This is a genomic window from Longimicrobium sp. (genome assembly GCA_036389795.1).
In the GTDB taxonomy this organism is placed as follows: domain Bacteria; phylum Gemmatimonadota; class Gemmatimonadetes; order Longimicrobiales; family Longimicrobiaceae; genus Longimicrobium.
In genome coordinates, this window is the sequence record DASVWD010000223.1 from 1 (window position 1) to 56859 (window position 56859).

A 56859-nucleotide genomic window follows, 5' to 3' on the forward strand; every position below is an offset into this window, starting at 1 on the left:
TCGGCTCGACGGGTTCGCTACCCCGCTTCTTTCAGCGCTCCCCTCGCGGTCGGCGCCTTGCGGCTCGCTTCGGTCCCTACGACCAAGTTCCGGGAGGACTTTCACCTCCTGACCACTGTCCATGCTGGGCACACACGAAAAGCCGCCGCGGCACGAGGTTGCCGCGGCGGCTCTTCGTTCTCCCGAAGCGGCTGGTCCCGGCTGCCTACTGCCGCGTGAGGGTGGTGGCGGCGTTCTGGAAGCCGGACTGGTTGAGCACTCCCTGGAGCTCCGTCCGGCTATGGAACTCACCGCTGAAGACGACCGGCTCGAACTGCCCCGAGGCAAAGGTCAGCGACAGGTCCGCGGACTGGCGCAGGCCCGTGACCGTGAACTGGAGCGTGTTCCCGCCGAGCACCATCTGCGCGGTGCCGGTGACGGCCCTTCCGCTCCCCTCCGTCAGGTTCATCGTGAGCCCGACGGAGCTCGCGGGGCCGGTCTGCGCGGTGCCGGTCCAGGTGCCGGTGGCGTCGACCGTCTCGCCCAGGCTCGGGCTGTCGCAGCCTGGCAGGAGGAGCAGCAGGGCGGCCAGAGGAGCGGCGAATCGCCTGTACATGGGTCCGATGTCCTTTTGTCGCGGGAAATCCAGCCAGGTCCGCCGTAAACGTTTGAAGCCCGCCGGTTGTTACGCGGGCGGGCCTTCCCCGGGCGGCGGCGAGCCGCTCAGGGGAGCGGGAGGTTGTCGCGGATGAGGAGCAGGATGGCCGAGTGGGGGACGATCAGGTACTTGTTGCCGTCGATCTCCACCTCCACGGCGTTGCTGCGCAGGAAGATGGCGTAGTCGCCCTTCTCGGCCTGCAGGGGGACGTAGCGCATCCCCGTGCGGGTGCCGCCGGACCACGGCTCGCCGTCGGCCACGGGCTCGGCGGTGGGGTAGCCGGGGCCCACGTTATATCTCACCCGTCTTTGGTCTGCTGCGCTAGTGAGTGGGAACTGATCGCGACATACTTGCGTAATTTCTAGAGTCGAAGCATACATGTGAATTGGCGCACTAGAACCTTGTTTGGCCACATGCTTCGGATCATCTAATCAGGATGCCAGCCATGCTTAAGCCGAAATCAAAGCTATACGCGGACCAAATATATGGGACCAAGGTGATCAGCCCCTTGGCGGTAGCGATTATCGATACTCCAGAATTCCAACGACTGGCATCACTTCGGCAACTTGGGTTCGCTGAACTGGTCTATCGAGGAGCATGCCACACTCGCTTCTCCCATTCAATCGGCACCTATTTTATCGCACGCACTCTGTTGCGAAAGATTGCGCAGAACCACGAACGATTCGATCTCGAACATCCTGGATCGCTGGTTTCGGAGGACTTCCAACTAATCCCCAGTAACGCAGATATCCCAGATACCTGGGGAGTTTCCCCGCAGTCGAGGTGGCGAGGACTTACTGAAATAGTAAGTGTGGCAGCGCTGCTTCACGATATCAGCCATATCCCTTTTGGACATACCTTTGAGGATGAGTATACTGGGTTGTTCACCCGACATGACCGTCTTGGGAGTAGCCGACTAGCCGAGTTCCTATTCAATCCTGAAAGCCAGCTCGCGAGAGTTTTCTCCGATGACCATGATCGTTGGTTGCCAAGGTTACGGAACTCAGACCTGAGGCAGTTACTTTACTTGATCCTCTCTTGGAAAGAGAAGGTAGACCCGCCGACATCTTTCCCTCAGGTCCTCTCAACCGCAATTCAGGATGCAAAGCAAGAACAAGAACGTGACCGCCTCCGAGAATTGGAGGTATTCCACGAACACGCCTCTCAAGATGGAGTATTTCAACCATTTATGAGTGATCTTGTCGGGAATACGATCTGCGCAGACCTTTGGGATTACTTACCGCGCGATCGCATAAACCTTGGTATGGAAGCACGCCTACATCGTAGACTCCAACGGTATTTGGTGATTAGGAGAGGAACGTTCTTTCCTGACGAAGGGTTTCGGATCTCTATAGTCGTCCAGTCGCAGCGGCGCGGCGGGCAACGGCGAGACGTCGCAACCGCAGTTCTTGATATCATGCGGGAACGTTATGAAATGGTAGAGCGTGTATATTATCATCATAAGAAGGCGGCCGCGAGTGCGATGCTCGTTAAACTACTCGAGTTGCTCCCGGAAGACCTTCGGCCCCGTGATGACACGGCAGTTTATCCTGCACCGTGGTCAAGCAAGGACGAACCGACCGGGGTACCACATCTAGTGCATCTTGGAGATGCCGAACTGCTCACCTATTTAGGGAACGCTTCTATCGAACGAAAACCCTTGCAGAAGAAACTCTATTCAGCACTCCGATTTGCCCGCGCTGATATTTACCGGACGCTCCTGGTGATCGATGTTGACCTTGTAAATGCCAGTAAGCACACAATTTCCTATTTCTTGGAACAGATGAGGGGACCTGCGGAAGCCTTTTCTGGTGAGCACCGCCAACGGCTTGAAGACGACCTAGCCGCGGCTGCCGGTGTCGATAGCGGAAATGTTCTGATATATTGTCCCAATGCGCAGATGCAAGCGAAGGAGGTCGACGTTAGGCTTGAAATTGTTCCGGATCGAATTCTTCCACTGCGCGTTCAACGCGAATTCTTTGCATATCAACTTGACCTAGAAGTCTTAGAACGTTATTATCGGGAGCTTTGGAAAGCATATATTTTTGTCGATCCAAAAATCTTTGATGATCCCGGTTTATGTAAGGCGGTTGTAGATTGCGTTTGCGCTCGCTTCGATATCCCTCTTGTCGCGGCCTATCCGAAGGTTCGTCACCACCAATTTGCGCAGGAGCCGGAAGCCAGCGCTGCCGCCGCATTAACTTGTGTGCGGCGTTTTATTGAAAGATTACCGTTCAAGGATGTACCGCAATCAATAACGAGCGCACTTCTAGACGGGGCTGCTGGAGATGCGCGTTTCCTGTCCCTCCTCGCGAGTACCGCAAGCGATGGCTCTGCGGTTCATCAGCGGCTTACCGCGCTATTTGGGGCACAGGTGATCACCAGTTTAGCTGGAACGAAAGGATTTCCCCGGAAGGAGAAAAAAGCAGCTTTGGCGCTCCGGTCAGCATTACTCGCCGGAGAGGCCGACGTTGCGGTTGCAGCTCGGCTCGACGATCCAAGCTACGACGCATACTTGAATCGGATACTGCTGCTAATCCGTCACCAAGTTGGCGCTCGCGCAGTGGAGGAGGCGGATGGACGTCGGTAAGTCGAAAACTGCCCAGTTTTTTGTGGATCTTCACGGCAAAACTAGCCTGAGTACGGCTATCGAAACCGCAGCGCGTGCCCTCAGGTCTGCCCTTCTGCCGCAGTATCCCGAACTCCCTGTTGACGTGGAGGATATTGCTCGAGCATGTGGAATACGTTTCTCCAACCAGCCTCTGATGGGCTCTTGCCCAGAAGGCCTTCTTGTCCCGGACGGGGGCTACTTTCTACTGCACCTGCGTACCGGGGTAGCTCCCGCTCGAAGGCGATTCTCTATCGCGCATGAAATCGGACATACTTTTTTCTACAAGCGCGGGGTCGGTGGACTACGACATCAGGTTGGTATCCTTTCTGAGCAGGAGTTGAAAGCGGAAGAGGCTATCTGCGATCAGTTCGCTCGCGCTTTGCTTGTCCCGCCCGAGTTCCTTGTTTCTTTCTTCAAGCAAACGAATCCATGTAGCGCCTGGGACTTTCTTCGTCTCACTGAAGATATCGCGCGGAAGTTGCACGTCAGCATTCCGGTAGTTGTCTCCCGGTTGCAAGATGTCGCTGTTGATGCACCCGCGGCGATTATGTTGGTGCTTACCCACAGACCTCACTCACAGCGCCAAGGTGAAAGCCAACTACGAGTAAATAATGTCGGTGCAATTGGTCCTGCTAAGGGTAGGATATGGGTCTGGAGAAACAAAACTGCGCGGTCTCTCGGATTAGAACATGCAGAAACCCTATATCGACGATGGAGTCATGAAGGCACAGAAGGCCAGCAGATCACGCTGGCTGGCCGATTCACCCTTGATGCTGCCGGTGATTTGGTGAGGGTGACCGATTCGGCGGCAGCCCAACATATCAAGGCTTGGTTGCGAGTATCTGAATTTAACTCAGGGCGTTGGTACAAACCTCTCCTCGATGCAGACATTGCCGACTGCCTCTACGCCCGACCAAAGGGGGAAATCAAAGAGGCTTATGTCGTGTCCGCCTGGACTGGACCGGCTCTCGTCAAAGCTACTCGGGAGGGTGAGAGTCATGCCCTTTAGCGTGGTGGGCTTGGATTCCCACATTCGCGCTCTCGGTCGAAAACATTGTAAACGCGTAGTTCTACTCCGTGCTTGACCGCTCTAGGTCCGAGTAACTGAAATAAGGACTTTAGATGTTCAGCGATGTTTCCAACCGCCTCAAAGGCGGCGTCTGTGGCGATAATGTGCCAATCGTCTCCGAGAGACATAGCACGTACAGCAAGATTGATCCCATTACCTGCAACGTTTGGATTTTCATTCACGTCGGAGTACTTAAACACAGGACCAGCGTGAATACCCGTACGAAATGAGAATTGCTTCTGCTCCGGCACCGTCGAGCGATAGCGTTTTACAGTATCTTGGAGCATGAAAACTATTGGGAGGAGTGTCTCCGGATGATCTTCAAAAATCAGTATCATTCCGTCGCCGGTGGGAAGATAAATGATTTCCCCGTGATTGTGCCCACGCACCTGCCGAATGGCTTCTTTAGTCAACTTGTTAAATTGCATAATCATTTGCTTTTGGACATCGGCCGTTCGTAAACTGTAGCCTACAATATCGAAGGCAACTACGTAAACTGTCTTAGGAGCATCTTGCTCCCGAAGCCACCTCAAACCTCGTTCGACTTTGCTCAATTTCGTCGTAGTAGAGTTCAGTAGAACCGGTGTCGCTCTCCGTAGCATTTGCAACTGTGAATCGAGTGGCATAACATCCCCGAGCACCTCAATTTCCATCTCACCGAAATATTCGCTGAAGCGACCCTCTAAAGGACTATAATAAAAATATTTATCATAAGCAAGTTCATACGATGAATTTTCGGTCTTTAACACCATTGTGGTGCGGCGGTTGTGGACTGTAAGAATGTGGCGGATCGGGCCAAGCTCTATTGCTTGACCGAGATGCATTCGAAGTAGCGACAGCAGAGCGTCGGGCTGCCGCAGCAGTTTCTGGAACTCACCGTCTTCAAAGTCAGTTTCGATACGGTGCAACGCATCATCAACTGTCGATTGATCTTCGACCTTCAAAGTAGCCGTGATACTCCCGTTGCGGAGCCGTCGCCGAAGACTGCAGTGGTTGCGAAGCAGTGTAAAGCCAGGATCATCGAAGTATTCATCTTGAATTTTTCTTTGAGCGCTATCCTCGACAGTGATGTCCAGTAACTCACAAAGCATTTTCACCTTTTCTGATACAACCCGTCCACTTTCAACCGGTGAGAATTTGAGCTGAATATTCCCGAGGCTAACAAACTTAAATTCAGATTCGTAGTTAGTAGACATTGAACTCCTCCGGGGCGATAGTTTTTTCTACGTTCGCAAACGAGCTAGTTACTCTCTTGAGCCCAAACCGAGATGGTTCGCTCACCAGGCGAGTTTCTCACATTCTACACTCTATGCGCTCGCGCGAAAAGTCTGCGTTCAGTTCAAGGCAGCGGCAGGTTGTCGCGGATGAGGAGCAGGATGGCCGAGTGGGGGACGATCAGGTACTTGTTGCCGTCGATCTCCACCTCCACGGCGTTGCTGCGCAGGAAAATGGCGTAGTCGCCCTTCTCGGCCTGCAGGGGGACGTAGCGCATCCCCGTGCGGGTGCCGCCGGACCACGGCTCGCCGTCGGCCACGGGCTCGGCGGTGGGGTAGCCGGGGCCCACGTTCACCACGTAGCCGCCCATCGCGGGCTCGTTCTCCTTCACCCCCGCCGGCAGGTACAGCCCCGACGGCGTCTTGGAGTTCTCTTCCTCGGGCTTGATGAGGACCTTGTCCCCCACCACGACCACTTCACGCGGCATCAGACCTTCCAGGGTCGGTAGATCGGCGGAATCTCACGGGCGGCTTCCACTTTCGGGAGCCGCCCGTGCGCTGCGACGAAAGAATAACGCGGCCTCCCGGGCGATGCACGATCCCCGTCCCGAAGCCGCGCCGGCCTGTACACCGCACCCTGCCCCCGGTGCGCCCGGCGCGAGGGCTACGGCGCCTCGGCGGTAACGATCCCCCACATCCAGTTGCGCCAGACGCAGTCCACCCGGACGAAGCCAGCCTCCTCCAGCAGCCGGAAGTGCTCGCCGAGCGGGGTGTAGTGGTCGTGCTCGCGAGCGTGGTCGAGCAGGCTCTGGATCTCCTCTTCGCTGCAGTTGCCGGGGAGGCGGCAGAACTCCAGCCAGCGCGCCCAGTTGAGCGCCGCGTTCGCCTCCGTCCCTCCCCAGAGCTGGTCGGCGAAGCGGAAGGTGCCGCCCGGGACCAGGGCCCGCCGCAGCACCCGGTACAGCGCGCCCTTGTCGGCCACGTGGTGCAGGCTGATGCACGACGCCACCAGCTCGAACGATTCCGGCGCCGGATCGAGCTCCTCGAAGCGCTTCACCACGAAGCTCGCTCGCTGCGCCGCGGCGGGGTGCGTCTCGGAGAGGCGCGTGCGGGTGAGCTCCACCATCTCCGGCGCCGCGTCGACGAAGGTGATCGCCGCGCCGGGGAAGCGCTCCGCCAGCGCGAGCGACAGGTTCCCCGTGCCGCACCCCAGCTCCAGCACCCGCGCCGCCTCCGCCGGGAGGTAGTCGACCAGCCGCGCCGTCATCTCGTCGTAGCGCGGCACCGCGCGCCGGACCAGCGAGTCGTACTCCTCGCGCATGGGGCCGAAGTAGCCGGCGGCGGTGGACATTCGAGTGCGAAGTGCGAGGTGTGAAGTGCGAAGTGCGACGGCAAGCAGCCCTGCCTTCGCAGGCTGACTCGGCGCGGAGACCTTCCTTCGGCGCGAAAGCACGGTCCGGCAGGCGCGAAGCGCGCGGGCGCAGCCCGCTAGTCCGCGAAGGCGGACTTCGTGTGGTTGTTGCAGCGAATTCATTCGCCCGAGCCTGCCCGAACGGTAGCCTCCCGCCCGGCGGGGGCACAAGGACGCGGGCCGGAACCGGTCTTGCAGCCGCCTTCCGTCTCCCATCGCCAGAACGCGGAAAGCCGCGCGCCGCGCCGCCTTTCGGGCAGGGGCGCGATTCGGTATGTTCGCCCCAGCCGCCGCCGGCATGCGACCCCGGCGAGACGGACCGGCGGCGTGGCTCTGGCAGACCGACCGGGGAAGAAGACAGGAGAACGTGATGAGCGACAGCTTCGGGGTCCGTTCCACCCTCCGCGTGGGCGGGCGCGAGTATGCCATCTGGCGCCTGGACGCCGCCGGCGACGTGAGCCGGCTGCCGTACAGCCTGCGCATCCTGCTGGAGAACCTGCTGCGCACCGAGGACGGCGTCACCGTCACCCGCGACGACATCGAGGCGCTGGCCCGCTGGGATCCGAAGAACCCGCCCGACCGCGAGATCGCCTACACCCCGGCGCGCGTGATCCTGCAGGACTTCACCGGCGTCCCCTGCGTCGTCGACCTGGCCGCCATGCGCGACGCCATGGCCGAGCTGGGCGGCGACCCGGCGCGCATCAACCCGCTGCAGCCGGTGGAGCTGGTGATCGACCACTCCATCCAGGTGGACGCCTTCGGCACCCGCATGGCGTTCGAGCAGAACGTGGAGCTCGACTACCAGCGCAACGCCGAGCGCTACGCCTTCCTGCGCTGGGGGCAGCAGGCGTTCCGCAATTTCAAGGTGGTGCCGCCCAACACCGGCATCGTCCACCAGGTGAACCTCGAGTACCTCTCGCGCGTCGTCTTCTCCACCGACGAGAACGGCGCGGCCGACGGCATCCCGCTCGCCTACCCCGACACCTGCGTGGGCACCGACAGCCACACGCCGATGGTGAACGGGCTGGGCGTGCTGGCCTGGGGCGTGGGCGGCATCGAGGCCGAAGCCGCCATGCTGGGGCAGCCGATCTCGATGCTCATCCCCGAGGTGATCGGCTTCCGGCTGGAGGGCGAGCTGCCGGAGGGGTCCACGGCCACCGACCTGGTGCTCACCGTCACCGAGCTGCTGCGCAAGAAGGGCGTGGTCGGCAAGTTCGTGGAGTTCTACGGCCCCGGCGTCGCCTCGCTCGCGCTCGCGGACCGGGCCACCATCGGCAACATGAGCCCGGAGTACGGCGCCACCTGCGCCATCTTCCCGCCCGACCAGGTGACGCTGGACTACCTGCGCTTCACCGGCCGCCCCCAGGAGCGCATCGCCCTGGTCGAGGCGTACATGAAGGAGCAGGGGCTCTTCCACACCCCCGACTCGCCCGAGCCGCTCTTCACCGACACCCTGTCGCTCGACCTGAACTCCGTCGAGCCCAGCATCGCCGGGCCGCGCCGCCCGCAGGACCGCGTGCGGCTCTCCGAGGCCAAGAAGTCGTTCTTCGCCTCGCTCCCGTCGCTGCTGCCCTCCGGGCGGGCGCCGCACTCGCAGAAGGACGCCGCCAACGCCGAGAGCGGCGCCGGGGCCGACAAGGTGGGCGTGTGGGGCGAGGGGAGCGCCGACAGCCCCGACGCGCAGAAGGTGCTGATCGAGGACGCCCAGGCGGTGCTGGACCACGGCTCGGTGGTGATCGCGGCGATCACCTCGTGCACCAACACCTCGAACCCGTCGGTGATGATCGCCGCGGGGCTGCTGGCGAAGAAGGCGGTGGAGCGCGGGCTGGACCGCAAGCCGTGGGTGAAGACGTCGCTGGCGCCGGGCTCGAAGGTCGTCACCGCGTACTACGAGAAGTCGGGGCTGCTCCCGTACCTGGAGGCGCTCGGCTTCAGCGTGGTCGGCTACGGCTGCACCACCTGCATCGGCAACTCGGGGCCGCTGCCGCAGCAGATCTCCGAGGCGATCCAGAAGGGCGGCCTGGTGGCCTGCTCGGTGCTCTCCGGCAACCGCAACTTCGAGGGGCGCATCAACTCCGACGTGCGCGCCAACTTCCTGATGTCGCCCCCGCTGGTCGTGGCCTACGCGCTGGCCGGGCGGATCGACTGGGACCCGTACAACGAGCCGATCGGCACCGACCCGAACGGGCGGAGCGTCTTCCTCAAGGACATCTGGCCCACGTCCACCGAGGTGGAGCAGGCGATCGCGAGCTCGATCGAGAGCGAGATGTACCGCCGGAGCTACGCGGCCGTCTTCGAGGGCGACGAGCGCTGGAAGTCGATGCCGGTGCCCGCGGGCGACCGCTTCGAGTGGACGGACGAGTCGACGTACGTGCGCCGGCCGCCGTACTTCGACGGGATGTCGCGCGAGGCGCCGGAGACGGTGGCGGAGATCCGCGGCGCCCGGGCCGTCGCGCTGCTGGGCGACTCGGTGACCACCGACCACATCTCCCCGGCCGGGAGCATCAAGAAGGACTCGCCCGCCGGGAAGTACCTGGTGGAGCACGGGGTGGAGCCGAAGGACTTCAACAGCTACGGCGCGCGGCGCGGCAACCACGAGGTGATGGTGCGCGGCACCTTCGCCAACGTGCGCATCCGCAACCAGCTGGCTCCGGGGACGGAGGGCGGCTGGACCACGTACTTCCCCGCCGACGAGGTGACGACCATCTACGACGCGGCGATGCGCTACCAGCAGGACGGCACGCCGCTCGTCGTGCTGGCCGGGAAGGAGTACGGCTCGGGCTCCTCGCGCGACTGGGCGGCCAAGGGGCCGTACCTGCAGGGGATCAAGGCGGTGATCGCGGAGAGCTACGAGCGCATCCACCGCTCCAACCTGGTGGGGATGGGCGTCCTCCCGCTGCAGTTCCTGGCGGGCGAGAGCGTGCAGTCGCTGGGCCTCACCGGCCGCGAGCACTTCGACGTCGAAGGCCTGCCGGAGCTGCTCGACAGCGGCTTCGCGGCGGGCCGCGAGGTCACCGTGCGCGCGCGCGGCGAGGACGGGGGGGAGAAGACGTTCCGCGCGTTCGTGCGCATCGACACGCCGCAGGAGGTGCTCTACTACCGCCACGGCGGCATCCTGCAGTACGTGCTGCGCCAGCTGCTGGGCGGGAAGGACAGGGCCGAGGCGATCAGCGGCGTCCCCGCCGGCGCCGTGAGCCGCGACGCCGCCGGCGGCGACCGCTCGGTGACGGAGGACTCGCTGGAGAGCTTCCCCGCGAGCGACGCGCCGACGTATTAACCCTCCGAAAGTGCGAGAGTGCGAAGTGCGAAAGTGCGAGAGTGAACCCGGGTTCCCGCGTACTTTCGCACTTTCGCGCCCCCGCACTTTCGCACTCCGATGAGCGAGCGACGCCGGGGGCCGGAGCGCCGCCGCCTCCGCCTGGGCGCCGGCGCCGAGTTCGACCTGATCCGCCGCTTCTACGCCCGCGGCGGGGGCGGCGCCGCGCGCTACGACGTGCGGGTGGGGCCGGGCGACGACTGCGCCGTGGTGGCGGGCGACGGGATCGCGCTCTCCACCGACATCTCCGTCGAGGGCGTGCACTTCCGGCGCGACTGGATGGGCTTCCGCGACGTGGGGCGGCGCGCCGCGGCCGCCGCGCTCAGCGACCTGGCCGCCGTGGCCGCGCGCCCGATCGGCGTGCTGGCCTCCCTCGCCGTGCCGCCGGGGGACGAGAAGGCCCACGCCGAGCAGGTGATGGAAGGCGTGCGCCGGGCGGCCGAGAGCGTGGGCGCCGCGCTCCTGGGCGGCGACCTGGCGCGCACGCACGGGCCGCTGGTGGTGGACGTCACCGTGGTGGGCGAGTGCCCGCACCCGGTGCTGCGCTCCGGCGCCCGCCCCGGCGACGAGGTGTGGGTGACGGGCGAGCTGGGGGCGGCGGCGGCGTACGTCGAGCAGCGCCTGCAGGGGCGCCGGCCCGACGGCCGCGCGCGCGCCCGCTTCGCCGCGCCCGCGCCCCGGGTGCGCGAGGCGCTCTGGCTGGCCGGGCACGGGCTGCCCACGGCGATGATCGACCTCTCCGATGGGCTGGCGGGCGACGCGGCACACCTCTCGGCCGCCAGCGGCGTGGCCGTGCTCCTCTCGCCCGAGCTGATCCCGGTGCACCCCGCCGCCCGCCGCCACGCCGGCAAGGGCGGCGACGCGCTGCGCCTGGCGCTGACCGGGGGCGAGGACTACGAGCTCTGCTTCACCGCGCCGATCGGCGCGGCCGAGCCGCACGTGGACGAGTTCCAGCAGACCTTCGGCGTGCGGCTGAGCTGCGTGGGGCGCGTGGGCGGCGGCGACGGGGTGTGGTGGGTGGACGCCGAGGGGAACCGGCGCCCGCTGGGGCTGCGCGGCTACCGGCACTTCGAGGAGGCCGAGGCGTGATCCGCACCGTGTGGTTCGGGCTGACGGCGCTGGGGATGACGCTGTTCTGGGGCCCCGCCGTCCTCTTCGCCGCCGCGTTCGGACTCAGGGACGAAGACTGGTACATGGACGTGGTGCGGCTCTGGGCGCGCACGGTGATGCGGGCCAGCGGGTGCCGCGTCGTCCTCCACCACCCCGAGCGCGTGGCCCCGGGCGAGCCGCGGGTGATCGTGTCGAACCACGTCTCCTGGTTCGACGTGTTCGCGCTGGCGGCGTCGCTGCCGGGGCGCTTCCACTTCGTCGCCAAGAAGGAGCTGCTGAAGATCCCCGTCTTCGGCCCGGCGATGCGGGCGGCGGGACACATCACCATCGACCGCTCCAACCGCGAGCGGGCGATCGAGAGCCTGAGGGAAGCGGGCGAGCGCATCCGCAGGAGCCCCGCCGTGGTGGTGGTCTACGCCGAGGGGACGCGCTCGCGCGACGGGCGGCTGCAGCCGTTCAAGAAGGGGGCGTTCATGCTGGCCATCGAGTCGCGCGTCCCCATCGTCCCCCTGGCCGTGGCGGGGAGCTACGAGATCATGCCCAAGGGGAGCTGGCGCATCCGCCCCAACACCATCCACCTGCACTTCCTGGAGCCCGTCCCCGCCGCCGAGGTGGCGGCCGCCGCGTCGCTGGGCGTGGAGCCGCTGATGGAGCGCGTCCGCATGGCCATCGCCTCCGTCGTCGGCGACCTCGAGCCGGCGCTGCCGCCCTCCCGTTGACTTGCCCTACCGGAAGGTCAAGTATTAACCAACGCAACCTCAATCGAGTCGTGGATTAGTTGCGTGCGGGGCCACGAATGGCACTATTTAACGCCTGCTGGTGCCCCGGAGGAGGCGTGCACGACCGCCTCGATCTCAGCCGAGAACGACGCCATCGGCTCAAGCGGGAGCGCGAGCGCGACAGCGGCATCCTCTATCAACTGCCGCACTTGGTCTGGGACGGAGGCGTTTAGCGCATTCAAGACGCCAAGGGGCCCGCGCAGATGGTCGATGGTCGCCCCGCCGGCCAGCACCGGAAACAGTGGCCTTCGGGCGCCCCAGCGCGCGCCAAGCTCAAAGAGTACGTAAGCTGAACCGATGCTCGTCGGAGTAACAAGACCGACAAGGAGTTCGGCGCCAAACACCTCCGTTCGAAGAACATCGTTCGTGTCCGCCCCGGCGGGGAGACGGTAGCCGTCTATGCTAGTGCATCGGATTTTCCGGGCAGAGATCTTTAGTGCCTTCTCAAAGAGGCGGATCAGCGCGCGGGCAATCGCCTCGTCGGCACTGCTGTGGCTGATGAACAGGGTAAGTTCGGACACTACAGGAGCGATCGGAGTCTCATCCCCACTGTGCAGCCTAGCCTCGAACTCCGGGTCGTCGTGGACAAAGCGCAGGAAGTCGCGAACGAACGGCCGGAAAATCTGCCGCACGAACTCTGCCGTGTTCGCATCAGAATTATTTGCCACCCACAGGAACGTAGCGGAGAAATCCACCAGTCTAATTTGACCCGCAGCTATTCTCCGAATCAGTTCCACCTGAGCCGCAAGACGTTCCTCCGAATTGTGGGGGTAAGACAAATCCGCACTGCCGACCATTGAGCGCTGCGTCGACCTTTGGCGCTCATACCAAGAATCGAAATCAAATCTTGGCAGGCGGGCAACGACATCACCAAGGGGCGTCCCGGTGTGCAGCGTTGAGGCGAAGCGCCGAAGCGCATCCGGAAGCGTTTTCGCATTCGCCCTGGACACATCGTCCGAATAGTCTTGGAAGTCGCGCAGCGCCCGTCGATAGGTATTCATATCACCCGAGCTCCAGTCGACGCATCACCCATTCGTCTGCTGCAGCAGCCATCATCTCCTTCCAAGATGGAAAGCGGGTTCGCTCACGGACGAACGTGTCCCAAGCTTCGTCCGGGATTGCATTGAAGCTCTCGATGGAACTCACGTTGAAGCCGCTAGCGGCGAACATCGCCTCAGCCGATTGGAAATCGGTGTGCCGCAACATGAACTCGTCCGAAAAGAATTCGCTCACTGGGATCTCATGCTGGCCATCCAATAGTTCAACCCGCCGTCGGAGGTTACGAATCTCTCTTAATGCATCGTCAAAACTCACCTTCGCCTCCATTCTGCTTGAATTTTGCCACTCACTTCCGCGGTGAATCTAGAGTCGCGCTCACTAATTATAGAGTCTATCACAGCCGGGCGCACCATTCGTTCAGGTCGTTCGCCGCCTACCTGACCAGTTCGTTGGGCATTGAAACGGAAAACGAACGCATGATACGGTCGGGAGCTAACAGACCAGATTTCGTTGGCGTCAGAGACATTCTTTCCTTCCGTAATCCGCACTCATCCCTTCGGAGCCGTTCTTGCAACGCCCCGCCCGCCGGAGTCGGCGAGGAGGAGAGCGATGTTCCCGTTTCCTTCCCCCGGGCAGGGGCGGCGCTTCCACGACCGCCACGACGCGGGGCGGCGCTTGGCGGAGCGCCTGCGCGTGTACGCGGGGCGGCCGAACGTGCTGGTGCTGGCGCTGCCGCGCGGCGGGGTGCCGGTGGCGTACGAGGTGGCCCGCGCGCTCGGGGCGCCGCTCGACGTGTTCCTGGTGCGCAAGCTGGGCGTGCCCGGCCACGAGGAGCTGGCCATGGGCGCCATCGCCAGCGGCGGGGTGCGCGTGCTCAACGAGCGCGTGGTGAGCCAGCTGCGCGTCCCTCCCCAGGTGATCGACCGCGTGGCGGCGGCCGAGGAGCGCGAGCTCGTCCGCCGCGAGCGCGCCTACCGCGGCGACCGGCCGCCCCCGCGCGTGGAGGGGTGCGACGTGATCCTGGTGGACGACGGGCTGGCCACCGGCGCCAGCATGCGCGCGGCGGCGGCCGCGCTCCGGGCGCAGGGGCCGCGGCGCGTGGTGATCGCCGTCCCCGTGGCGGCGGCCGAGACGTGCGAGGAGTTCCGCGGCGAGGTGGACGAGATCGTCTGCGACCTCACCCCCGACCCGTTCTACGCCGTGGGGCTCTGGTACGAGGACTTCTCGCAGACCACCGACGACGAGGTGCGCGAGCTGCTGGCCGCCGCCGGGGGCGGGCGGCCCGGGCACGCCGCGGGCGAGGGCGCCTCGGCCGGGCGGGAGGGGTGAAGGAGGGGCGATGGACACGGCGCGGACGGAGCACGGCGAAGAGCTGGTGCGGGTGGCGGCCGGGCGGGTGAGCCTGGAGGGGAGCCTGGGCGTGCCGGCCGGCGCGCGCGGGGTGGTGCTCTTCGCGCACGGCAGCGGGAGCAGCCGCCACAGCTCCCGCAACCGCTACGTGGCCGGCGAGCTGCGCGGCGCCGGGCTGGGGACGCTGCTCATCGACCTGCTCACCCCGCACGAGGAGGCGGTGGACGCGCGCACCGCCCACCTGCGCTTCGACATCGACCTGCTGGCCAACCGGCTGGTGGGCGCCCTCCGCTGGCTGGGCGCCGACCCGCGCACGCAGGGGCTCCCCGTGGGCCTCTTCGGCGCCAGCACGGGGGGCGGGGCGGCGCTGGTGGCCGCGGCGGCGCGGGCGAACGAGGTGGGCGCGGTGGTCTCGCGCGGCGGGCGCCCCGACCTGGCGGGCAGGGCCCTTCCCGAGGTGCGCGCCCCCACCCTCCTGGTGGTCGGCGGCGACGACGTGCCGGTGATCCGCCTGAACGAGCAGGCGTACGCCCAGCTGCGCTGCGAGAAGCGGATGGAGATCGTCCCCGGCGCCAGCCATCTCTTCGAGGAGCCCGGCACCCTGGAGCGGGTCGCCGAGCTCGCCACCGCCTGGTTCGTCCGCCACCTGGGCACCGGGATCCTGAGAACCGCATAGCCTCACGCAGAGGAAGCAGAGGTAGCGGAGAGGATCGCGGCCAGCGACGAGCTCTCCGCCGACTCCGCTGACTCTGTGTGAAACAAGTGGTTGTCCTTGGGTCTTCCAGGGGGAGGCACGATCCCTGCCCGGGAGCCGGCGCATGCGCGTGCGAGCCTTCGTCTTCTGCGTTTCGATCCTCACCGCCGCGGGGTGCGGCGGCGGGGGCGGGACGGTCACCCTCCGCGGCGACTTCCCCGCCTCGGAGTCCGCGCCCACCAGCGTGGTGGCGGTGGAGGCGGAGCAGGAGGCCGAGGTCGCGAACGGCGGCTTCGAGATCGCCGGGCTCACGCCGGGGCCCGTCACCCTGCGCCTGGTGCGCGAGGGCGAGACGCTGGGCACGCTGGCCGTCGGCAACCTCCCCGGGGGCTCCGTCCTGGCGCTGCGCGGGCTGCGGGTGGACCCCGCGACGCGGCGCGCCTTCCCGGCGGCGGTGGAGGTCGACGGCCCCGGGCTGGTGCGGATCAACGGCCTGCGCATGGGCCCCGCCGGCGCGCTCCCCGACGAGGTGGACGAGCGAGGCGTGGTGCTCGCGACCTCGATGGGCAGCGGCATCTTCCTGCTGCGGCCCGACGACGCCGACCTCCCCGACCTGCGCGTGCTGATCTCCCCCGCCGCCGAGGCGCTCACCCCCGACGGCGACCCCGTGGCCGTCGAGGGGCTGGCCGCGGGCGACTCGGTGCGCGTCGAGGGCCGCACCGACAGCGGCATCGTTGTCGCCACCCGCCTCACCGTTCCCCGCCACCTGGCGATCGCGGAGTCCGGCGCGCCCGGCGGGGAGGGAGTCGTCTCCGCCGCGTCCGGCGGCGATGGGTCCTCGTCCGGCGAGTCCGGCGGCGGTAACGGCGGAGATAGTGGGGACGATGGATCGGACGGCGGGGACGGCGGCGGGTCGGCGGAGCCCGCGCGCAGGGTGCCGGTGGCGCTCCCGCGCGCGATCCGCGAGCGCGGCGGGGGCGGGGGCGAGCGGGGGAAGGCGCGCGGCCGCGGCGCCGACAAGCCCCACGGCGGGGGGAAGAAGCCGAAGGGGTGAGAGGGCGAGGGACAAAGGGGGCAAGGGCGGCTGAAGCCGCGGCAACAAAGGCAGAAAGCCTCGCAAACCCCGCGAGGCTTCACTTCGACTTCAACCGCACCCACGGGCGGCCGCCTCTTCGCGGCACGACGCCGCGGTTCCCAGGCACTGGGCACTGGGCACTGGGCACTGCTTTCCCATCCGCCCCCGGAAAGCTACCTTCCCACCCGCACCGCTCCACCCCGTCCCGCCGCCCGCGATGGCTCGCCGCGACAAGCCCGCAGCACGCAAGGACAAGAAGCGCCGCCCCCCGGCCGGCGCCGCGCCGGCGGTCGCGCCCGCGCCGGTCGTCACCGTGCCGGCGCCCGCCGGGGCGGAGCTGCGCTCGTGGCACCACGGCTGGCGCATCCCCGCCGCGCTGGTGCTCCTGCACGTCGTCCTCGCCCTGCTCTCGTTCGTCCCCGCGCCCCACACCGGCGGCGACAACGCCGCGTACGCCTCCCTCGCCCGTGCGCTGCTGGAGGGGCGCGGCTACGTGGAGCTGTGGGACCCGGCCGTGCGCCCCCACACCCAGTTCCCCCCCGTCTTCCCCGCCCTCCTGGCGCTGGGCTCGCTGGTGGGGCTCGAGTGGTGGGTGGGCGCCAAGCTGATCGTGGTGGCGTTCTCGGCCCTGGCCGTCCTCTTCACCTACCTGTGGCTCAGGCGCGAGACCACGCCGGGCGTCGCGATCTCGGCGGGGCTCTTCGTGGCGTTCAGCCCCGGCGTGCTGGAGCTGAGCCACTGGGAGCTCTCCGACGTCCCGTTCTGGGCCTTCACCATGCTGGCGCTCTGGGCGTTCGCGCACTTCGAGGAGCGCCCGCTCGTCCCCGGCGGCCCGGGCGCGGACGCGGGAGCGGCGCCCAGGCTCGACGCCCGCTGGATCGCGGTGGCCACCGGGGCGACGGCGCTGGCGTACCTCACCCGCTCGGCAGGGCTGCCGCTGCTGCTGGCCGGCGCCGCCTGGCTGGCGTGGCGGCGGCGCTGGCGCGCGCTGGGAGTGTTCGGGGCGGTGGCCGGCGGGCTCGCCCTCGCCTGGTGGCTGCGCGGCGAGCTGGCCGGCGGCTCCGGATACCTGTCGTCCTTCTGGGCCGTGGACCCCTACACCCCCAGCAAGGGGACCATCGGCATCGCGGGGCTCTTCCCCCGGATGGCGGCCAACGGGTGGAAGTACGTGAGCGGCCACCTGCCGCTGCTCACCGTCAACAGCCGCTTCGTGGGGAAGCTGGTGGCGCTGGCGCTGATCGGGCTGGGGATCACGGGGTGGGCGCGGCGGCTCCGGCGCGCGGGCGTGGTGGAGCTCTGGGTGCCGCTGTACGTGGGGATGACGCTGGTGTGGCCCGAGACCTGGTCGGGCGAGCGCTTCGTGCTGCCGCTGCTGCCGGTGCTGCTGCTCTACACCGGCGAGGCGCTGCGCGACCTGCCGCCGAAGACCGACGCCGGGGCGATGGTGGCGCTGGGCGCGGCGGCGATCCTGTACGGCTTCTCGGTCCCCGGCCTGGTGAAGGAGGTGCGCCGCGGCACCGCGTGCACGGCCGCGTACCTGCGCGGCGACGAGTTCGCGTGCACCCCCGCCCCCTGGCGCGACTTCCTCTCCCTGGCCCGGCTCACCCGCGACCGGCTCCCCGAAGGCAGCGTGGTGGTCTCGCGCAAGCCGACGCTCTTCTACGCCTTCTCGGGCTACCCGGGCCGCGTCTACCCGCTGAGCGCCGACCCCGACACCTTCTTCCGGGCCGCGCGCGAGGCGAGGGCCACGCACGTGGCGGTGGACGGCCTGGTGGACCTGACGCCGCGCTACCTGCGCCCCGCGGTGCTCGCCCGGGCCGAGCGCTTCTGCTGGATGCCGGAGTTCCGGCTGCAGACCGCCTTCATGATGCGCATCCTGCCCGGCGGCGGCAGGCGCGCGCCCGACGGAGGTCCGCCCCCCTGCCAGCCCGGCGGACGGCCGCCCGCTCCGCTGCCGGTGAGAAGATAGTCCTTAGTGCTTAGTCCTTAGTGCTTAGTCCTTAGTCCTGAGTTCTAAGGACTAAAACACTAAGCACTTAGGACTCAGCGCTTCGGGTTCGGGCGTGTCCCTCCGCTGCGCTCCGGGCCGGGCTGCGCGCATCCCTCACGCAACTGCAGGGACAGGGGACAGCCGGCAAGGACCCGCCTCTGCGCTGATCCCGTCGAGTACCCTCTCCCGAAGTTGGGAGAGGGTGGACGCCCTGAGGCGGCCGGGTGAGGGCCCCCGCCGCCGCGCCGAACGTCGCACCCCGCACTCCCGACGCCGCCGCCGCCCGTGACGCACCCACGGTCCCGCCTCCGCAGGCACCCCGCCGCCCCGCGCCCCGCGCCCGCCGCCGGGGCGGCCGGCGCGCGCGCGGCGCGGCTGCGGATCGACCGCTGGTGGGTGCCGGCGCTGCTGGCGGCGCTGCACGTGGGGCTGGCGCTCCTGGCGTTCGTCCCCGCGCCGCACCCGGGGGGCGACAACGCCGTTTACCTCGCGCTCGCCCGCTCGCTCCTGGCCGGCGAGGGCTACCGCGACCTGTACGCCCCCGGCGCTCCCGCGCACGTGCAGTTCCCCCCCGGGTTCCCGGCGCTCCTGGCCGCGGGCCTCGCGCTGGGGCTCAGGGCCTGGGCGGGGATCAAGCTGGTGGTCGTCGCGGCGTCCGCGGCCGCGGTGGCGCTCACCTGGGCGTGGGCGCGGCGGCGCGGCGGCCCCCGCGCGGCGCTCGCCGCCGCCTTCCTCGTCGCGGTGAGCCCGGGCGTGCTGGAGCTGAGCCACTGGGAGCTCTCCGACGTGCCGTTCTGGGCGCTCACCATGGCGGCGCTGCTGGGGTGGGAGCGGCTGGGGAGGGGGAGGACGCGCCGCCTGGTCTTCGCCTCGCTCGCGACCGCGGCCGCGTACCTCACGCGCTCGGCAGGGCTGCCGCTGCTGGGGGCGGCGGCGCTCTGGCTGGCGTGGCGGCGGCGCTGGAAGCAGCTCGGCCTCTACCTGCTGGCGACGGTCCCGCCCGCCGCCGCCTGGTGGCTGTGGACGCGGGCGCAGCGCAGCTACCTCGAAGCGTTCTGGTCCGCGAACCCGTACGCGCCCGGCGGGGGGGCACTGACCCTCTCCGGCGTATTCGGGCGGATCGTGGAGAACCTGGGGCTCTACCTGGGCCGCCTCTTCCCCACCCTGCTCTGGGGCTCGGCGGGCACCCTCTTCGTCGTCCTGGGCGGCGCGGTGGCGGCGCTTGCGCTCTACGGCTGGGCGCGGCACCTGCGCCGGCCGGGCGTCGCCGAGGCCTGGTTCCCGCTCTACGCCGGCATGCTCCTGCTCTGGACCCCGCAGTGGGCCGGCGAGCGCCTGGCGCTCCCCCTCCTCCCGCTGGTCCTCCTCTACGCGGGCGAAGGCGTCGTGGCGCTCGCGCGGCTCATGCGGGCGGCCTCGCCCCGCGCGGTGGCGACCGCCGCGGCCGCCGTCTTCGCGCTGGCGTGCGCACCGGGGCTCGCGGCGAAGGTGGGCGCGGGGTCGGCGTGCACGCGCGCGTACCTGGACGGCGACGCCTACGCGTGTCTCTCCGCCGAGTGGCACGACTTCTTTGCGATGGCCGAGGTCGCGCGGGACCGGCTGCCGGACGGCGCGGTGGTGGTCTCGCGCAAGCCGGCGCTCTTCCACGCCGAGTCCGGCCTGCGCGGGCGCACCTTCCCGCTGGCGCGCGACCCCGGCGCCTTCTTCCGCGCGGCGGAGGAGGCCGGCGCCCGCTACGTGGTGCTCGACTACCTGGACGAAGTCTCCACGCAGTACCTCACCCCGATCCTGATCCGCCGCCCGCGGGCGTTCTGCGTGATCGAGGCGCTGGGCCCCGAGCGCGCGGTGCTCTTCGGCATCGCCCCCGGCGCCGCGCGGATGCCCGACCAGCGCGCCGACCCCGGCGCGGCGGAGGTGGACGTCGGCTTCAAGCCGTGCGGGCGGGAGTACCTGCGAACCGAAGTGCGTTAGTACGTGAGTGCGGAAGTGCGTAACTGCTGCGTCCCAACGCACTCACGCACACGCACTCACGCACTTTCTTCTCACCGCGGCCTGCGATTGACGCGGTACACCTGCAGCTGCTTCTCGGAGACGATCACCCAGCGTCCCTCGCGCTTCTCCAGGATCAGCTCCTGGCGCATGGAGCCGGTCCACGCCTCGTCGTCGCCCAGGAACTCCCAACTCTTGTCCACCAGGTCGCGCGCGCGGCCGTCGTCGCGGAAGGTGACGGCCTGGCGGTGCACGGTGATGCTGCGCCGCGGGTACTGCTCCAGCGCCGTCCGCCGGTCGCGGCGCACGAATGAGCGCGAGGCGTTCTCCTCGTTGTAGTAGTCCACCCGCCGGCCGTAGTACGACATGTGGCGGTCCAGGTCGCCGTCCACCCAGGCCTTGTTGGCGTCCAGCACCGCCGCCTGGATCGCCGCCGCCTCGGCGCGCTGCGACGCGGCCCGCGCGGCCGCGGTGTCTTCCGCGGGCGGGGCCGGGGCGCTCTCGGCGGGGAGCGCCGCGGCGGGCGGGGGCGCGGCGGTGTCTTCCAGCGACTCCGACGCCGCGCCCTGCAGCCGCACGAACTCCTCCTCCAGCGCGGCGAGCCGGCTGGTGTCGGGGAGCGCCGGCGCCGCCTCGGCCGTGCGCTCGCGGTCGCCGCCGCCGCGCGTGGCCGCCCACACCGCGATCAGCCCGGCGAGCAGGACGGCCGGGATCCCCCACAGCGCGGGAGAGCGGCGCCGCGCGCGCCGGACGGAGGCCGCCGGACCCGGGCCGGGCGGCGGGCCGACCACGATCGGCGGCGCCTCGCGCGGCGCGGCGGGCGGCGGGGCCGGGGGCGCGGAAGCGGCCGCGGCGGCGGCTGCGGGCATGGCGACGGTGGCGTCCGCGGGGACGGCGACCGGCGCCTCGGCGAGGGGCGGGTGCAGGAGCGTGCGGTCCTCCGCCTCGGCGAGCGCCTCGGCGAAGGCGGCGGCGTTGGGGTAGCGCTCGGCGGGGTCGCGGCGCAGCGCGCGGCCGATCACCTCGCGCAGCGGCGCGGGAACGGCGCGCCAGCGCGGCGTCTCCACCAGCGGCACCTCCTCGCCGGCCAGGAGCCGCTTGCGCTCGCGCTCGGAGAAGGGGCGCTCGCCGGTGAGCAGCTCGTAGCCGATCAGCCCCAGCTGGTACACGTCCGACGCGGGACTGACGGCGCGCTCGGGGTCCAGCTGCTCGGGCGACGCGTACGCGGGGGAGTGCGGGAGCTGGCCCAGGATGGTGATGCTGTCCGAGTCCGCGCCCTCCAGCGGCTTGGCGATGCCGAAGTCCAGCAGCCGCACCGACTCCAGGGCGCCGGCGCCCACCAGGAACACGTTGGCGGGCTTCACGTCGCGGTGCACGATCCCCACGCGGTGGCCGGCGGAGAGCCCGCGCGCGGCCTCGCGCAGGATGCGCAGCGCCTCCTCGGGCGGGGGCGGCCCGTCGACGAGCGCCTGCTTGAGGTCGCGCCCGCGCAGGAGCTCCATGACGATGAAGTCCAGGTCCAGCTCGGGGTCGGTCCCGTAGTCGTAGATCTGGACCACGTTCGGGTGGTGGGGGATGCGCGCCGCCGAGGCCGCCTCGCGCCGGAAGCGCTCGCGCAGGTTGTCGCGCAGCCCCTCCGACTCGGCCGGGATGGAGACCACCTTGACCGCCACGGGGCGCCCCAGAGTGTGGTCGAGCCCGCGGAAGACCACGCTCATCCCGCCGGAGCCGATCACCTCCTCCAGCTCGTAGCGCCCGGCGAGCGTGCGCCCGACCAGGACCCGTCCGAAGGGCTGGCTCATCCCGCGCCCGCCTCCACGGCGGGCGCGCGGGCGTCCTGCCCTCGCACCGCCAGCGCGATCTGCCGCACGGCGCCCAGGTGGTAGGCCGCGTGCGCGAGCGCCCCCGCCACGGCCGCGAGCGTGAGCTCCTTCCAGTCCCGCACCTCGTCGACGGTGCGGCGGAGGCGCTCGTACTCGCCCCGGAGCGCGGCCCGCAGCTCCTCCCACCCGCGCTCGTCGACCGTCTCCACCGCCCAGCTCCGGGCCCAGTCGGGACGCACCCGCTCGCCCGCGATGAAGCGCGACAGCACGTCCATGCTGAAGCGCAGGTGCTCGGCGTGCGCGGCCACGCTCCTCCTCCCCGACCCCGGCGCGCGCGACGCCTCCCCGGCCGAGAGCGCGCGCAGGGTGCCGAAGAGCCCGGAGTCCGCCGCGTTCTCCACGAACCACGTCATCCGCGGGTCGCGCGGCCCCTCGTACCCTTCCGCCAGCACTTCCAGCAGCGAGCGCAGCACCGCGTCCCGCGTGAAGATCGACATCCTCGTCTCCGTACGCCTGGGTCGAACCCGAGCGAAGGAGGGGGAGCAAGGGGTATGCCTTGGACGGATCGCCCTTCCCGGATGCCGCTCGTGCGCTTCCCCGGTGGTCAACTGCTCATCTCACACGGGGGAAACAGAGGAAGCAGAGAACTCACCGCTCGTCGTGGTTTCCTCTGCTACCTCTGCTTCCTCTGCGTGAGGCCAGGCAGTTCGTGGTTTGATCTCATATCACACGATGAGCTGCACCCGCTCGGGCTCGCTCTCAGCCTCCGCCTGGTCGGCGCGGATCAGGCGGGCGGGGTAGACCAGCTCCAGCAGCGGCGAGGTCATGAAGGTGGTCGCCAGCGCCATCAGCACCAGCATGGCGAAGAGCGCGGGCGAGATCACCCCGATGTCCAGGCCGATGTTCAGGATCACCAGCTCCATCAGCCCGCGCGTGTTCATCAGCACCCCGATCGCCCCCGCCTCGCGCCAGCCCATCCCCGTCGCCCGCGCCGCCACCGCCGAGCCGCCCCACTTCCCGGCGATGGCGACCACCACGATCACCCCGCAGAACGCCCACATCTCCATCCCCTCCAGCAGGCCGACCCGCGTCCGGAGGCCCGTGAAGGCGAAGAAGAGCGGGAGGAGCAGCACCACGGTGAGGTCCTCCAGCTTCTCGGAGAGCGCGTGGACGAAGCCCTCGCCGCGGGGCATCACCGCGCCGGCCAGGAAGGCGCCGAAGAGGGCGTGGATCCCCAGCGCCTCCGTCGTCCAGGCGGACGCGAGCACCACCAGGAGGATCGCGGCCAGCATGTCCTGCGTGAGCACCTCGCCCCGGCGCGCGTACCAGCGCTCCAGCCCCGCCAGCGGGCGGCGCGCCACGAAGAGCATGAGCAGGATGAAGGCAGCCGAGCCGCCGAGCGTGGCCCAGAGCGGCGGCCCGCCCGCGCCCGAGCGCACCAGCGCCACCACGCCCGCCAGGATCCACCACGCCGTCACGTCGTTCACCGCCGCGCAGGCGAGCGCCACGGCGCCCACCCGGGTGCCCAGCAGGTCGCGCTCGGTGAGGATGCGCGCCAGCACGGGGAAGGCGGTCACGCTCATGGCCGCGCCCATGAAGAGCGCGAAGCCGCCGAAGCGCACCCCGTCGTCCGAGAGGCGCGGGTAGAGGAAGAGCGCCAGCGCGGCGCCCAGCACGAAGGGCACGGCGATGCTGGCGTGGCTGGTGACCACGGCGGTGCGGCTCCTCCCCCGCAGCAGCCGCGGGTCGAGCTCCAGCCCCACCAGGAACATGAAGATGAGCAGCCCCACCTGGCTGATGGCGCCCAGCAGCCCCAGCGACCCGGCCGGGAAGAGCCGCTCCGACACCGCCGGCGCCGCCCAGCCGAGAAGCGACGGCCCCAGCAGGATCCCGGCGACCATCTCGCCCATCACCTGCGGCTGGCGGATGCGGCGGAAGAGGACCCCCACCAGCCGCGCGGCCGCCACGATCACGCCCACCTGCACCAGCAGGAGGAGGAGGTCCGTCATCGGCGCCCCCTCCCCCGCCCCGCCGGCTGCCGGACGGCGGCGACGTGCGTCGGGCGGCAGCGCGGGTCGCCGGGGATCAGGATCGTCCCGGTCATCCGGTCGGGCTCGGCGGCGCGGTCGACCCGCGCCCGGAAGACCATCCCCCGCCCCGGGTCGCACGGAGAGTCCGCCGGCGGGACAGGACCGGTCTTCTCGACGGCCAGGATCGAGTCGCCCTGGAGCACGCCCGTGAACCGGAGCACGCCGGCCTGGACCACCAGGTGGACGCCCGACTGCTCCACCTCCAGCAGCAGCGGCTCGGGGCGCCTCTCGCTCCGCCACGTCCCGCCGACCGACGGCGGCGCCTGCAGGCCGCGGCCCGCGCGCAGGATCGCCAGCAGCGCGGCCAGCGGGAGGCCCACCAGCAACGCGTAGAACAGGAGCGCGCGGAGCGCGGAGGCGCGGGGGATCGGGCTCACGGGTGCGTACGTCAACAAAAAGCCGCCTCGTCGGCGCGGGCGGCGGAGAAAAGCGCGTTCCGGGGGCGCGGGGCGGAATCTAGCTGCCGCCGGTCCGGACGCAACGCGGACTTCGCCCTCGCCCTCCCCTGCACGCCGCACCGGGCACGCGCGCCCGACCGTCTCTCCCTCTCACCTCCACCGATCACCGGAGCGGGCGTGGACAAAGTGTACAGCGTTTGCCAGCAGTATGTCCAATGTTGTACCTGGACAGGTCATGAACAAACCCGGTCGCCGTCAGTGTTTTCGCATCAGTCGCGTCAATTCGCCGTCCGTGGAATCTCTTGACAAAGATTGAACAGACCTTGTAGGCTTCTCGCCATGTCACGGGACGACGTGGAGCGGGAGCCGAGACACCCGATCCGGGTGGTGAGCGAGCGCACGGGGCTCTCGCCCGACGTGCTGCGCGCCTGGGAGAAGCGCTACGGCGCCGTCGCCCCGCCGCGGCGCGAGGGGATGGGGCAGCGGCTGTACAGCGACGCCGACGTGGAGCGGCTGCGGCTGCTCCGGCGCGTGACCCAGGCCGGGCGCCCGATCGGCCAGGTGGCGGGGCTGGGCGACGACGAGCTGCTCAGGCTGGCGCGCGAGGACGAGGAGCAGCGCGCCCTGCTGGCCGCCTCGCCCGCCGCGCGGCGCGACGGCCGGGCCGCGGCCGCGTACGTCAGCCGCGCGCTGGACGAGGCGCGCGCCCTGGACGGCCCCGGGCTGGAGGGGGTGCTGCGGCGCGCCCTGGTGGCCATGGGGGCCGAGTCGTTCATCGACGAGGTGGCGGTGGCGTTCCTGCGCGCCGTGGGCGCCGGGTGGGAGGAGGGGCGGCTGGGGGTGGCGCACGAGCACCTGGCCTCGGCGGCGCTGACCGGGGTGCTGGCGATGGTCACCGACACGGCCGAGGCCAACGGGGCGGGGAGGGTGGTGGTGGCCACCCCCGCCCGCCAGCGGCACGAGCTGGGGGCGCTCCTGGCGGCGGCCACGGCGGCCACGGCCGGGTGGCGGGTCACGTACCTGGGCGCCGACCTCCCCGCCGAGGAGATCGCCCGCGCCGCCGCGCAGACCGACGCCCGCGCCGTGGCGCTCAGCGTGGTCTACCCCGCCGACGGCGCCGCGCTGGGCGACGAGATGCGCCGGCTGCGGCGCGCCCTGCCGCCCGGGACCGCGGTGATCGCCGGCGGCGAGGGGGCGCGGCGCCTGGGCCCGCTCCTGCACGAGACGGCGATCACCTTCCTCCCCACCCTCCCCGAGTTCCGCCGCGCGCTGGAGCAGATGGGAAGTGCGTGAGGGCTCCTCCGCGGCAACTACGATCGAGCGGGGATTCGGCGCTATTCCGATTCGAGGACCTGCAGCTGGGATTCCATCCGCCTGCGAGCAGCCGTGATCGCGGTATGGAGCTTCTGCTCGAGGATTTCCCGCGGCGGCAGCTCGGTGATGTACTCAGCGACCCGGATGCCGCTCTTCTCGAGCTGGAGCAGCTCGACGTGCTCCTCTGACTTGCCTGCACACAGGATGAGGCCGAGCGGCGACTCCTCGCCTGGACGCTGCTCGTATTTCTGAAGCCACCGGAGGTACAGCTCCATCTGTCCTTTGTCCGCCGCCTGGAAACGGCCCAGCTTCAGGTCGATCGCGATCAGGCGCCGCAGCCGCCGGTGGAAGAAGAGGAGGTCCAGCCGGTAGTCGACGCCGTCGACGGTCATCCGCTTCTGGCGGCCCACGAAGGCGAAATCGGTTCCGAGCTCGGCGATGAAGCCCTCGATCTCCCGGAGGATCGCCGTTTCGAGGTCTCGCTCGTCGTAGGCGTCCTTCAGGCGGAGGAAATCGAGAACGTACTGGTCACGAAAGACCAGATCCGCGCTCATGCGATCTTCGTTGCGAAGAGCTTGCAGCTCTTTTGCGGCGAGGATCTCCGGTTTCCTGGAGATGGCGGTCCTCTCGAAGAGCATGCCCTGGATCTTCTGCTGGAGCGTGCGGACGCTCCAGCGCTCGGTCATGCACATCTGCGCGTAGAACTCGCGCCGGAGCGAATCGTCGAGGGCTGTCAGGACCACGAGGTGCGACCACCCCAATTGTGCAGACATCGTCTGCACAATCTCCGCGTCCGGGAAAGCCCTTGCCACCCGCACCATGTTGAAGAGGTTGCGCCGCGAGAAGCCGGAGCCGTACTCGGTGGCGAGGCGGTCCGCCAGCCGCTCCACGACCTGTTTTCCGTATTCGCCACGATCATCGGCCAGGACCTCGCGCCCGATCCTCTCGCCGATGCTCCAGTAGGTGATGGCCATCGCCGAGTTCACCACCCGTGCGGTGTGCTGGCGGGAGGCCTCGATCAAGGAGCGGATCTCGGCCAGCAGCCGCCGCTCGCCGGAGGGCGGTCTCCCGGCCGGTGCCAGGTGTGCGCCGCCCACGCGTGAGATGGGCTCCGCCTTGCCTTTGGTGACTTTGTCGCTCATCAGAATGGAATGGGAAGGAAGGTTTGGAGCGGGGGGACGGCATAATACACGAAACTGGACCGGAGCGCATCTGTCTCGAGCTTCGGCTCCCCCGTGCGCGGTGAAGCGGATGGGCCAATGTGCAGACGCCGTCTGCACAATCGGCATCGGCTGCGCCCTTGCGGACGCCGCCCGCGCGACACAGGTTCATCGGCGCCGCCGCGGCCCGCGGCGGACTTCTTCTTCTCGATCATCCCGATGAACCATAGCATCTACCTTTCTCCCGACGAGTTGTCGCGCCTGGTGGTGGAGGCGGCCGTCAACGCCGACGAGCAGGGCTTCTGGAACGGCCCACGCCCGATCGCCGAGGACGCCGTCGGCCACCTGGTGCGCTTCCTGGGGCTGCTCCTGGCGGGCGACGACGACATCAGCCCGAAGGAGATGGACGTCTTCGCCGACGTGTTCGCCGCGGCCGCGGGCGAGCGGCCCCCGCACGAGGAGCTGCGCGCCTCCGTGCTCGACAGCGTGCTCCTGGCCGACGACCCCGACGCGCTGCAGGAGTACCTGGTGTCCACCCCCGACTACCTGCGCGCGGTGATGGCGATGGACCGCGAGCGCGGCACCCGCAACGCCGACCAGGTGGTCACCGCGCTCAGCGGCCTGGGCCTGGCCGTGCTGGCCGCCGACGGCCAGGCCGCGGTGGAGGAGGACGCCATCTTCATCACCCACCTGAACCACCTGCGCGGCGAGCTGGAGGCCCAGGGCGTGGCCGTCACGACGGATTGACCGCCGCAGCACCGCGTCCGAACGCGAAGGCCGCCTCCTCGCCGGGGGCGGCCCTTTTGCGATCGGTCAGCTTCGTGCGGCAAAGACAGGTCTTCGGGCTCGATCGGCCGAGCCCATGCAAGGGAGGATCGGTCCATGTCCAACCACCCCCGCGGCAGGCGCGCCGTCTTCTTCTTCTGCGCGGAGCTGGAGCGCGACCCGGTGGCGGCGCGCGTGTTCGAGGCGTCCGCCCGCCTCCTCGACCTGCGCGAGACGGGCGAGGAGGTGGACGGCTTCCCGGTGCTGGCCCACCGCGACGCGCACGGCCGCGAGCTCGCGTACGTCCGCACGGCCGACGTGCTGAGCCACGACTACCCCCGCTACCTCCCGGCGCTCACCGGGCGCTTCGCGGCGTACGACCTGGCCCTGCTGGTCAACTGGCACGAGGGCGCCAACGCGCCGGAGCGGATCCTGATGGCCCACACCACCGGCGACGTGCCCTCGGCGACGTTCGGGGCGGCCGACCCCGGCCTCACCCTGGGCGTGCTGCGGGCGCTGGAGAGAGCGCGCGCCGAGGCCGGGCTGGACCACTACCGCACGGTCACCGAGGCGACCCACTGGTCCGGCGTGCCGCGCGGGCATCCGCCCGCGCTGCTGGCGGCCTACCCGGTGCCCCTGCTGGACGTGGAGATCGGCAGCAGCCCCGCGAGCTGGGCGGACCCGGCGGCGGTGGAGGCGCTCGCCCGCGCCCTGCCGCGGGTGTTCGACGAGGCGGACGGGCCGCACGCATCGCTCCTCTGCCTGGGCGGGGTCCACTTCGAGCCCGCCTTCCGCGACGCCGTGCTGGGCGAGGCGCGGCCGCACCGGGTGGCCGTCTCGCACATCCTGGCCAACCAGTGGCTGGCGGCGGGCGGCTACGAGGGCGAGGAGGGGGTGGAGAAGCTGGCCGCCTGCGCGGCGACCATCGCCGGCGGCGTGGACGCGGTCGTCTTCCACGACAACCTGAAGGGCCCGCTCAAGGCCTCCGCCCGCGCCCTGGCCGAGCGGCTGGGCGTCCCCGCCTTCCAGCACCGGCGGCTGCGGCAGCCCGAGCCGCTGTTCCCGGCGCCCGTCCCGGAGCGGCGGGGGTGAGCGGCGCCGGCGGCGGCGGACGCCGGCCGGTCCCTCAGCGGCCGCGCCCGCCCGCGCCGAGCCGGGCGAGGACCGCCTCCAGCGCCGGATCGCGCAGCCCCAGGTAGTCCGCCCAGCTCGCCGCCACCGGCACGTCCGGGTCGACGCTCGGCACGGAGAGGTCGTAGCAGTACGTTTCCGGGGGGCAGGGCGCCGGGGAATAGCTGTGCGCGCCGTTCGCGAAGTGCGCCTTGAACCCGGAGTTCGGCAGCCTGACGTTCCCTCCCTCCGCCCACGTCTCCAGCACGTCGCCCACGGGCTCGCCCACGATCGTCACGTCCCCCGCCTCGCGCCACGACGCGACCTGCGTGATCCCCGCCGAGAAGGTCGCCCGCCCGGTGATCACGAACCGCGGGATCCCGCGCGTGCGCTCCTGCAGCTGCTTCATCAGCTCCGCGGCGAGCGTCAGGTTCCCGCCCGTGTTGAAGCGGACGTCCATCACGAACGCCCTGGGCTTGTGCTGGTCGAGCGCCGCCAGCAGCCGCTCGCCGAACCGGGCCGTGCTCTCGCCGGCCGCGTCCTGCGAGCGGTTGTACTGGAAGTACAGCACGCCGCTCTCCGGCAGGTACTCGAACCAGTAGTTGCGGGTCGGGTTCCTCAGGTACAGGGGCAGCGGTCCACGCGACGCCGACAGCACCTGCACCCACGTCGAATCGGTCCCGGGATGCAGCGGCGACAGGTCCCACCACGCCTCGACCGCGGCGTCGCGCCGGGCCAGGGGAAGCGGCTTCACGACGACGCGCCGCCCGGTGCCGCCCCGGCAGTCCGATACGCCGAACGCCACCGAGTCCGGCGACGGGACGATCCCGAAGCCGTGCAGCATCTCGGGGCTGGTGAGCGAGTAGACGCTCTTGTAGTCGACCCAGGACGGGTTGCCGGCGAAGGCCGGCGCCACGCGGTCGCGCGCCTGCCGCGCGATGGTGCCCGCCACGTCGTCGACCCGGCAGCCGAGCAGCGCGCGGTGCTCCGGCGTGGCGCGGACCACGCGCAGGCCGTCGCTGAACCACCACAGGCGGACCGGCAGGCGGCGCAGCTCGGTGGCGTTGCGCAGGAGGTAGAGCCGCGTGTGGGCGTTGCCGCCGAGCGCGATGGCCGAGGCCAGGCGCACGATCACCTCGTCGTCGTCGAGCTCGGCCAGGCGGGCGCGCGTGTCGGCGAGCCGCTCCAGGAAGAGCGCGCGCTCGCCGGGGCTGAAGCTCCTGTCCAGCTCGATGAAGCGCGTCGCCAGCGCGTCGATGTCCTGCGCCCAGGCCTCCACGCGGTCGCGCGGCTTCGGGTAGTCGGGGATGCGCCTGAGCGCGAAGGCGAGCGTGTCGCGCCCCTGCCTGAGGCTGCCGACCAGCCGCCCCTCGCTCAGCGCGGCGCCGACCATGACGGCCATCGCGCCCTCGCCGATCCGCAGGGTGACGGAGTCGCCCGCCAGCCGCACCTCGTCCGCCGGGAACGTCCGGCCCAGGGTCTCGAGCGCGCCGCCGGGCCCGCCGGTGTCGGGGCGCAGGGTGAGCGTGATGAACTGGGGCCAGCGCGAGGTGCGCATCTCGCCCTCCCACCCCCCGTACAGCGCGCTCCCGGCCGCGGCGGAGGTGGGCTGCTGGGCGGGGAGGCGGCCCGCGTGGAGGACGGCGCCGGCGAGGAGGAAAAGGACGCTGCGAAGCATGGCGGGATCGGGGGATCGACGTCGGAGTGGGGGCCGGGACGTGCCGCCGGCCGCGAACCCCGGCTTGGACACGGGAAGCGGTCGATAGGCTGGAATCGCGGCGACAAACTGTTATCCGCAGATCATCAGAGCCATAGCGTCGGCACAGTGCTGCGTCCCCGCGCTCGCTACGAGCGAAGCGAGGACGTCCTCCCCCAGGCCGTTTTGGGGGAGGGACAGGCGCCCCAGGCGCCAGGGAGAGGGCCCCGCGGGCCGCCCTCACCCGCGCCCCGCCCCGACGCTCCCGCCGTCGCCGCCCGCGCCCGCCATCGCCCCCGCGGGCACGCGCAGGGGGAGCCGCAGCGTGAAGACGCTCCCCTCGCCCAGCGCGCTGATCACCTCCACGTCGCCGCCCATCATCCGGGCCAGGTGGCGCGAGACGGCCAGCCCCAGCCCCGTGCCGCCCGCCACGCGCGTGGTGGCGTCGTCCACCTGGCGGAAGGGCTCGAAGATGCGCTCCAGGTCGTCGGGCGCGATCCCGATCCCCGTGTCGCGCACGCGGAACTCCACCCACCCGTCCGCCTCGCACACCTGGAAGCCGATCTCCCCCGCCTGGGTGAACTTCACCGCGTTGCCCAGCAGGTTCACCAGCACCTGCCGCAGCTTGCGCGCGTCGGTCACCAGCCGCTCGGGCTCCACCCGCTCCGGCGCGCGGAACGCCAGCCGCTTCCCCGCCGCCAGCGGCTCCACGATCGCCACCACCTCGCGCAGCACGTCGTCCAGCGCTACCTCCTCCAGCTCCACCGTCTCGCGCCCCGCCTCGATGCGCGCGTAGGAGAGGATCTCCTCGATCACCGAGAGCAGGTGCCGCGACGCCAGCGCGATGCGCTCCACCGGGCGGCGCGTGGCCTCCGACAGCTCCTCGGGGATCCCCGCCAGCAGCAGGTCCGAGTAGCCGAGCACCGCGTTCAGCGGCGTGCGCAGCTCGTGGCTCATGGTGGCCAGGAACGACGCCTTCGCCCGGTTGGCCCGCTGCAGCTCCAGGTTCAGCGCCTGCGTCTGCTCCACGCGCGTCTCCAGCTCCAGCGCCTGCGCCTTGAGGCGGGCCGCGAGCTCGCGCGCCTGCGCCGCCGTTCTCTCGGCCACCCCGCGCGCCGCCTCGATCTCCCCGCGGGCGCGCAGCTCGGGCGTCACGTCGCGCGTCACCGTCCCCAGCCCGATCGTCTCCCCCGTCTGCGGGTCGGGGATGGTGAAGAGGGTGAACTGCACCGGCACCTCGTCGCCCGTCTCCAGGGCGCGGAAGCGCGTCTCCCCCTGCCAGCGCCCGCCCGCGCGCACCGCGGGGAGGATCTCGCCTTCGAGCCGCGCCGCCTCGCCGGGCGCGAAGAAGTCGGCCACCCGCTTCCCCGCCCCCGCGCCGGGCGCGAGCCCCAGCAGGCGGCGCCCGGCGCGGTTCAGGTAGAGCACCTCGCCCTCGGGGCTGGCGAAGCCGATCAGGTCCGAGCTGCTCTCCACGATGGAGACCAGCCGCTCGCGCTCGGCCAGCGCCACCCGGAGCGCCTCGGCGCGCAGCTCGGCGGTGGCGCGGGCGTTCACCTGCGCGCGGCCGATGCCGAAGAGCAGGAGCGAGAGCGCGAGCCCCGCCGCCGCGATTCCCGGGACGAAGACGCGGTTGAGCCCCGCCTCGAACGCCGGGCGCGACTGGAACGCCAGCGTGAGCCGGCGCCCCGCCACCTCGATCCGCTCCACGGCGGTGAAGGCGGGGCGGCGCTCGGGCGGCAGCTCCCCGCGCGAGTCGTAGAGGAGCGCCGCGGGACGGACGGCGGCGCCGTCGTAGACCTGGAAGGTGACGCGCGGCTGGCGCTCGCTGCCGAAGACGCCCGCGAACAGGTCGGCCGCGCGGAAGGGGGCGTAGACGAAGCCCTCCAGCCACGCGCGCCGCTCGGCGACGGTGGCGGGCACGCCGCCGCCGCGGTAGACGGGGGTGTAGATCAGGAAGCCGGCCTGCTCCGCGCTCTCGATCTCCTGCTTGAGCGTCACCCGGCCGCTCAGCGTGGACATGCCCCGGTCGCGGGCGCGCTCCATGGCCTCGCGCCGCACGGGGTCGCTGGACATGTCGAAGCCCAGGGCCGCGCGGTTGCGCTCGTCCAGCGGCTCCAGGTAGAGGATGGTGTGCCGCTCGGGAGCCCGCGTCCCGGGCCAGACGCGGAAGTCCGCCAGCCCGTCGGCGCGCGCGGCGGCCTCCACGGCGGCCGCCCGGCCCGGCGCCAGGCGCAGGGTGTAGCCGATCCCCTGCACGCCCGGGTAGCGCTCGCGCAGCCGCAGCCGCCCCACGTAGGCGCGGAACTCGTCCCTGGTCACCTCGCCGCTGGCGTCGAAGAGCGCCGCGCCCCCGCGCAGCAGGGCCACGTAGGTGTCCAGGCGGTCCTGGATGCGGTCGCGCGTGGACTGCACCGCGTTCTCGAAGCGCGCCTGGTCGCGCGCGCGCGTGAACCCGGCCGCGGCGAGGGTGGCCGCGAGCGTGGCCAGCAGCGACACCGCCAGCACCACGTACGGCACCCGGCTGCGGCGCCGCGGCGGCGCGGTCGGCGGGGACGGGAGAGCGGCGGCGGTCGGCGTCACGGCCTTCGGGCGGCGGGTTCGGACGGCTCGTCATCGCGGCTCAGCCGCGTCACGGGCCCGGGACTGCGCCGCCCGACGCAAGTTCCGTGGCGACACGTCACTACCGCGCCGTCCGCCGGTGAGATGGATGGGTGGGGAACGCGGAGTGCGAGGGGGGCTGGGCGAATGAATTCGCGGCAACAACCACACGAAGTCCGCCTGCGCGGACTGGCGGGCTGCGCCCGCGCGCTCCGCGCCCGAGATCGGCGTGCCGGCGCCGAACGCGGCCTCCGGACCTCGCCTGGCGGCTGGAAGCTCGCCCCGCAGCCTCGCGCAGTTTGCGAGGCTTCCCGCAGTTGTTGCAGCGGCTTCAGCCGCCCGGCGCGGGGGCCTTCGCCTGCCGGTCGAGCGCGCGGCGCAGCTCGACGGTGTTGCGCGCCGTCGCCGCGACGGTGAAGCAGAGCGTGCCGGCGATCACCGACTGCACGATCGTGGCGATCCCCAGCATCCAGCCCAGGCCGTTCGCCCGCCTCCCGCCGCCGGTGTAGACGCCGAGCGCGTCGTACGCCGGCAGCTCGGTGGTCCCCAGCGTCGAGATCGTCCAGATCCCCAGGATGACGCCGAAGACGATGATCAGGTAGCCGAGCACCTCCAGGAACGGTGCGGAGAGCTCGCCCGGGTAGCCGCCCTGGACGGGCCGGGCCTGCGGCACCCCGCCCTCGTCGGCCGTGCGCGCCGTGCGAGCGCCGCCCAGGAGCTGGCTGCAGTTGTAGCAGCGCTCCGCGTCCGGCCCGTTCCGGTTGCCGCAGTTGGGGCAGACGACGCTGGCGGCGGATTCCTGGGGCGGGTCGGGTGTGCTCATGAGCTCGATCCCGGGATTCGGTCGAAGACGTTTGGGAGAGAAGTCACCGCGCCCTCACCTGCGCTGCGGGTTCCAGGCCGGATAGGCGCCCTCCTTCGCCAGCAGGCGCGGGCCCGAGCCGTCGAGATTCATCACCCACACCTCCGACGGCAGCGTCGCCAGCTCGTGGATGCTCCCGCCCCGCACCCGCTCGAAGGCGACGCTCCGCCCGTCGGGCGAGAGGCTGAAGCGGCGCACGAACTCGCCGGTGAAGTCGGTGAGCTTCGCGAGCTGCTTCGTGGCGAAGTCGAAGCGGTAGAGGTTGACGTCCTCGTCCAGCAGGTCGTCCTGCCGGGCCACGACGAAGCCCGAGGCGTCGGGGAGCCAGCGCAGGTCGGTGACGCGCACGTAGCGGCCGAAGCTCGCCACCGGCGCGCCGCGCTCGCGGGCCCCCTCCTTCACCCGCAGCACGTGCGTGGTCCCCGACTCGGTGAACTCGCGCGGGTCGGCCAGGAGGAGCTCGTCCGCCGCGGACGCTGGCCCCCAGTCGGCGGCGCAGACGGAGCCGAACACCTCCGGGTCCAGGAGCGGCTCGTACGACGGCCCGGGCGGCGCCGCGGCCGGCACCTGCCGCAGGAGGCAGGTGGGGCCCAGGAAGAAGCCGACCTTCGCGCCGTCCGCCCGCCAGAACGGCGCGTCCGCCCCGAAGTGCTCGACCGCGCCCGAGAGCGTCAGCGTCCCCGCGTCCACCGTGCGGCCCGCCCGCACGTCCGCCGCGGCCGCGGCGTCCCACCAGCGGTTGATCCCGCTGATCGCCACCACCGGCTGCGCCACGCCGTCGCCCAGGTCCGCCACGCCGGTGAAGGTCAGCTTCTTCCCCATCCCCACCGTGAGCGAGACCTGCTGCGGCCCGGGCGCGCCGGCGACGTAGATGAAGAACGGGCCTGTGTCCATGGTGGCGCTCTGCACGGTGACGGTGACCGTGCCTTCGGCCGCGAGGCGAGCTCCGGGTGCGCCGGCGGGTTGGTGATCCTGCGCAGCCCGCTCCCGTCCGGCGCCACGGCGTACACGTCGCGCTCGTACAGCGAGACCGCCATCTCGTGGTTGCTGGTGAAGGCGATCTCGCCGCCGTCGGGCCTCCACGCGGGCGCCGCGACCGAGTACATCGTGTCCGCCTCCTTCCAGACCAGCCGGCCGCCGCTGCCGTCGGGCTGCACCAGCCGCAGCTCGCGGCCGTCCGCGCCGACGTAGGCGATGGCGTCCGGCGCCGTCGCCCGGACGGGGGGAGGCGCGGCGCTGCGTGCACCGGCCCGCCGTCCCTCCCCGCCGCGCGCATCGCCCGCGTCGCCGCCATCGCCGCCGCCGCACGCGGCGCTGAGAAGGATGGCGAAGACGCAGGAGGAGACGAGTGTGAAAGCCCGCGACGACGGTGCTGCCGGTACGCGTTCCATGGGCGGGGGGCCTCCGTCCAGGGTTCATGAGCGAAGCCGCGCGAGAACGTAGGTCGCTGCTTCCCCGGCTTCAACCGTGACGGGGGTGACCGGGATGAATACGACGGAAAGCGCCGCGGCGAGGCCGCCGCGGCGCTTCCGGTTCACCCGTCCCGCGGGCCCAACGCCCGTGGGACATCCGTTTGCCGCCAACGAAACGGGAAGGGACGAGGGGCTGCTCGCGGCGACGGAGCCTTCCGCGTGGTGAAGAGCCAGGTGCTGCGGAAAAAAGACCTTGCGGATTCGGGATGGCGGGGTTTCTGTAAAGATGGCCGCAGATGGGAGCGGCCGAAGCGCCATGCTCCGCAGGCCGATCCCGCGAGAACCGGGACGCGCCGGGAGCCCCCGCTGGATTCGGCGTCTCGATCGATCCCGGACGCGAACGCCTCGCGTCCGGAAGCCCATCCCCTAACGCGCAGAGGACCGATGAAGAAGCTCAGGTTGAACCCCGACGAGCTCAGGGTCGAGCCCTTCGAGCTGGAATCCCGGGAGGCGGAGGCGAGCGGCACGGTCCACGGCAACGACCTCACGGGGGCCGGCTGCCCCACGTCGCCCCAGTACAGCTGCGGCTACCCGCGCACCTGCGGCGGCACGAGCTGCGACACGGGATACCCGCTCTGCTACCAGTGCACCGGCCGCTGCGGGGCATGACCGGCGGAAGGGCGTCATCCAACGAACGAAAGCGCCGCAGCGAAGTCGCTGCGGCGCTTTTATCTGATACCAGATCCGTTGAGTAGTTTACGTTCGACCGAACCGATGTCATCCCGAGGGGAGCGGTAGCGACCCGAGGGATCTACTCGACGGTTCTGGTGGGTGGCGAGTCGAGCAGATTGCCTGACGCGCCCCGTCTGATCACCCACTGTTCATCCGGATCTGGTATGAGGTGCCCCGACAGGACGACTCAGGTTCGGGACCCGTTTCGCTCCTCCTCGAACACCAGGATCTCGTCTCCCTGGGCATCACGCTCTCCCGTCGGCCGCCAGCCCTGGGATCGGTAGAAGCCGTGCGCGCGCACGCCCGGGTCCGGGCTCGCCGCCAGCCAGATCCGGCCGCAGCCGCGCGAGCGGAGCCACTCCACCGCTTCGGCGAGGAGCCGCTTGCCTACGCCCCTGCCCTCGTACTCGGGCAGCACCGCCAGCACGAGCACTTCCCCACCGACCGCATCGGCGCTGCAGAAGCCGACCGCGCGCGCCCCGTCCAGACAGACCCAGCCCTTCACGTCTCCGGAGCGCAGCCCCGCGGCCGCCGAGGCGGGCGTGATGCCCACCGCCGCGAGCTGTTCGCGCGAGATGGGGTTCTCCCTCGTCCGCGCCCGGATGTCGAAGAGGCTGTCGATGTCTTCTTCCCGCGTCTCGCGGATCAGCAGTGCGGTCATCGAGCTTGCGGCAGGACGAAGTGGAGCCTGACGGTGCAGCTTCAGGGAGCGGTTTTCACCGGGGCACATCCGTGGAACCAGAAGGCCGCTGAAAGCCGAGTAGCTTTCAGCGGCCCACCTGGTCAGTGCCCCCGACAGGACTCGAACCTGTGACCTACGGTTTAGGAAACGCCGACGGCCCGTTACGTCGCGTCACGGAGGCAACAAAAGTCTAGCATTTCTGCGGAATTTTCGCAACCCGGCGTTACTGGAGATCACCGCGTGTTACCGGTTTTGTTACTCCGTTTTGTTACTGGCTCGCCCCAATCGAGCTATCGGTCGATCCTTATGGCGCAGTAAAGGCAGCGGCCGCTGCCCTGATTGCTCTCGTCGGTCTGCGCCATGGTGCCTCGGTCTGCGGGGCGGCCGAGTCACGCACGGCATGGACCCGCGGATCTCCAGCCACCTGTGCGGGAGGAGACTTACGCTGCCGGTCAATCTTCTGGGCCAAGTCGCGGACGGCGCCGAGACTGACTTGCTGATGCCGCTTTCAGTTCCCCCGCTGCCCCGGAGCTCCGCAACACCGCTTCCACTTACGTCCGGACCCGCAGGGACAAGGTTGGTTTCTATCCGCGCCGCGCAGTGGAGCGGGTTCCACAGCCCGCGCGTATTGGGCGCCGAGCGCCTCCGAGCCAGGTTCTTCGCCGTTCATCCTCCTCCAGCGCAACGAGTCCTCGGCCTTCCGGGCAAGAGGAGCGCCCACGAACGCAGGCGGGGCTTTCGCTCCGCGTCCTGGGCAGCGGCGTTCGGTCGGTCAGCGGCCCTGGTGGCTGCGGCGCCGCATTTCCAGCAGGTAGTCGATGAGCGCACGTAGCGCGGATGACGCTTGCCGGCGCTGCGGATAATACAGGTAGTATCCGGGGAAGGGAGTACAAAACTCCTCGAGCACTGCGATCACTTCCCCCCTCTCGAGGTAGGGCTGCACCCCGTCGCCCATACCGATAGTCAGCCCAAGCCCGGCGGTAACGATTCGCATCATTACGGGGAAGTCGTTTGCTACGACTCGCGACGGCACGGCGACCGAGAAGTCATCGCCGCCCGGCTCTGTAAACTCCCAGCGGTAGGGCGCGGCGTCCCGTCCCGGACGCCAGTTGATGCATGCGTGCTGCGCGAGGTCTCGCGGGTGCTCCGGTCGCGGGTGCCTGGCGAAGTACGAGGGGGCGCCGACCACGACGAGCCGCTGCGGACCGGATGCCGGGACGGCGATCATGTCCTGCTCAATCACCTCGCCCAGACGCACCGCGGCGTCGTAGCCGGCCGCTACGATGTCGCCGACGTCCTCGTCCACGATGATGTCGAGCTGCACCTCCAGATTCGCGCGCAGGAACCCCTCCAGAGCCGGCCCCCTCAGGAACCCCTCGGCCCCACTGTTGATGTTCAGGCGCAGCAGGCCGCGGGGCACGTCCGCCATCTCGCCCACGGCTGCGGCCGCGGTCTGCAGCGTGTCCAGCGCCCGCCGGGACGCTGTGTAGAACTGCTCGCCAGCGGGGGTGAGCCGCACGCTCCGCGTGGTCCGGAGAAGAAGCGTCACGCCGAGCCGCTCCTCCAGGTGGCGAAGTGCCTTGCTCAGCGCCGTTCCCGTCACTCCCAGGCGCCGCCCCGCCGCACGGAAGCCACCGGCCTCGACGATCGCGACGAACTCGGGCACTCCATCGGTCACATCCGCCATTGCGAACCTGCAGGCATCAGGGTGAGAACCTTCGTCTCGTTTATGCGAGCTACTACCCGAGATAGGTTCCTTGGGCGATCGGGTCAACCTCCGCTGCCGGGAATCATGCTTGTGGCCGATTTCCTGGGAGGGGCCCGTATCAGCGAGACAAACTCGATAAGGGAGCTCCCATGACCAACGACCCAGTGATCGCCATCGGCTCGCGAAGCTTGATGGTTCGCAGTTTCTCGATTTCCAGCGCCGTCCTTGTGGCCATGACGGGGTTCCTCAGCGCCTGTGGAGGAACGCAATCGAGTCCGAACTCCGCGGCGCACGAGGCGACCACCACCCAGCGTCCCACCGAATCAGGGTCCGTCCAGCTGAGCCAGGAGTGGGACAAGAAATTCCCCAGGAGCAACCGAGTTGACCACCAGAAGGTCACGTTCACCAACCGGTACGGAATCACGCTGGCTGCCGACCTGTACCTCCCCCGGAACCGCGGCACCGGGAGGCTGCCCGCCCTGGTGGTCAGCGGCCCGTTCGGCGCCGTGAAGGAGCAGGTGTCCGGCCTGTACGCCCAGACCATGGCCGAGCGCGGATTCGTCACGCTGGCCTTCGATCCGTCGTATACAGGCGAGAGCGGCGGTGAGCCGCGCGACGTCGCCTCTCCGGACATCAATACCGAGGATGTAAGCGCGGCCGTCGATTTCCTGGGGCTCCATCAGTCGGTTGACCGTGACCGCATTGGCGCGCTGGGGATCTGTGGCTACAGCGGCATGTCCCTTACCGCTGCCACCAGCGACTCCCGCATTAGGGCGGTGGCGACGGCTTCGATGTACGACATGTCCCGCAGCATCAGCCGTGGTTACAGGGACAGCTACACGACGGAGCAGCGCCGCCGGGTCATCGATTACATCAGCCAGCAGCGCTGGGCCGACGCAGAAGCCGGTCGTCCGGCGCGGGGTTACCACGAGGTGCCCTTCGACGCACAGAACAACATCGTACGAGGTGACCGGGGCCTTCCCGAGTCTCTGCCCGATGGTGCGGACACCGTGACCGCTGCGTTCTTCAGCTACTACCGGACTGAGCGGGGTTTCCATCCCCGGAGCGTGAATTCGACTACGGCATGGACGGCCACGACGCCGATGTCATTCTTCAACTTCCCAATGTATGCGAACTTGGAGATGATCTCGCCGCGGCCCGTCCTTCTAGTGGCCGGTGAGAACGCGCACTCGCGCTACTACTCGGAGGACGTGTACCGGATGGCTTCCGAGCCCAAGCAGCTGCTGATCGTGCCCGATGCGGACCACGTGGATCTGTACGACCGGCTGGACAAGATCCCGTTCGACGCGCTCGCGGAGTTCTTCAACAGGAACCTAAGCGCGCGCCAGCCAGCCAACTGAGGTCGTTCCTCGCCCCTTGCCTCCGCTGAGAGGGCGCGACGATCCCCTGCCTCCACTCGAGGCAATCGAGAACGCTCCTCGGCGCCGTGTCGGGGAGCGTTCTGCCACGCCTGCAGGAGCCCCCAAGATTGAGAACCGCAAGGACACAGGGTGTCGCCTGCCATGCGATTTATCCGAACCAATCGTGCGCGTAGCTTGAGTGCCCGGAGGCTGTCACGCAGCGCGAGCAGCCCACACCGTGATCAATTCGACCACAGGAAGCAGGAACCATCATGATCAAGGACAAGGTCGTCATCATCACCGGCGCTTCGTCGGGCATCGGCGAGGCAACCGCGCGGCTCCTGGCGAGCGAGGGTGCCAAGGTCGTCCTGGGCGCGCGGCGCACCGAGAAGTTGAAGGAGATTGCTGACGACATTCGGGCTGCAGGCGGGAACGCGGCCTATCAGGAGCTCGACGTGACCGATCCCGCGGCGAATCAGGCGATCGTCGATCTCGCCAAGGCGGAGTTCGGCCGACTGGACGTCATCTTCCTCAACGCCGGCATCATGCCGAACTCGCCGCTCTCGGAGCTCAAGACCGACGAGTGGCACCAGATGGTGGACGTCAACATCAAGGGCGTGCTGAACGGAGTGGCCGCGGTGCTGCCGACGTTCATTGGGCAGAAGTCCGGTCATGTGATCGCGAACTCCTCCGTCGCCGGCCTGAAGGCGTATCCGGGTGGCGCGGTCTACGGCGGCACGAAGTGGTTCGTGCGCGACTTCATGGAGGTCCTCCGCATGGAGAGCGCCGGAGAAGGGACGAACATCCGCACGGCCACGATCTACCCGGCCGCCATCAACACCGAGCTGCTGAACACGATCAGCGATAAGCCCACGGCGGAGGGAATGACGCAGCTCTACGAGCAGTTCGGGATCTCGCCGGAGCGAATCGCGCGGGTGGTAGCCGTCGCGATCGACATGCCGGAAGACACAACGATCAACGAGTTCACGGTTGGTCCGGCAAGCCAGGTGTGGTGAGCCCCATGGCAAACGAGCGGGGGCGGACGGCGCTGTTTTCCGTGATCGGAGGCCCGGGGCTCCAGCGGCTCTCGCTTCGTGCTGACACGCTGGGAAACGCCCCGCCACCAGCCAACGAGGTCGGGGTGCGCCGGGCGACGGATAGCGACCTCCACACGCTCGGACAGCTTGGCGCGCTGCTCATGCGCATGCACCACGAATCTGATCCCCGGCGCTTCGTGGCCGCGGCACCAGGGACGGAGTCCAAGTATTCGTCCTTCCTCGGAAGCCAGCTCCGAGATCCCAATGTGGTCATGCTGGTTGCGCAGTTGGACGGGGCCGTCGTCGGCTACGCTTACGCGGCGCTCGAAGGGACGGACTGCATGGCCCTTCGCGGTCCCGCCGGTGTGTTGTATGACATCGTGGTCGACCCGAGGCACCACCGGTGCGGCGTCGGCCGCCTGCTGCTCGATGCCATCGTGTCCGAACTCACGTCGCGGGGTGCGCCGCGCATGGTCCTTTTGACCGCGACGGCCAACCTCGCGGGGCAACGCCTGTTCTCTGCCGCGGGTTTTCGCTCCACCATGCTCGAGATGACGCGGGAGCTGAATGATCAGCTCGCAGGCCCGGATGATCGCTGGGCGGACCCCGTGCCCAGCCGTCAGGATCGTTCCGGCGCAGTGAAGGGTGTTACTGGGGACCGGACCGAGCGCCGGAGGCACCGGCGGATATACCTAAAAGCTATTCGAGGCGAGGATCAATCATGAAACACCTCTTTGTCTTCGGGATCACGTTCGCCGCCATCGGCGCCGTCCCCGTCCACAGTCAGCAGATCGAGATCACGCCGGTTAGCGCCCGCCCCTCCGAAATTGGGTCCGCACAGTACTTCACCGGGTCTGCGCTGGTCGACGCACTGTTCGCCCCGACCCCACACACACGGGCTGCGGCCGCGCAGGTCACCTTCGCGCCACGCGCCCGCTCCGCTTGGCACAGCCATCCGGCGGGGCAGACCCTCATCGTGATGTCCGGGACCGGCTGGGTGCAGGAATGGGGAGGCCAGCGGCGTGAGATCCACCCGGGCGACGTGATCTGGACACCGCCGGGCGTGAAGCATTGGCATGGGGCCACCACCGCGAACAGCATGAGCCACATCACCATTCAGGAGGCTGTGAACGGCGAGGTTGTGCGCTGGATGGAACACGTCAGCGACGAGCAGTATCTGGCCAATACCGCGGCGCCCGGGCAACGATCCGATCCCAACTGACCATGAACAACGAACCGGCTTCCCGCCGCCCACGCGTGATCTGCCACATGATCTCAGCGGTTGATGGACGCATCGTCACCGGAGGATGGCCCCTCTCGAAGGAGGGGTACGGGCAGTACGAGCAGGTGCACTCGAGCTACGAGCCGGAGGGCTGGATCTGCGGGCGCGTGACGATGGAGCACCTGGCGGCGGGTACGCGGTCCGACGCGGACGTGACGTGCGAATACGAAGGGCCCGAACGCGAGGACTTCGCGTCCCCCGGGGCGCACGGCTCCTTTGCCATCGCCCTCGACCCGCGAGGGAAGCTCCTATGGGATTCGGGGAATCTCCAAGGGGACCATGTCGTCGCCGTGCTCACGCACCGCGTCGCGGATGAGTATCTCGCTCTTCTGCGTGAGCGTGGCGTCTCGTACCTGCTCGCCGGAACCGAGGAGGTCGATTTGGCGCTGGCGCTGGAGAAGATCGGAGCTCGGCTCGGCGTGCGGACGCTCATGCTCGAGGGCGGTGGCGGCATCAACGGGAGCTTCCTGCGCGCGGGACTCATCGACGAGCTGAGCCTGTTGCTGGCCCCCGTGGCTGACGGGCGTTCTGGTACGCCCACAGTCTTCGATGTCCCCGGTGAGGAGGCGGGTTCCGCACCGGCTAGTCCTGGAGAGCGTGGAACACCGAGCGGACGATGTCCTCTGGCTCCGCTACCGGATCACTGCGCGCGCGGCAGAGGTCGCCAACGCGTGAGGGTGCGAACGCGCGGCGGCACAGGATCGGCCCCGGGGTATTGACGCCGAGGAGTTCGTAGTGCGAAGCACATGCTGCGCAGGTGGCATGCGCGGGCGCCCGGTGGTGGTGTTTTGAGGACGAATAGAACTACTGCGTCAGAGCCGCACGGCGCTGGCAATTTGGGCGTTCTGCGACTGAAGGATCGGACGGGCCACCGGGGCACTCTGCCTGGTGGCCCGCTCGCGCTCAACCGGTCGAATCGGCACCGGGGATTGTCAACCCTCAGGCATCAGCCTGAGAACTTCCGTCTCGTTTTTCTCACTCCGGGCCAGGCATAGCTTTACGGCCGTAGAGGGCTGAGCAGGGTCGAGCCTCGATGCTTTCGCTGGAGACCTGACAGCTGCCTACCTACCGGAGGACAGAACATGAGCAAGGTGTACTTCATAACGGGCGCTGGACGCGGGATGGGCGTCGACTTCGTCCATGCAGCACTGGCCGCAGGGCACAGGGTCGTCGCCACGGGGCGCCGCCCTGAGGAGGTCGAGCGGGCGGTGGGCCGCGCCGAGAACCTGCTGGTGGCCAAGCTCGACGTCACGGTTCCCGAGGACGTTGCGGCGGCCGTGGCCGCAGCAGCCGAGCGGTTCGGCGGGGTCGACGTTCTGATCAACAACGCCGCTAGCTTCCAGGCCGGGTTTTTCGAGGAGTTGAGCGCCGAGCAGTTCCGCGCGCAGATGGAGGTCAACTTCTTCGGCGCGCTGAACGTGACTCGCGCGTTGCTCCCGGTAATGCGCCGCCAGCGGGGCGGCCAGGTGGTGACAATCTCCTCCACGGCGGGAATCGTCGCGGGCGAATTCGCTTCGGCTTACGCGGCCTCGAAGTTCGCACTCGAGGGCTGGATGGAGGCCCTGAACCAGGAGGTGGAGCCCTACGGGATCCGTACCACGGTCGTGGAACCCGGGTTCTTCCGCACCGGGCTGCTCGAGGAGGCGTCGACGACGTGGCCCGCGCTTTCAATCGAGGACTATGCCGGGCGCACCCGGCACCTGGTCGCGCTCTGGAAGAGCATGAACGGGAAGCAGTCGGGCGACCCTGCGAAGCTGGGACGCGCCCTGATCACGCTGCTCGACTCCCCGGCACCGCCAGCCCGATGGGCCGCCGGGAGTGACGCGGTAGATGCCGTCCTTCAGAAGGCGGAGCGGCTCCGCAAGGAGGCCACTGCCCATCGGGAGCTTTCCACAGCGCTCGCCCACGACGGCTGGGAATATGGAACTTAGGGTTCGTCACGAGAGCGACGCAGCCGCGCCGGTCTTCCCGAGGTGGGGTGCCGTCTTCGCCCTTACCCTCTGCGTTTCGACGCTGATCGCGTCCGAGTTCATGCCCGTCAGCCTGCTGACGCCGATCGCCTTCGATTTGCACATCTCCGAAGGTCAGGCGGGTCAGGCGATCGCGGTCTCCGGAGTCTTCGCAGTCCTGGCGAGCCTGGGCATCTCGTCCGCGACGCGCGGGATCGATCGACGCACGGTCCTGCTGTGGCTGACGGTGCTGATGATCGTCTCCGGCCTCATGGTCGCGTTCGCGCCCGGCGCCCCCGTCTTCATGGCGGGCCGTGCCCTCGTTGGTGTGGTCATCGGCGGGTTCTGGTCGATGTCGGCGGCCACCGTGATGCGACTCGTCCCGCCCGCGGACGTGCCACGTGCGCTCGGGCTGCTGAACGGCGGCAATGCGCTCGCGACCACCGTTGCCGCGCCGCTGGGCAGCTTCCTCGGCCAATACGTCGGATGGCGCGGTGCCTTCTTCGCGGTGGTGCCGCTTGCCGCGGCGACACTCGCCTGGCTCTTCGCCACCCTCCCGTCGATGCCTTCGGAGCGGACCTCCGGAGGCGGAACCGTCTTCAGGGTTCTGCGTCGGCGGAATGTCCCGCTGGGGATGACTGCCGTCACGCTGTTCTTCCTCGGGCAGTTCGCCCTGTTCACCTACCTGCGGCCGTTCCTCGAGACGGTAACGCGCGTCGGCGTCTCGGCGCTCTCGCTTATCCTGCTGCTGACGGGAGCCGCAGGGGTGGTCGGTACCTGGGTGATCGGCATTCTACTCCGAACCCGGCTGAACAGCCTGCTAATCGTGATCCCGATCCTGATGGCCGGGATCGCGGTTGCACTCACGGGGCTGGGCAGCTCCCCGGTCGCGGTCGCCGTCCTGCTCGCTGTATGGGGGCTCCTCGGGACCGCAGCGCCTGTCGCATGGTGGACGTGGCTCAGCCGAGTGCTCCCGGATGACGCGGAGGCCGGTGGTGGGCTCTTGGTTGCGGTCATCCAGCTGGCGATCGCACTGGGAGCCACCGCGGGGGGCCTCCTCTACGACGCGAGCGGCTACCGAAGCACCTTCGCGCTTAGCTCGGCCGCACTCTGTGCGTCTGCCCTGATCGCTGCCGTCGGCTCGGGTCGCAAGAGGCCAGAAACTCCCTGACAAGGCCGCCCGGAGGCCGGCCTTCCGCATGCGCAGAGACGACGCGGCCACGGGTGGCCGGTACGCCCAGATGGTCGGGTGGAGCCGTGAATGATGCCCGAGATTCAACGCACTAGCCCAGTGACCTGCGCCACCTGTGCACAGAGTTCGTCCCCAGCTAGTGATCATCGAACGCATTGACGAGTGAGAACACACATGACGAATGGAATCAGCCCCCTCCTGACGCTGAACAACGGCGTCGCGATGCCGGCCTTCGGGCTGGGCGTGTTCCAGAGCACCCCGGAAGAGACGGTCAAAGCGGTTGAGGCCGCCATCGGCGTCGGTTACCGGATGATCGATACCGCCGCGGCCTACTTCAACGAGCGAGAGGTCGGCGAAGGCATCCGCAGGAGCGGAATCGACCGTGCCGAGCTTTTCGTGCAGACCAAGCTGTGGATGAGCGACTACGGCTACGAGCGAACGCTCCGCGCCTTCGACGCGAGCCTCCAGCGGTTGGGGCTCGAATACGTGGACCTCTACCTACTGCACTGGCCCGTGCCCTCAGACTTCGCACGGACGGTCGACTCCTACCGAGCAGCGGAGGGGCTGCTCGCGGAGGGACGGGCGCTGGCGATCGGCGTCTGCAACTTCAGCCCCGACAACCTCGAGGATCTGCTCGCACGCACCAGCGTGGTGCCCGCCGTCAACCAGGTTGAACTTCATCCGTACTTCAACCAGAGATCGGTGCGCGAGGCCGACGGCCACCTCCGGGTCGTCACCCAGTCCTGGTCGCCGCTCGGCGGCGTGAACGTGTATGCGCATGGCGAAGGCCAGGGCAGGCACCTCCTTGAGGATCCGACGATCCAGCGCCTCGCCACGCAGTACGGGAAGACCGCTGCGCAGGTGGTGCTCCGCTGGCACATCGAGCACGGGCTGTCTGTTATCCCGAAGTCGGTCCGCCGCGAGCGCATCGCGGAGAACTTCGGGGTCTTCGACTTCGCGCTGAGCCCCACGAACCTCGTGGAGATCGACGCCTTGGACACCGGGATGCGGGGCGGGCCCGATCCCCAGGCCGTCCATCCCGCGATGTTCCCGATCTCCGTCGAGGGGCACTACGCCCAGGAGCCGCGGTGAACCACACGCTTCTGCGGAACCGAGAGGCGCAAGGCACGCCGACCTGGCTCTGGTCGCCACTCGCTCCTCTGCCGCCGCCCCGACCACGGGACGCTATCGTTCTCGTCCGCGTTGTCAACTCAGAGTCATCAGCCTGTGCACCTCGAGCCTCTATATGGCTTGTGACGGACTCAATAGCTTCATCGGCCAGCAATCGCAACCGCCTGCTACCGACCCTTTAGTGGTCAGAGGAGAATCAAGATGAACATCAAGCATGCGGGCTCAACGCCCTCGATGGCAGGGCCTTCGGAGTGGTTCCGCGGCTCTGTCCGCATCGACCCGCTCTTCAACCCCGAAGGAGATGCGCGGGCCGCCGGCAACGCGGTCACCTTCGAGCCCGGCGCTCGCACTGCGTGGCATTCGCACCCGCTGGGGCAGACGCTGATCGTCACCTTCGGGCTGGGTTGGGTGCAGCGTGAGGGCGGCCGCGTCGAAGAGATCCGCCCCGGGGACGTGGTGTCGTTCGACCCCGGGGAGCGGCATTGGCACGGCGCCTCTGCCACGACGGCCATGCAGCACATTGCCATCCAAGAGGCGCTGGACGGGGAGTCAGCAATCTGGATGGAGCACGTCACCGACGACCAGTACCGGGGTCAGTAGAACGCTGTGGCGTGGGCTGTCTCGGCCGGCCGCCCTCTCGAGCGAGCTTACCGCACCATCGGGCTCGTGGGACGGAAGACCCAGACTCGCCAGCGGGCTGCGAGTACGCGCGACCGTCGAGGCAGTCCGGCCGGGTGTCGCGATGCGGTACGCCAGGGGCAGGCTCTGCAGGACCAGGTAGGTTGCACCACGCGCAGACGAAAAGAGGGTACTCTGTCCATAAGCACGCTCCGCATCGGCGACCACGTTCGCTTGGTCGGGGACACCCACCATGTCCGAGCGCCGGACCTGCGAGTTCTGCTCGGACTGAGCATGTTGCTCGGCCTGCTCGTGCTCGGCGGATGCGAAGCCAGCCAAGCTTCGAAGTCTAGCTCGCCGCCAGTTGTCACGGGTGCCGCACCGCCATCCGCGAGACCGGAGGAAACACGCATGTGGATGACCGTCGGCGACCGTCGGTTCGCCATCACTTTAGCCGACAACGCAGCCGCTCGTGCGTTCGCGGGTCGACTGCCCCTTATGCTCGAAATGAGCGAGCTCAACGGTAATGAGAAGCATGCCGACCTAGGGGAAGCGCTGCCTGCGAATGCGACGCGCCCAGGGACCATCCAGCGCGGCGACCTCATGCTGTATGGCACCACCACCCTGGTGGTGTTCTACGCGACGTTCAACTCCTCGTACTCGTACACTCGCCTCGGCCGCGTGGACGACCCCGCGGATTTGCCACAGGCGCTCGGCCCGCGCGGAGTAAAGGTCGGGTTTTCCCTGAACTAAGATGTCGGCTACTCCATTCATGACGACGAGGACGAGCAACGACATCGAAGGGAAGGTCATCGACGTTCATGATGTCCTCCGGTAGAGTAACCGATAGGACGGGCGCGCCCGGTCTGTACTCGTGCGGATCGAAAGTCTCAGTCTCGGCGCGCGCGGTGGCGGGCTCCGGCCGACCGGGATCGGCCGGCCAACGGCCTTGTGCCCCACACGTGCCGCGCCGACTCCCCCGGCGTGATCTTGTTCGCCTATTCCCGTGTCCAGACTAGGGACGGACGGAAGGGTGATAGGACAGAGCCTCGGGCCACAATGGGGGGGCTCTGCTGCTTGCTAGTGGACTGTCCTAGCGGGCGTGCACTACACTAGCCGAGTTTATTTTTCAAGCGGGCGCGAGCCGATTTGCCAAAACCCTTTAGCGCACTAGCCGGGTGTATTTCAGAGCGGGTTCCAGAACGTAGGTGGGACGTTGGGCCTACTAGCCGACTTTGTTTTCTTTTTACACTGATTAAGCGCTGGCGCGAGTGGCTGTGCCATCGACAATCGCTTCTCCGGTCGGTCAACAGCGCCGGCAGGATTTCAGCCGGACGCAAGTGCTCGTAAATCAAAACGGCCACGTTCCCCTCGGGGAGCGTGGCCGTTCGTACATGGGCCCGGCCGGACTCGAACCGGCGGCCTACTGCTTAGGAGGCAGTCGCTCTATCCACCTGAGCTACGGGCCCGCTGATGTGGCGCTAAATCTAGCACAATCTGCGATTCTTTTCCACACCCGGTGGGGTGACCGTACGCAGACCGGCTACTAGCCTAGCGCGCGTCTTCTGTCTGGCGGCGGGCCATCTCCTCAGACAGGCGCCGCTCGCAGGCGAAGAACCTCGCCCCGACCTCCATGACCATGTGGCCCATCGCCTGAAGTGCGATCCTGTCGAACGGGAACGGGCGCCACTCCATGAGCGCCCGCGCGAGGAGCCCGAGCGAGCCTGCCGTCCGCGCACCGGGTTCCAGTAACCCGAATTCCGTGCCACGCGTCAGAAACAGAGGCGTCGCACCCTCCGATTTCCCCGGATTGTCCACCAGTGCTCCCGGACCGGCATGGATCGCTTGACTGGCCGATTTGTATGCTGCCCGGTGCACTCGCAGGTTCAAACTGGCTTCAATGTCCATAAACGTTGGCGGCTTTCCGTCCGGCTTTCGCCCGAGCGCATGGGCTGCCCACCCGTAGTCTCCCAGGAACACGGCTCCGTACTTCCGACGCAGCTCCTCGTACCGGTCAGCAGCTTCCTTCATCTCCTCGTCTGTGTACGGCTCGAGCCCGAGTTCGCGGTGATGCTCCTGCTCGCTGTCCATGGCCTTCTTCACCCGCACGTGGTCGTGTTCCGCGTAGCGCTCCACGGTCTCGGTCCCATGCTTCGCGATGAACGCCGCGACAACTGCCGTTTCATGGAGCGTGCGCCAGCGCGCCTCCGCGCCCGCCGCGAATCCGCACCTGAGAAGCGCGAGCGTCTCCTCGCCCACCTGAACCCCGCGCGAATGGAGATCGATCAGCAGCGGGTACGTCCGGGGGAAGCGGTCAGGCGCCGAAGCCAACCGTTTGATATGAAACATCCCGAACTCCTCGGAAACCGAGAGGAGCTGATCAAGTAGATCAAGCGCCTCGCCCCACCACCGCGCCACACGGCCCGCCACATCCCCGCGCTCCTCGGCGCGGATCGCGATCTCCGACGCCCCCACCGTTTTCCAGCCCTCGTACTGGGCGCGGCCGGCGCCTTCGAGAAATGGTTCGATCCGATAATTGGCGAAGTCGCGGAACGAACGAGTGTATGGAGAGGGCGTGTTGGGATCGTAGCCCTGAGCGACTTGGTGCTGGCAGTACTCCGCCCAGAGGGACTGGAGGAGAGGATCTCGCGTCATTTCCATGCGGATCACCGGATCCGCCGGTTCTGGCACGTTCGTCATAGGAATTTTGAAGAAAAGAAAGGGGCGCACGAGCTGGCGCCCGTACGCCCCTCCACGGCTCTGGAGCGGCAGCTACTTCTCCGACCGGGTCTCCTGCTCCGCGAGACGGTCTTCCCAATCCTCCGGCCTCTCATCCTCGCCCCGCGACTGCCAGTAGGCATCGTGCTCGGGGTTGAGTTGATTGGCCCGGTTGTCGATTTCCGCCTGCGGGCGGTCGCTGCTGCGCTTCGTCATCTCGCCATCCTCCAGTTGAAGGCCGAGCAAGCCGGAATGGCCAGCTCCGAGTGACCGTGCCTGGGGATGCCGAGTGCCGTGCTCCAATACCGCAAACGAATGATAACGCCCTCGCCGACGGCCGCAAGCGTCATTCAGATCGCCGTGTTGCTACCTTGTCACGCGTACATCGGATTCTGCTTGAACAGCGGCTTGCCGTCCGCCCCACGGAACTCCGGGTCGGTGAGGTAGTTGATCTTGTCCACCAGCAGCGGCGAGCTCCCCTTCACGAAGAGCAGCTGCTTGGAAGGCGGCAGCCGCAGCACCTCGTCGGCCATGAGGAGCCGTCTCCCTTTTTCCGAGACCGACTCGCCGTAGTTCGTTGAGTGCCCGCTGCTCTTCCCATAGCTCCGGCCCTTGCCGGAAGATCCACCTTCGGTGAACAGCGTGGTCTCACCCGTCATCCTCGACAGCAGATCGGCGGTAGTCCAGTCGTTCGTGCCGAAGCACTGCTTGACGTCGCAGTTCGCGAAGATCGTCTCCCAGTTGTCTCTGTAGAGCCCTTTCAGCTGCGCCAAGTCCTGGATGATGACCCAGAAGAGCACGCCGTAGCCGCCTACCAAGCTGATCCCCTCGACCACCGGCCGGATGTGCCCGAGCTGCGCGAACTCGTCCAGCAGCATCAGAATCCGGTGCGTCGGCCGGCCCGGGATGCGCGTGATCATGTTGTTGATGCACGCGATCATCATCCGGACCCAGGCCGCGTGCGTCTTCAGCGCCTCCGGCGGGATGACGAGGTAGATAGTCATCGGGACGTCGCCCTTGATGAGCGAGAGGTCCACCTGCCGCGGGCGTTTCTCGGGGTTCTCCGCCTCCAGGTCGGAGCCGGGCGGAGGCACCAGCACGTTGGCCATCGGGATCGAATCCAGGAAGTCGATCCCGCGCTGGGCGGTGCTGATCACGCCCGTGCGCTCGCGCTCCTCCTTCTGCTGCAGCCGCGCGACGCCCCGGCGGACCAGCTCGTTGTCGCTGTTTCCCATCTGCTTCAGGAGCTTGTTGAACTCCTCCGCCGGGAGGGTGAGGAGCTCGCGCACCTTCATGAGGGTGCGCTCCTCGCGCCGGCCGTTGAACTCGTCGCAGACGTACAACATGAAGCAGGCGAGGAGCGAGCGGCCCTCGTCCGAGAAGTGCCGGTTCTCCTTCCCGTCCTCCTCCACCAGCATCTCCGCCAGCGTCTTGCAGTCGTCCAGCGCGCGGTCCTTCCGCGAGCCGTGTGTGTCGATGGTATCGAGCGGGTTCGCGTAGGCGTGGAGAGCGTGCTCGTACCCCGTGACGCGGAACGGATCGAGGACGTAGACCTCGCCGCCCGCGAAGAGCCGCTGCTTGTGCGTGACGTGGAAGTTCTCCCCCTTAATGTCCATGCACACCACGGAGCCCGGGTACCACAGGAGCGAGGGAACGACCGCGCCGACGCCCTTCCCGGAGCGGGTGGGCGCCATGGTGAGGATGTGGCTTGGACCGCGGTACCAGAGCAGATGCCCCGGCCGGGAGCGCCGCGGCCACGAGGACGCGGTGGAGGGTGGGAGCCGGCCGATCATGACACCGGGCATGCCCTTCTTCCCGGCACGTTGCCGCTTCTCCCACCGCAGCCCCTCCTCCGGCGAAAGGAGGAGCTCCTTCCCGGTGCCGAACGCGGCGGTGCCGTGCGCGTTCGAGGCGTGCTTGACGGAGCCGCCGAGGCAGAGGTAGCCGCCGGTGCAGAGCGCGGCGAGGAAGGCGGCCATCCCCACCGGGACCGCGCCGTCGAAGATCGCCTGCAGGGGCGCCCACTGGGCGGCGTCGTGTGCCGTCGCGCCGTGGAACGCGACCCTCCACTGGACGACGCGGCTGGGGGGGTAGAAGGGCCCGCGCGCGGCCGCGAACGCCGCCAGCGCGACAAGCCCCAGCAGGGGGGCGGCGTGGCGTGCGTGTGGAACCCGCCAGCAGGCCGCGCCGATCAGGAGCGCGGCCAGGCCCAGGGCCACGCAGAGCGCAGGCGGGTAGGCGTCGCGGGGATAGAGCGCGGGGCCGAGGTTGGGGTGATAGCCCAGACGGTCGGCGGCGTACTGCGTGGCGGCGGCGAAGCCCGCGAGGGCGGAGGCGGCGACGAGCGCTGCCACCGTGTAGGGGTGGACCGGGGCGCCCTGCCGCGTCTTCCGGAAGCGCAGCGTGTCGGGGGAGACGGACATCGGCTTCGGGGAGGAGCGCGCGCGGCCGCCCCGCCGTTAGCGGCGGGACGGCTGCGTGAAGACGAGGTCGCGGTCGAGGATGATCGAGAACGGCGTCACCTGGCCCCGGCTGGTCCAGGTCGGCTTGATGTCAAGGTTCCGGCGGGTCACCTCCGCGGCGGTCTGGCCGAGCTGCTGCGCGGTGGCGTCGGCGAGCACGTCGCGCGCGGAACGGCGCTCGTCCTCACCCCGGTCGCTGCGCCCCAGGTCGAACCCGGCGGCGATCACCGACGAGAGGAGCGCCTGGCCGAAGATCCTGCCGTAATGGTTGTTCACCCGGCCGGGAAGCCCACTCGCCCCGGTGCGCTCCCCCGCCCGCAGCGCGGGGAGCTCGTAGGTGTCGCCGTTCGGGAAGCGGATCGCCGTCCACTGCACGACCAGCCGCGCCTGGCCGGTGGCCACGTCGCTCTCGTACGTGCCGAAGAGCCAGCTGTAGCGGGGGATCACCACCACGCGCTGGGTGGCGTCGTAGACGTTGCGGGTCACCATCCCGACCACGCTCCCGGGGAGGTCCGAGTTGACCCTGGTGTGGAGCTGGCCCTCGATGATGGTCCCGACCGGCACCACCACGCTCCCCGCCGCGGCGCCTCGCGGCGCGAGCTGCTGCGGGGCCGCCGCGCGCGGGCCGCCGCCGGAGCCACCGGTCACGTACGACGAGCGGGAGGACCGGCCGGCCGGCGCGCTCCCGTAGTCCACGAACGGCGGGGTCGCGGCGGCCGGGGGGCCCCCACCGACGGAGAAGCCGCCGCTCGCCGCCGGTGGGACGGAGCGGCGCTCCGCTTCCGCCTGCGCCGCGGCTTCCATCTCCGCGAGCGTCGGCGGCTCCGGGAGCTCGTCCTCGCCGCCCGCCTCGGCCGCCTGGCCCCGGTCGGGCGCGAACGACGCGCCGCCCTGCAGCGGCTTGGAGCGGAGCGCGGCGAGGAACGCCTCGCGGCGCGGGTTCTCGGCGGGCGCCGCAGCAGTCTCCCCGCGCGCAACCGCCGTGGAGTCGGCGGTCGCGCCGCTGTCCGGCTGCACGCCGGCCTGGTCGTAGCCCCGCGCTCCGCTCCCCGCCGGACCGTAGACCGGGGGTACCACCGTGCCGGGCGCGCCGGCGATCCGGCGCGCGGTGTCGGCAGCCTGCATCCAGCTCGGGTCCGCCTCGTTGGCCATCCCCTCGACCGCGGAGGCCGCCCCGGCGCTCTCCCGGTCCTGCTGGGAGGAAGCGGCCCTCTCTTCCGGGACCGACCGGAAGAGCATCCACAGGAGGATCGCACCCGCCACGGCCGCGAGCACGACCAAGAGCGTGCGGCGCGGGCCCTCTTCAACGGGCTCCGCTTCAGGAGCGGAGGCGGGCGGCTGGGTCGCGGGTCCGGGGGTGGGAGCGGCGTCGGCGGCAGTCACCGCGCGCCGGAGGTTGGCGGAGTCCTCGCTTCCGACGAACGCCGGATCGGCTGCGCCGGTGGGGTCGGTCATCGGGGGCAGTCCTTCCGGTTGCGGGTGATGAGCAGTCGCTGCTCCTGCCCCTCACGCCCCGTCCCGACCACCAGCACGCCGCGCTGGAGGACCCGGTCGACCACGTAGAACCCGGCGCGCACCGCGTAGTTGACCAGGACCAGCTCGCCGCCCGGCCCCACCTCGAACAGCGCGGGCGTCTCCGCCTGCTGCGCCGCCTCGGGGAGCTTGATGTAGGTGTGCTCCGCGTCGGCGAAGACCTGGTCGGGACGCCACGGGTAGCCGCGGTCCCGGCACATGAAGTAGCCGAAGTCGAGGGAGGTGGGATCGAACGGCGCGGCGGCCACGGCGACCTGCCGCTCCTGCTCGGCTTGGACCGCGCGCGCCTGCTCCTCCTCGTCCGCCGCGAGCCGCTGGAGCAGTTCCTCGGGGTAGTAGAAGCGGACGATCCGGTTGTAGGGGAGGTCCGGGTTCTGCCCCGCCGTGTCGCGCGCCGTGCAGGGCGGCGAGTCGAGCGTGAGCTGGTAGAGCCGCCGGTCGGTGGGGATGGTGAGGTTGGTGGTCAGGTTGCAGTCGCTGGGCTGCACGACCACGAGCGTGGTGTTGCGCGGCCCTGGCGTGGTGCCCACGAACCAGCGCTCGGAGTCGCCCACGTAGGGCTTGAACTCCGAGACGCCGGCCGGCGGGCGCTCGCCTTCCTCCATCTGGATGTTGCAGGCCCGCAGCGGAGCGCAGGTGAGCCGGGGCTGCGTCTGGCCGAAGGGATAGACCAGGTACGCCCCGGTCTGCAGCACCCGCGCGTGGCCGCTCCGCTGGTACTCGCGCGTGGCGGCGATCACCGCCGCGTCTTCCTGGACCGGGCGCGCCGGCGCGGTCGCGTGGGAGCCGGCCGGCGGTCCGGCCTGCGGGCCGGGCTGCGCCGCCAGGGGCGCGGGAAGGGCGAAGGCCGCCGCCAGCGCGGCGGCCCGGAGGAAACTCGTCATGCGAGCTGTAAATGGAGACGCTTCGGTGTGCACGGCCGGAGCGGGCCGTGGCCCCCACACAGCCGCGCGGGCCGGCGGGCTCTCCAGCGAGATACCGTGACCTCCGGAGAACGGTTCTTGGGATGCGGAGAAGGCCGGAGCGCGGGGTCGCGCTCCGGCCTTCAGGCTGGGGGTAGAGGACGGTACCGTGCCGCTGCTCAGCGGGAAGGCGCGTGCGCTGGCGGGGTGACGGGCTGTGAGTCAGCCGGAGCGGCGGCCGTCGGCGGGGGACCCGGCGCCGGCGCCGCGGAAGCACGCTCGCGGACGCGGTTCCACTCGATGGAGGTGATCCGGATCCCGGCGGGGTTCGCCCACACCGCCTCCTCCGTCCCACCCGGCACGAAATCCACCTTCAGCGTTCCCTGCCAGACCGACTCGGCGTACCCACCGTGCGGGGAGACGTCGAGCTCGCGCCACTGCAGGTACCACACTGGCCGGTCCACGTCCCTGGAGATGCTCACCAGCTCCACCGTACGCGACAGGTCCCGCAGCAGGAGCGCGGGGTTGCGGGAGGGAGCCGAGAAGTACCGGTCCAGCCATTGGTCGGCCTCCGGCGACAGCAGCCGCTTGGCCGCGCGGGCGCGGTCCAGCTGGGCGACGGGATCGCCGTAGTAGATCCCGCGGACGTTCACCAGCCAGCGCCCCAGCTCCGACTCGACGATGGCGCGGGGCGGGTCCTTGAACCGGCTCAGGTCGTCGTAGTGGATGACGCGGCCGAACTGGTCGTAGGGGATGAAGATCGGCCGCACGCCGCCGCGCAGCGCGATCATGACCAGCCCGGCCGCCAGGACGATGTTTCCGGCCCCGGACAGGTAGTTCTTCAGGCTCGACTGGTCCAGCGCCCGCGCGAGCTGCGCGAGGCGCATCTCGTATCCCTCGCGGGCGATGTCGTACCGGCTTCGGTAGGGGCCGGACTCGGCCTCCGCGCCGGGCGTGGAAGCGGCCGGGGAACGTCTCCGGAAGATGAGCACGGGGCGGGCGGTTCAGGGAAATACGCGCGGAACGGCTGCGGGCTGAGCGGGAGGACGAACGGCGACCGTCCCCCCCCCCCGCTAGTTACCCCGGCCGCCGTCGGAGGGACCGAAGTGGACCTCGGAGGGGAAGCGCCGGCCGACCGAGCCGGGGATCTTCCACGCGAGGTAGGCGAAGGCGACCGCCGCGAAGGTGAGCGCCACCGCGACCTGCCAGTCCAGGAACGGCGGGTTGAGCACCCAGTGCATCTCGCCGCGGGAGGCGTCGTACTTCAGCAGCCCCCGCGCGATCTGGTACAGGGTCTCGAACAGGTCGTAGCCGACGCCCGCGATCACCTGGAGGAAGAAGAAGCGGACGGCGACCTCGAGCGCGTAGCGGAAGTAGGCCTTGGCCAGCCCCGCGGTGAGGCTGAACGAGCCGAAGGGAACGAACACGATCGCGGTGTTGAGGACCAGGATGCTTTCCAGCTTCACCAGCAGCAGTTGCAGTGCGATGATGAAGTAGGCGACCACCACCACGATCGCGACCAGGAGCACCACGGCGGCCGAGTAGAGCATGGAGAACATCGCGTTCACCAGCCCGATCCCGAACGCGTTGTAGACCCCTTTGACCCAGTTCGAGAAGCGCGTGAGCAGCCCCTGCTCCTCGGGCGGCTCGAGCGGCATCCCCTGCTCGGCGCCGAGCTGGTCCACCAGCCGCTGGGCGATCTCACTGCCCTGCGTCACGATCTCGGTCGGCGTGAGCGCCATCCCTGACCGGCCGGCGATCATCCCGCCCAGATGCGCGAACGAGTCGATCACCCGCTCGGTGGTGAGGTGCGGGTAGCGGAAGAAGAACATCAGCACCGCGACCGCGCCGATCTTCCACACCAGCGAGTAGAGGATGTGGTCGATCCCGACCCGTTCCTTCTGCCACTTGAGGCTGGAGTAGGAGATCTCGAGCACCAGGAGCCCGCCGAAGAGGCCCAGCAGAAGGTTCTGCGCGTTCGCAAGCCACTCCTGCTGGCGGCTGCGGAAGATCGCCTCCAGGTCGGTCTCCCGGACACGGGGAGCCTGCGCCGCGAGGTCGGTGGCCAGCAGCGCGT

General features: G+C 69.1%; 50 protein-coding genes and 2 tRNA genes (1 of these 52 only partly in view). 25 read left to right on the forward strand and 27 right to left on the reverse strand.

Annotated elements, in window-relative coordinates:
• Positions 1-205 precede the first annotated feature (205 nt).
• On the reverse strand, positions 206-595 hold the full coding sequence (locus tag VF746_26020; GenBank protein HEX8695900.1) for a hypothetical protein: 390 nt from the start codon (positions 593-595) through the stop codon (positions 206-208).
• Between the two features lie 107 nt (positions 596-702).
• Entirely contained in the window at positions 703-939 is a 237-nt protein-coding gene (locus VF746_26025) for a co-chaperone GroES family protein (protein ID HEX8695901.1), read from the reverse strand.
• A gap of 143 nt (positions 940-1082) precedes the next feature.
• On the opposite strand from VF746_26025, the gene VF746_26030 reads away from it, so the two are divergent.
• The gene (locus VF746_26030; GenBank protein ID HEX8695902.1) at positions 1083-3227 is read left to right on the forward strand and encodes an HD domain-containing protein; all 2145 of its coding nucleotides are present in this window, start codon (positions 1083-1085) and stop codon (positions 3225-3227) included.
• A complete protein-coding gene (locus VF746_26035; GenBank protein HEX8695903.1) occupies positions 3214-4257 on the forward strand; it encodes an ImmA/IrrE family metallo-endopeptidase in 1044 nt (347 codons plus the stop codon). Before VF746_26030 ends, VF746_26035 begins: the two co-directional genes overlap by 14 nt.
• Here VF746_26035 and VF746_26040 read toward each other — a convergent pair.
• From VF746_26040 to VF746_26050, 3 genes are all read right to left on the reverse strand, one after another.
• Positions 4254-5513, reverse strand: coding sequence for a CYTH domain-containing protein (locus VF746_26040; protein ID HEX8695904.1), 1260 nt, complete (start codon positions 5511-5513; stop codon positions 4254-4256). The two genes, VF746_26035 and VF746_26040, sit on opposite strands and share 4 nt — an antisense overlap.
• Positions 5514-5656: 143 nt before the next feature.
• Positions 5657-6019, reverse strand: a complete 363-nt coding sequence (locus VF746_26045; GenBank protein HEX8695905.1) for a co-chaperone GroES family protein — start codon at positions 6017-6019, stop codon at positions 5657-5659.
• A 176-nt stretch (positions 6020-6195) separates the two neighbouring features.
• Positions 6196-6882, reverse strand: a complete 687-nt coding sequence (locus tag VF746_26050) for a class I SAM-dependent methyltransferase (protein HEX8695906.1) — start codon at positions 6880-6882, stop codon at positions 6196-6198.
• A gap of 430 nt (positions 6883-7312) precedes the next feature.
• Between VF746_26050 and acnA the strand changes: the two genes are divergently transcribed.
• The 3 genes from acnA (at position 7313) to VF746_26065 (ending at position 12087) form a co-directional block, all read left to right on the forward strand.
• Positions 7313-10219 carry an aconitate hydratase AcnA gene (gene acnA, locus VF746_26055; GenBank protein ID HEX8695907.1) on the forward strand — a complete coding sequence of 969 codons (2907 nt, stop codon included), beginning with the start codon at positions 7313-7315 and terminating at the stop codon, positions 10217-10219.
• A gap of 99 nt (positions 10220-10318) precedes the next feature.
• Complete coding sequence (gene thiL, locus VF746_26060) at positions 10319-11347, forward strand: thiamine-phosphate kinase (protein ID HEX8695908.1); 1029 nt, start codon at positions 10319-10321, stop codon at positions 11345-11347.
• On the forward strand, positions 11344-12087 hold the full coding sequence (locus VF746_26065; protein HEX8695909.1) for a lysophospholipid acyltransferase family protein: 744 nt from the start codon (positions 11344-11346) through the stop codon (positions 12085-12087). Before thiL ends, VF746_26065 begins: the two co-directional genes overlap by 4 nt.
• 83 nt (positions 12088-12170) lie before the next feature.
• Here the strand turns inward: VF746_26065 and VF746_26070 are convergent, their stop codons facing one another.
• Both VF746_26070 and VF746_26075 read right to left on the reverse strand, forming a co-directional pair.
• Positions 12171-13148, reverse strand: a complete 978-nt coding sequence (locus VF746_26070; protein HEX8695910.1) for a toll/interleukin-1 receptor domain-containing protein — start codon at positions 13146-13148, stop codon at positions 12171-12173.
• A 1-nt stretch (position 13149) separates the two neighbouring features.
• On the reverse strand, positions 13150-13473 hold the full coding sequence (locus VF746_26075) for a hypothetical protein (protein ID HEX8695911.1): 324 nt from the start codon (positions 13471-13473) through the stop codon (positions 13150-13152).
• 282 nt (positions 13474-13755) lie between these two features.
• Between VF746_26075 and VF746_26080 the strand changes: the two genes are divergently transcribed.
• From VF746_26080 to VF746_26100, 5 genes are all read left to right on the forward strand, one after another.
• Positions 13756-14475: a phosphoribosyltransferase gene (locus VF746_26080; GenBank protein HEX8695912.1), complete on the forward strand. Its 720-nt coding sequence runs from the start codon at positions 13756-13758 to the stop codon at positions 14473-14475.
• A gap of 10 nt (positions 14476-14485) precedes the next feature.
• Complete coding sequence (locus VF746_26085; protein HEX8695913.1) at positions 14486-15172, forward strand: dienelactone hydrolase family protein; 687 nt, start codon at positions 14486-14488, stop codon at positions 15170-15172.
• A 142-nt stretch (positions 15173-15314) separates the two neighbouring features.
• Positions 15315-16244, forward strand: a complete 930-nt coding sequence (locus tag VF746_26090; GenBank protein ID HEX8695914.1) for a hypothetical protein — start codon at positions 15315-15317, stop codon at positions 16242-16244.
• 238 nt (positions 16245-16482) lie between these two features.
• Positions 16483-18234 carry a hypothetical protein gene (locus tag VF746_26095; protein HEX8695915.1) on the forward strand — a complete coding sequence of 584 codons (1752 nt, stop codon included), beginning with the start codon at positions 16483-16485 and terminating at the stop codon, positions 18232-18234.
• A gap of 306 nt (positions 18235-18540) precedes the next feature.
• Positions 18541-20226 (forward strand): glycosyltransferase family 39 protein, encoded by a 1686-nt coding sequence (locus VF746_26100; protein ID HEX8695916.1) that lies wholly within the window; start codon positions 18541-18543, stop codon positions 20224-20226.
• A 71-nt stretch (positions 20227-20297) separates the two neighbouring features.
• Here the strand turns inward: VF746_26100 and VF746_26105 are convergent, their stop codons facing one another.
• The 4 genes from VF746_26105 to VF746_26120 form a co-directional block, all read right to left on the reverse strand.
• Positions 20298-22046, reverse strand: a complete 1749-nt coding sequence (locus VF746_26105; protein ID HEX8695917.1) for a serine/threonine-protein kinase — start codon at positions 22044-22046, stop codon at positions 20298-20300.
• Positions 22043-22564 carry a DinB family protein gene (locus VF746_26110; protein HEX8695918.1) on the reverse strand — a complete coding sequence of 174 codons (522 nt, stop codon included), beginning with the start codon at positions 22562-22564 and terminating at the stop codon, positions 22043-22045. The genes VF746_26105 and VF746_26110 overlap by 4 nt, the downstream gene beginning before the upstream one ends.
• Positions 22565-22792: 228 nt before the next feature.
• On the reverse strand, positions 22793-24076 hold the full coding sequence (locus VF746_26115) for a cation:proton antiporter (GenBank protein ID HEX8695919.1): 1284 nt from the start codon (positions 24074-24076) through the stop codon (positions 22793-22795).
• The gene (locus VF746_26120) at positions 24073-24549 is read right to left on the reverse strand and encodes a hypothetical protein (protein HEX8695920.1); all 477 of its coding nucleotides are present in this window, start codon (positions 24547-24549) and stop codon (positions 24073-24075) included. The genes VF746_26115 and VF746_26120 overlap by 4 nt, the downstream gene beginning before the upstream one ends.
• Positions 24550-24894: 345 nt before the next feature.
• On the opposite strand from VF746_26120, the gene VF746_26125 reads away from it, so the two are divergent.
• On the forward strand, positions 24895-25848 hold the full coding sequence (locus tag VF746_26125; GenBank protein HEX8695921.1) for a MerR family transcriptional regulator: 954 nt from the start codon (positions 24895-24897) through the stop codon (positions 25846-25848).
• A 41-nt stretch (positions 25849-25889) separates the two neighbouring features.
• Here VF746_26125 and VF746_26130 read toward each other — a convergent pair whose 3' ends face one another.
• A complete protein-coding gene (locus VF746_26130; GenBank protein HEX8695922.1) occupies positions 25890-27011 on the reverse strand; it encodes a PDDEXK nuclease domain-containing protein in 1122 nt (373 codons plus the stop codon).
• A gap of 237 nt (positions 27012-27248) precedes the next feature.
• On the opposite strand from VF746_26130, the gene VF746_26135 reads away from it, so the two are divergent.
• Both VF746_26135 and VF746_26140 read left to right on the forward strand, forming a co-directional pair.
• Positions 27249-27776 carry a hypothetical protein gene (locus tag VF746_26135; GenBank protein ID HEX8695923.1) on the forward strand — a complete coding sequence of 176 codons (528 nt, stop codon included), beginning with the start codon at positions 27249-27251 and terminating at the stop codon, positions 27774-27776.
• Positions 27777-27911: 135 nt separating this feature from the next.
• Positions 27912-28886 (forward strand): D-aminoacyl-tRNA deacylase, encoded by a 975-nt coding sequence (locus tag VF746_26140; GenBank protein HEX8695924.1) that lies wholly within the window; start codon positions 27912-27914, stop codon positions 28884-28886.
• Positions 28887-28920: 34 nt separating this feature from the next.
• Here the strand turns inward: VF746_26140 and VF746_26145 are convergent, their stop codons facing one another.
• From VF746_26145 to VF746_26160, 4 genes are all read right to left on the reverse strand, one after another.
• Positions 28921-30582 (reverse strand): hypothetical protein, encoded by a 1662-nt coding sequence (locus VF746_26145; GenBank protein HEX8695925.1) that lies wholly within the window; start codon positions 30580-30582, stop codon positions 28921-28923.
• Positions 30583-30840: 258 nt separating this feature from the next.
• Positions 30841-33183: a CHASE domain-containing protein gene (locus tag VF746_26150; GenBank protein ID HEX8695926.1), complete on the reverse strand. Its 2343-nt coding sequence runs from the start codon at positions 33181-33183 to the stop codon at positions 30841-30843.
• A 349-nt stretch (positions 33184-33532) separates the two neighbouring features.
• Positions 33533-34024, reverse strand: coding sequence for a hypothetical protein (locus VF746_26155; protein HEX8695927.1), 492 nt, complete (start codon positions 34022-34024; stop codon positions 33533-33535).
• 54 nt (positions 34025-34078) lie between these two features.
• Positions 34079-34957: a hypothetical protein gene (locus VF746_26160; GenBank protein HEX8695928.1), complete on the reverse strand. Its 879-nt coding sequence runs from the start codon at positions 34955-34957 to the stop codon at positions 34079-34081.
• A 72-nt stretch (positions 34958-35029) separates the two neighbouring features.
• Between VF746_26160 and VF746_26165 the strand changes: the two genes are divergently transcribed.
• Positions 35030-35254, forward strand: a complete 225-nt coding sequence (locus VF746_26165; protein HEX8695929.1) for a hypothetical protein — start codon at positions 35030-35032, stop codon at positions 35252-35254.
• 665 nt (positions 35255-35919) lie between these two features.
• Positions 35920-36144 carry a hypothetical protein gene (locus VF746_26170; GenBank protein ID HEX8695930.1) on the forward strand — a complete coding sequence of 75 codons (225 nt, stop codon included), beginning with the start codon at positions 35920-35922 and terminating at the stop codon, positions 36142-36144.
• Between the two features lie 250 nt (positions 36145-36394).
• Here the strand turns inward: VF746_26170 and VF746_26175 are convergent, their stop codons facing one another.
• The 3 genes from VF746_26175 to VF746_26185 form a co-directional block, all read right to left on the reverse strand.
• Positions 36395-36868, reverse strand: a complete 474-nt coding sequence (locus VF746_26175) for a GNAT family N-acetyltransferase (protein HEX8695931.1) — start codon at positions 36866-36868, stop codon at positions 36395-36397.
• A gap of 126 nt (positions 36869-36994) precedes the next feature.
• Positions 36995-37070 (reverse strand) — tRNA-Arg (locus VF746_26180).
• A 591-nt stretch (positions 37071-37661) separates the two neighbouring features.
• A complete protein-coding gene (locus tag VF746_26185; protein HEX8695932.1) occupies positions 37662-38576 on the reverse strand; it encodes a LysR family transcriptional regulator in 915 nt (304 codons plus the stop codon).
• 170 nt (positions 38577-38746) lie between these two features.
• Here VF746_26185 and VF746_26190 point away from each other — a divergent pair, with 170 nt between their 5' ends.
• The 10 genes from VF746_26190 (at position 38747) to VF746_26235 (ending at position 47920) form a co-directional block, all read left to right on the forward strand.
• The gene (locus VF746_26190) at positions 38747-39958 is read left to right on the forward strand and encodes an alpha/beta hydrolase (protein ID HEX8695933.1); all 1212 of its coding nucleotides are present in this window, start codon (positions 38747-38749) and stop codon (positions 39956-39958) included.
• A 272-nt stretch (positions 39959-40230) separates the two neighbouring features.
• The gene (locus VF746_26195; GenBank protein ID HEX8695934.1) at positions 40231-40974 is read left to right on the forward strand and encodes an SDR family oxidoreductase; all 744 of its coding nucleotides are present in this window, start codon (positions 40231-40233) and stop codon (positions 40972-40974) included.
• A 5-nt stretch (positions 40975-40979) separates the two neighbouring features.
• Positions 40980-41720 carry a GNAT family N-acetyltransferase gene (locus tag VF746_26200; GenBank protein ID HEX8695935.1) on the forward strand — a complete coding sequence of 247 codons (741 nt, stop codon included), beginning with the start codon at positions 40980-40982 and terminating at the stop codon, positions 41718-41720.
• Positions 41717-42217, forward strand: coding sequence for a cupin domain-containing protein (locus VF746_26205; protein HEX8695936.1), 501 nt, complete (start codon positions 41717-41719; stop codon positions 42215-42217). Before VF746_26200 ends, VF746_26205 begins: the two co-directional genes overlap by 4 nt.
• A gap of 2 nt (positions 42218-42219) precedes the next feature.
• Positions 42220-42996 (forward strand): dihydrofolate reductase family protein, encoded by a 777-nt coding sequence (locus VF746_26210; protein HEX8695937.1) that lies wholly within the window; start codon positions 42220-42222, stop codon positions 42994-42996.
• Between the two features lie 363 nt (positions 42997-43359).
• Complete coding sequence (locus tag VF746_26215) at positions 43360-44208, forward strand: SDR family oxidoreductase (GenBank protein ID HEX8695938.1); 849 nt, start codon at positions 43360-43362, stop codon at positions 44206-44208.
• Positions 44198-45397, forward strand: a complete 1200-nt coding sequence (locus VF746_26220) for an MFS transporter (GenBank protein HEX8695939.1) — start codon at positions 44198-44200, stop codon at positions 45395-45397. The genes VF746_26215 and VF746_26220 overlap by 11 nt, the downstream gene beginning before the upstream one ends.
• A 195-nt stretch (positions 45398-45592) precedes the next feature.
• Entirely contained in the window at positions 45593-46510 is a 918-nt protein-coding gene (locus tag VF746_26225) for an aldo/keto reductase (GenBank protein ID HEX8695940.1), read from the forward strand.
• Positions 46511-46750: 240 nt separating this feature from the next.
• Positions 46751-47149 carry a cupin domain-containing protein gene (locus VF746_26230; GenBank protein ID HEX8695941.1) on the forward strand — a complete coding sequence of 133 codons (399 nt, stop codon included), beginning with the start codon at positions 46751-46753 and terminating at the stop codon, positions 47147-47149.
• 429 nt (positions 47150-47578) lie between these two features.
• Positions 47579-47920: a cyclophilin-like fold protein gene (locus VF746_26235; GenBank protein ID HEX8695942.1), complete on the forward strand. Its 342-nt coding sequence runs from the start codon at positions 47579-47581 to the stop codon at positions 47918-47920.
• A gap of 642 nt (positions 47921-48562) precedes the next feature.
• Here VF746_26235 and VF746_26240 read toward each other — a convergent pair.
• The 8 genes from VF746_26240 to VF746_26275 all read right to left on the reverse strand — a co-directional run.
• A tRNA-Arg gene (locus VF746_26240) sits at positions 48563-48636 on the reverse strand.
• An 82-nt stretch (positions 48637-48718) separates the two neighbouring features.
• Entirely contained in the window at positions 48719-49897 is a 1179-nt protein-coding gene (locus VF746_26245) for a DUF5677 domain-containing protein (protein HEX8695943.1), read from the reverse strand.
• A gap of 42 nt (positions 49898-49939) precedes the next feature.
• Positions 49940-50101 (reverse strand): hypothetical protein, encoded by a 162-nt coding sequence (locus tag VF746_26250; protein HEX8695944.1) that lies wholly within the window; start codon positions 50099-50101, stop codon positions 49940-49942.
• A 158-nt stretch (positions 50102-50259) separates the two neighbouring features.
• Positions 50260-52308 (reverse strand): type IV secretory system conjugative DNA transfer family protein, encoded by a 2049-nt coding sequence (locus VF746_26255; GenBank protein ID HEX8695945.1) that lies wholly within the window; start codon positions 52306-52308, stop codon positions 50260-50262.
• Between the two features lie 36 nt (positions 52309-52344).
• A complete protein-coding gene (locus VF746_26260) occupies positions 52345-53802 on the reverse strand; it encodes a TrbI/VirB10 family protein (protein ID HEX8695946.1) in 1458 nt (485 codons plus the stop codon).
• The gene (locus VF746_26265) at positions 53799-54764 is read right to left on the reverse strand and encodes a TrbG/VirB9 family P-type conjugative transfer protein (GenBank protein ID HEX8695947.1); all 966 of its coding nucleotides are present in this window, start codon (positions 54762-54764) and stop codon (positions 53799-53801) included. Before VF746_26265 ends, VF746_26260 begins: the two co-directional genes overlap by 4 nt.
• 197 nt (positions 54765-54961) lie before the next feature.
• A complete protein-coding gene (locus VF746_26270; protein ID HEX8695948.1) occupies positions 54962-55669 on the reverse strand; it encodes a type IV secretion system protein in 708 nt (235 codons plus the stop codon).
• A gap of 186 nt (positions 55670-55855) precedes the next feature.
• Positions 55856-56859: the 3' portion of a type IV secretion system protein gene (locus VF746_26275; protein ID HEX8695949.1), read on the reverse strand. Its footprint extends 106 nt past the window's final position; only the last 1004 of its 1110 coding nucleotides appear in the window; the start codon falls outside the window, past its right edge; it ends in the stop codon at positions 55856-55858.

Excerpts from the sequence above, each read along its gene's own strand:
- VF746_26190 (HEX8695933.1), top strand. The coding sequence starts at position 38,747 with ATGACCAACGACCCAGTGATCGCCATCGGCTCGCGAAGCTTGATGGTT.
- VF746_26090 (HEX8695914.1), top strand. The coding sequence starts at position 15,315 with ATGCGCGTGCGAGCCTTCGTCTTCTGCGTTTCGATCCTCACCGCCGCG.
- VF746_26220 (HEX8695939.1), top strand. The coding sequence starts at position 44,198 with ATGGAACTTAGGGTTCGTCACGAGAGCGACGCAGCCGCGCCGGTCTTC.
- VF746_26110 (HEX8695918.1), bottom strand. The coding sequence starts at position 22,564 with ATGTCGATCTTCACGCGGGACGCGGTGCTGCGCTCGCTGCTGGAAGTG.
- VF746_26205 (HEX8695936.1), top strand. The coding sequence starts at position 41,717 with ATGAAACACCTCTTTGTCTTCGGGATCACGTTCGCCGCCATCGGCGCC.
- VF746_26225 (HEX8695940.1), top strand. The coding sequence starts at position 45,593 with ATGACGAATGGAATCAGCCCCCTCCTGACGCTGAACAACGGCGTCGCG.
- VF746_26130 (HEX8695922.1), bottom strand. The coding sequence starts at position 27,011 with ATGAGCGACAAAGTCACCAAAGGCAAGGCGGAGCCCATCTCACGCGTG.
- VF746_26230 (HEX8695941.1), top strand. The coding sequence starts at position 46,751 with ATGAACATCAAGCATGCGGGCTCAACGCCCTCGATGGCAGGGCCTTCG.
- VF746_26105 (HEX8695917.1), bottom strand. The coding sequence starts at position 22,046 with ATGAGCCAGCCCTTCGGACGGGTCCTGGTCGGGCGCACGCTCGCCGGG.
- VF746_26080 (HEX8695912.1), top strand. The coding sequence starts at position 13,756 with ATGTTCCCGTTTCCTTCCCCCGGGCAGGGGCGGCGCTTCCACGACCGC.
- VF746_26035 (HEX8695903.1), top strand. The coding sequence starts at position 3,214 with ATGGACGTCGGTAAGTCGAAAACTGCCCAGTTTTTTGTGGATCTTCAC.
- VF746_26250 (HEX8695944.1), bottom strand. The coding sequence starts at position 50,101 with ATGACGAAGCGCAGCAGCGACCGCCCGCAGGCGGAAATCGACAACCGG.
- VF746_26020 (HEX8695900.1), bottom strand. The coding sequence starts at position 595 with ATGTACAGGCGATTCGCCGCTCCTCTGGCCGCCCTGCTGCTCCTCCTG.
- VF746_26075 (HEX8695911.1), bottom strand. The coding sequence starts at position 13,473 with ATGGAGGCGAAGGTGAGTTTTGACGATGCATTAAGAGAGATTCGTAAC.
- VF746_26095 (HEX8695915.1), top strand. The coding sequence starts at position 16,483 with ATGGCTCGCCGCGACAAGCCCGCAGCACGCAAGGACAAGAAGCGCCGC.
- VF746_26195 (HEX8695934.1), top strand. The coding sequence starts at position 40,231 with ATGATCAAGGACAAGGTCGTCATCATCACCGGCGCTTCGTCGGGCATC.
- VF746_26200 (HEX8695935.1), top strand. The coding sequence starts at position 40,980 with ATGGCAAACGAGCGGGGGCGGACGGCGCTGTTTTCCGTGATCGGAGGC.
- VF746_26115 (HEX8695919.1), bottom strand. The coding sequence starts at position 24,076 with ATGACGGACCTCCTCCTCCTGCTGGTGCAGGTGGGCGTGATCGTGGCG.
- VF746_26125 (HEX8695921.1), top strand. The coding sequence starts at position 24,895 with ATGTCACGGGACGACGTGGAGCGGGAGCCGAGACACCCGATCCGGGTG.
- VF746_26145 (HEX8695925.1), bottom strand. The coding sequence starts at position 30,582 with ATGCTTCGCAGCGTCCTTTTCCTCCTCGCCGGCGCCGTCCTCCACGCG.
- VF746_26175 (HEX8695931.1), bottom strand. The coding sequence starts at position 36,868 with ATGACCGCACTGCTGATCCGCGAGACGCGGGAAGAAGACATCGACAGC.
- VF746_26050 (HEX8695906.1), bottom strand. The coding sequence starts at position 6,882 with ATGTCCACCGCCGCCGGCTACTTCGGCCCCATGCGCGAGGAGTACGAC.
- VF746_26185 (HEX8695932.1), bottom strand. The coding sequence starts at position 38,576 with ATGGCGGATGTGACCGATGGAGTGCCCGAGTTCGTCGCGATCGTCGAG.
- VF746_26135 (HEX8695923.1), top strand. The coding sequence starts at position 27,249 with ATGAACCATAGCATCTACCTTTCTCCCGACGAGTTGTCGCGCCTGGTG.
- acnA (HEX8695907.1), top strand. The coding sequence starts at position 7,313 with ATGAGCGACAGCTTCGGGGTCCGTTCCACCCTCCGCGTGGGCGGGCGC.
- VF746_26170 (HEX8695930.1), top strand. The coding sequence starts at position 35,920 with ATGAAGAAGCTCAGGTTGAACCCCGACGAGCTCAGGGTCGAGCCCTTC.
- VF746_26045 (HEX8695905.1), bottom strand. The coding sequence starts at position 6,019 with ATGCCGCGTGAAGTGGTCGTGGTGGGGGACAAGGTCCTCATCAAGCCC.
- VF746_26155 (HEX8695927.1), bottom strand. The coding sequence starts at position 34,024 with ATGAGCACACCCGACCCGCCCCAGGAATCCGCCGCCAGCGTCGTCTGC.
- VF746_26255 (HEX8695945.1), bottom strand. The coding sequence starts at position 52,308 with ATGTCCGTCTCCCCCGACACGCTGCGCTTCCGGAAGACGCGGCAGGGC.
- VF746_26040 (HEX8695904.1), bottom strand. The coding sequence starts at position 5,513 with ATGTCTACTAACTACGAATCTGAATTTAAGTTTGTTAGCCTCGGGAAT.
- VF746_26215 (HEX8695938.1), top strand. The coding sequence starts at position 43,360 with ATGAGCAAGGTGTACTTCATAACGGGCGCTGGACGCGGGATGGGCGTC.
- VF746_26030 (HEX8695902.1), top strand. The coding sequence starts at position 1,083 with ATGCTTAAGCCGAAATCAAAGCTATACGCGGACCAAATATATGGGACC.
- VF746_26140 (HEX8695924.1), top strand. The coding sequence starts at position 27,912 with ATGTCCAACCACCCCCGCGGCAGGCGCGCCGTCTTCTTCTTCTGCGCG.
- VF746_26270 (HEX8695948.1), bottom strand. The coding sequence starts at position 55,669 with ATGCGCCTCGCGCAGCTCGCGCGGGCGCTGGACCAGTCGAGCCTGAAG.
- VF746_26085 (HEX8695913.1), top strand. The coding sequence starts at position 14,486 with ATGGACACGGCGCGGACGGAGCACGGCGAAGAGCTGGTGCGGGTGGCG.
- VF746_26260 (HEX8695946.1), bottom strand. The coding sequence starts at position 53,802 with ATGACCGACCCCACCGGCGCAGCCGATCCGGCGTTCGTCGGAAGCGAG.
- VF746_26210 (HEX8695937.1), top strand. The coding sequence starts at position 42,220 with ATGAACAACGAACCGGCTTCCCGCCGCCCACGCGTGATCTGCCACATG.
- VF746_26070 (HEX8695910.1), bottom strand. The coding sequence starts at position 13,148 with ATGAATACCTATCGACGGGCGCTGCGCGACTTCCAAGACTATTCGGAC.
- thiL (HEX8695908.1), top strand. The coding sequence starts at position 10,319 with ATGAGCGAGCGACGCCGGGGGCCGGAGCGCCGCCGCCTCCGCCTGGGC.
- VF746_26160 (HEX8695928.1), bottom strand. The coding sequence starts at position 34,957 with ATGGACACAGGCCCGTTCTTCATCTACGTCGCCGGCGCGCCCGGGCCG.
- VF746_26235 (HEX8695942.1), top strand. The coding sequence starts at position 47,579 with ATGTGGATGACCGTCGGCGACCGTCGGTTCGCCATCACTTTAGCCGAC.
- VF746_26265 (HEX8695947.1), bottom strand. The coding sequence starts at position 54,764 with ATGACGAGTTTCCTCCGGGCCGCCGCGCTGGCGGCGGCCTTCGCCCTT.